General features: G+C 32.8%; 52 protein-coding genes, 1 pseudogene and 2 riboswitches (1 of these 55 cut by a window edge). Of the genes and pseudogenes, 17 read left to right on the top strand and 36 right to left on the bottom strand.

The features are described from left to right. Positions 1-1,476 carry the beginning of an EAL domain-containing protein gene (locus tag C1I91_RS04845; RefSeq protein WP_128211637.1) on the bottom strand. The gene continues 1,479 nt to the left of window position 1, outside the view, so 1,476 of the gene's 2,955 nt are visible here — the first part of the coding sequence; the start codon lies at positions 1,474-1,476; its stop codon lies off the left edge, out of view. Positions 1,477-1,896: 420 nt separating this feature from the next. Here C1I91_RS04845 and C1I91_RS04840 point away from each other — a divergent pair, with 420 nt between their 5' ends. Continuing rightward, positions 1,897-3,507, top strand: a complete 1,611-nt coding sequence (locus tag C1I91_RS04840) for an IS1182 family transposase (RefSeq protein ID WP_128210696.1) — start codon at positions 1,897-1,899, stop codon at positions 3,505-3,507. A gap of 155 nt (positions 3,508-3,662) precedes the next feature. On the opposite strand, the gene C1I91_RS04835 is transcribed toward C1I91_RS04840, so the two are convergent. Beyond that, the gene (locus tag C1I91_RS04835) at positions 3,663-4,016 is read right to left on the bottom strand and encodes a response regulator (protein WP_128211635.1); all 354 of its coding nucleotides are present in this window, start codon (positions 4,014-4,016) and stop codon (positions 3,663-3,665) included. A gap of 31 nt (positions 4,017-4,047) precedes the next feature. After that, complete coding sequence (locus C1I91_RS04830; RefSeq protein WP_128211633.1) at positions 4,048-4,629, bottom strand: TetR/AcrR family transcriptional regulator; 582 nt, start codon at positions 4,627-4,629, stop codon at positions 4,048-4,050. Between the two features lie 231 nt (positions 4,630-4,860). On the opposite strand from C1I91_RS04830, the gene C1I91_RS04825 reads away from it, so the two are divergent. Beyond that, a complete protein-coding gene (locus C1I91_RS04825) occupies positions 4,861-5,217 on the top strand; it encodes a PadR family transcriptional regulator (RefSeq protein ID WP_128211631.1) in 357 nt (118 codons plus the stop codon). Continuing rightward, positions 5,184-5,801 carry a permease prefix domain 1-containing protein gene (locus tag C1I91_RS04820; RefSeq protein ID WP_128211629.1) on the top strand — a complete coding sequence of 206 codons (618 nt, stop codon included), beginning with the start codon at positions 5,184-5,186 and terminating at the stop codon, positions 5,799-5,801. The genes C1I91_RS04825 and C1I91_RS04820 overlap by 34 nt, the downstream gene beginning before the upstream one ends. Before the next feature lie 299 nt (positions 5,802-6,100). Here C1I91_RS04820 and C1I91_RS04815 read toward each other — a convergent pair whose 3' ends face one another. Beyond that, a complete protein-coding gene (locus C1I91_RS04815) occupies positions 6,101-7,282 on the bottom strand; it encodes a trans-sulfuration enzyme family protein (RefSeq protein ID WP_128211627.1) in 1,182 nt (393 codons plus the stop codon). A gap of 91 nt (positions 7,283-7,373) precedes the next feature. After that, complete coding sequence (locus C1I91_RS04810) at positions 7,374-8,216, bottom strand: epoxyqueuosine reductase (RefSeq protein ID WP_128211625.1); 843 nt, start codon at positions 8,214-8,216, stop codon at positions 7,374-7,376. A 222-nt stretch (positions 8,217-8,438) separates the two neighbouring features. Continuing rightward, positions 8,439-8,538, bottom strand: a riboswitch (SAM riboswitch). 160 nt (positions 8,539-8,698) lie between these two features. On the opposite strand from C1I91_RS04810, the gene C1I91_RS04805 reads away from it, so the two are divergent. From C1I91_RS04805 to C1I91_RS04795, 3 genes are read left to right on the top strand one after another with little or no spacing between them, the layout of a single operon-like run. Then, positions 8,699-9,286 (top strand): TetR/AcrR family transcriptional regulator, encoded by a 588-nt coding sequence (locus C1I91_RS04805; RefSeq protein WP_128211623.1) that lies wholly within the window; start codon positions 8,699-8,701, stop codon positions 9,284-9,286. Positions 9,287-9,308: 22 nt separating this feature from the next. Further along, complete coding sequence (locus C1I91_RS04800; protein WP_128211621.1) at positions 9,309-9,548, top strand: zinc ribbon domain-containing protein; 240 nt, start codon at positions 9,309-9,311, stop codon at positions 9,546-9,548. Positions 9,549-9,598: 50 nt separating this feature from the next. Further along, positions 9,599-9,955 carry a VOC family protein gene (locus C1I91_RS04795; RefSeq protein ID WP_128211619.1) on the top strand — a complete coding sequence of 119 codons (357 nt, stop codon included), beginning with the start codon at positions 9,599-9,601 and terminating at the stop codon, positions 9,953-9,955. Between the two features lie 106 nt (positions 9,956-10,061). Here C1I91_RS04795 and gpmA read toward each other — a convergent pair whose 3' ends face one another. Continuing rightward, positions 10,062-10,826: a 2,3-diphosphoglycerate-dependent phosphoglycerate mutase gene (gene gpmA, locus C1I91_RS04790; protein ID WP_128211617.1), complete on the bottom strand. Its 765-nt coding sequence runs from the start codon at positions 10,824-10,826 to the stop codon at positions 10,062-10,064. 615 nt (positions 10,827-11,441) lie between these two features. Here gpmA and C1I91_RS04785 point away from each other — a divergent pair. The 6 genes from C1I91_RS04785 (at position 11,442) to C1I91_RS04765 (ending at position 18,026) form a co-directional block, all read left to right on the top strand. Beyond that, positions 11,442-13,130: a spore germination protein gene (locus tag C1I91_RS04785; RefSeq protein ID WP_128211616.1), complete on the top strand. Its 1,689-nt coding sequence runs from the start codon at positions 11,442-11,444 to the stop codon at positions 13,128-13,130. Next, positions 13,123-14,217 (top strand): GerAB/ArcD/ProY family transporter, encoded by a 1,095-nt coding sequence (locus C1I91_RS04780; RefSeq protein ID WP_128211614.1) that lies wholly within the window; start codon positions 13,123-13,125, stop codon positions 14,215-14,217. The genes C1I91_RS04785 and C1I91_RS04780 overlap by 8 nt, the downstream gene beginning before the upstream one ends. Beyond that, positions 14,210-15,484: a Ger(x)C family spore germination protein gene (locus C1I91_RS04775; RefSeq protein ID WP_128211613.1), complete on the top strand. Its 1,275-nt coding sequence runs from the start codon at positions 14,210-14,212 to the stop codon at positions 15,482-15,484. Before C1I91_RS04780 ends, C1I91_RS04775 begins: the two co-directional genes overlap by 8 nt. Before the next feature lie 13 nt (positions 15,485-15,497). After that, positions 15,498-15,656, top strand: coding sequence for a hypothetical protein (locus C1I91_RS28010; protein WP_164880440.1), 159 nt, complete (start codon positions 15,498-15,500; stop codon positions 15,654-15,656). Positions 15,657-16,057: 401 nt separating this feature from the next. Further along, positions 16,058-16,723, top strand: a complete 666-nt coding sequence (locus tag C1I91_RS04770; RefSeq protein WP_128211611.1) for a TetR/AcrR family transcriptional regulator — start codon at positions 16,058-16,060, stop codon at positions 16,721-16,723. Positions 16,724-16,736: 13 nt separating this feature from the next. After that, positions 16,737-18,026 (top strand): MMPL family transporter, encoded by a 1,290-nt coding sequence (locus tag C1I91_RS04765; RefSeq protein WP_128211609.1) that lies wholly within the window; start codon positions 16,737-16,739, stop codon positions 18,024-18,026. Between the two features lie 62 nt (positions 18,027-18,088). Here the strand turns inward: C1I91_RS04765 and C1I91_RS04760 are convergent, their stop codons facing one another. The 4 genes from C1I91_RS04760 to C1I91_RS28690 form a co-directional block, all read right to left on the bottom strand. After that, positions 18,089-18,367 carry a hypothetical protein gene (locus C1I91_RS04760; RefSeq protein WP_128211607.1) on the bottom strand — a complete coding sequence of 93 codons (279 nt, stop codon included), beginning with the start codon at positions 18,365-18,367 and terminating at the stop codon, positions 18,089-18,091. After that, positions 18,354-19,970, bottom strand: coding sequence for an IS66 family transposase (gene tnpC, locus C1I91_RS04755; RefSeq protein ID WP_128211605.1), 1,617 nt, complete (start codon positions 19,968-19,970; stop codon positions 18,354-18,356). Before tnpC ends, C1I91_RS04760 begins: the two co-directional genes overlap by 14 nt. A gap of 80 nt (positions 19,971-20,050) precedes the next feature. Beyond that, the gene (gene tnpB / locus C1I91_RS04750; RefSeq protein WP_128211603.1) at positions 20,051-20,422 is read right to left on the bottom strand and encodes an IS66 family insertion sequence element accessory protein TnpB; all 372 of its coding nucleotides are present in this window, start codon (positions 20,420-20,422) and stop codon (positions 20,051-20,053) included. Next, positions 20,419-20,685: a hypothetical protein gene (locus C1I91_RS28690; RefSeq protein ID WP_420808465.1), complete on the bottom strand. Its 267-nt coding sequence runs from the start codon at positions 20,683-20,685 to the stop codon at positions 20,419-20,421. Before C1I91_RS28690 ends, tnpB begins: the two co-directional genes overlap by 4 nt. A 130-nt stretch (positions 20,686-20,815) precedes the next feature. Between C1I91_RS28690 and C1I91_RS04740 the strand changes: the two genes are divergently transcribed. Continuing rightward, complete coding sequence (locus tag C1I91_RS04740; RefSeq protein WP_128211599.1) at positions 20,816-22,687, top strand: MMPL family transporter; 1,872 nt, start codon at positions 20,816-20,818, stop codon at positions 22,685-22,687. A gap of 106 nt (positions 22,688-22,793) precedes the next feature. Here the strand turns inward: C1I91_RS04740 and C1I91_RS04735 are convergent, their stop codons facing one another. The 7 genes from C1I91_RS04735 to tlp all read right to left on the bottom strand — a co-directional run bounded on the left by C1I91_RS04735 (position 22,794) and on the right by tlp (position 29,719). Continuing rightward, positions 22,794-23,438 carry an ABC transporter ATP-binding protein gene (locus C1I91_RS04735; protein ID WP_128215919.1) on the bottom strand — a complete coding sequence of 215 codons (645 nt, stop codon included), beginning with the start codon at positions 23,436-23,438 and terminating at the stop codon, positions 22,794-22,796. A 25-nt stretch (positions 23,439-23,463) separates the two neighbouring features. Further along, a complete protein-coding gene (locus C1I91_RS04730; RefSeq protein ID WP_128211597.1) occupies positions 23,464-24,249 on the bottom strand; it encodes a hypothetical protein in 786 nt (261 codons plus the stop codon). Then, the gene (locus tag C1I91_RS04725) at positions 24,242-24,670 is read right to left on the bottom strand and encodes a hypothetical protein (protein WP_128211595.1); all 429 of its coding nucleotides are present in this window, start codon (positions 24,668-24,670) and stop codon (positions 24,242-24,244) included. The genes C1I91_RS04730 and C1I91_RS04725 overlap by 8 nt, the downstream gene beginning before the upstream one ends. 427 nt (positions 24,671-25,097) lie before the next feature. Then, positions 25,098-25,919 carry a hypothetical protein gene (locus C1I91_RS04720; protein WP_128211593.1) on the bottom strand — a complete coding sequence of 274 codons (822 nt, stop codon included), beginning with the start codon at positions 25,917-25,919 and terminating at the stop codon, positions 25,098-25,100. A gap of 64 nt (positions 25,920-25,983) precedes the next feature. Then, entirely contained in the window at positions 25,984-26,379 is a 396-nt protein-coding gene (locus C1I91_RS04715; protein ID WP_128211590.1) for a hypothetical protein, read from the bottom strand. Between the two features lie 637 nt (positions 26,380-27,016). Continuing rightward, positions 27,017-28,909 (bottom strand): beta-glucoside-specific PTS transporter subunit IIABC, encoded by a 1,893-nt coding sequence (locus C1I91_RS04710; protein ID WP_128211588.1) that lies wholly within the window; start codon positions 28,907-28,909, stop codon positions 27,017-27,019. A gap of 582 nt (positions 28,910-29,491) precedes the next feature. Continuing rightward, on the bottom strand, positions 29,492-29,719 hold the full coding sequence (gene tlp / locus C1I91_RS04705; RefSeq protein WP_128211586.1) for a small acid-soluble spore protein Tlp: 228 nt from the start codon (positions 29,717-29,719) through the stop codon (positions 29,492-29,494). A gap of 363 nt (positions 29,720-30,082) precedes the next feature. Between tlp and C1I91_RS04700 the strand changes: the two genes are divergently transcribed. Then, entirely contained in the window at positions 30,083-30,373 is a 291-nt protein-coding gene (locus C1I91_RS04700; protein ID WP_128211584.1) for a hypothetical protein, read from the top strand. Between the two features lie 513 nt (positions 30,374-30,886). Here C1I91_RS04700 and C1I91_RS04695 read toward each other — a convergent pair. After that, the gene (locus tag C1I91_RS04695) at positions 30,887-31,573 is read right to left on the bottom strand and encodes a ferric reductase-like transmembrane domain-containing protein (RefSeq protein ID WP_128211582.1); all 687 of its coding nucleotides are present in this window, start codon (positions 31,571-31,573) and stop codon (positions 30,887-30,889) included. Positions 31,574-31,850: 277 nt separating this feature from the next. Between C1I91_RS04695 and C1I91_RS04690 the strand changes: the two are divergent. Beyond that, positions 31,851-33,479, top strand: a pseudogene (locus C1I91_RS04690) (IS1182 family transposase). Positions 33,480-33,696: 217 nt separating this feature from the next. Here C1I91_RS04690 and C1I91_RS04685 read toward each other — a convergent pair. The 16 genes from C1I91_RS04685 to C1I91_RS04610 form a co-directional block, all read right to left on the bottom strand. Beyond that, entirely contained in the window at positions 33,697-34,536 is an 840-nt protein-coding gene (locus C1I91_RS04685; protein ID WP_128211580.1) for an energy-coupling factor ABC transporter ATP-binding protein, read from the bottom strand. Between the two features lie 178 nt (positions 34,537-34,714). Continuing rightward, entirely contained in the window at positions 34,715-35,542 is an 828-nt protein-coding gene (gene cbiQ, locus C1I91_RS04680; RefSeq protein ID WP_338032598.1) for a cobalt ECF transporter T component CbiQ, read from the bottom strand. Then, on the bottom strand, positions 35,485-35,793 hold the full coding sequence (locus tag C1I91_RS04675) for an energy-coupling factor ABC transporter substrate-binding protein (protein WP_128211578.1): 309 nt from the start codon (positions 35,791-35,793) through the stop codon (positions 35,485-35,487). The genes cbiQ and C1I91_RS04675 overlap by 58 nt, the downstream gene beginning before the upstream one ends. Positions 35,794-35,796: 3 nt before the next feature. Beyond that, positions 35,797-36,426: an energy-coupling factor ABC transporter permease gene (locus C1I91_RS04670; protein ID WP_238476023.1), complete on the bottom strand. Its 630-nt coding sequence runs from the start codon at positions 36,424-36,426 to the stop codon at positions 35,797-35,799. A 568-nt stretch (positions 36,427-36,994) separates the two neighbouring features. Then, a complete protein-coding gene (locus tag C1I91_RS04665; protein WP_128211576.1) occupies positions 36,995-37,756 on the bottom strand; it encodes a cobalt-precorrin-6A reductase in 762 nt (253 codons plus the stop codon). After that, complete coding sequence (gene cobJ, locus C1I91_RS04660; RefSeq protein WP_128211574.1) at positions 37,753-38,469, bottom strand: precorrin-3B C(17)-methyltransferase; 717 nt, start codon at positions 38,467-38,469, stop codon at positions 37,753-37,755. Before cobJ ends, C1I91_RS04665 begins: the two co-directional genes overlap by 4 nt. Continuing rightward, a complete protein-coding gene (cbiG, locus tag C1I91_RS04655) occupies positions 38,469-39,575 on the bottom strand; it encodes a cobalt-precorrin 5A hydrolase (RefSeq protein WP_128211572.1) in 1,107 nt (368 codons plus the stop codon). Before cbiG ends, cobJ begins: the two co-directional genes overlap by 1 nt. Next, entirely contained in the window at positions 39,547-40,323 is a 777-nt protein-coding gene (gene cobM / locus C1I91_RS04650) for a precorrin-4 C(11)-methyltransferase (RefSeq protein WP_164880439.1), read from the bottom strand. The genes cbiG and cobM overlap by 29 nt, the downstream gene beginning before the upstream one ends. A 406-nt stretch (positions 40,324-40,729) precedes the next feature. Continuing rightward, on the bottom strand, positions 40,730-41,392 hold the full coding sequence (locus C1I91_RS04645; protein WP_128211568.1) for a cobalt-factor II C(20)-methyltransferase: 663 nt from the start codon (positions 41,390-41,392) through the stop codon (positions 40,730-40,732). A 717-nt stretch (positions 41,393-42,109) separates the two neighbouring features. Continuing rightward, a complete protein-coding gene (cbiT, locus tag C1I91_RS04640; RefSeq protein WP_128211566.1) occupies positions 42,110-42,673 on the bottom strand; it encodes a precorrin-6Y C5,15-methyltransferase (decarboxylating) subunit CbiT in 564 nt (187 codons plus the stop codon). Then, positions 42,660-43,307 carry a precorrin-6y C5,15-methyltransferase (decarboxylating) subunit CbiE gene (gene cbiE / locus C1I91_RS04635; protein WP_238475922.1) on the bottom strand — a complete coding sequence of 216 codons (648 nt, stop codon included), beginning with the start codon at positions 43,305-43,307 and terminating at the stop codon, positions 42,660-42,662. The genes cbiT and cbiE overlap by 14 nt, the downstream gene beginning before the upstream one ends. Further along, positions 43,279-44,358, bottom strand: coding sequence for a cobalt-precorrin-5B (C(1))-methyltransferase CbiD (gene cbiD / locus C1I91_RS04630; RefSeq protein WP_128211564.1), 1,080 nt, complete (start codon positions 44,356-44,358; stop codon positions 43,279-43,281). The genes cbiE and cbiD overlap by 29 nt, the downstream gene beginning before the upstream one ends. A 1-nt stretch (position 44,359) precedes the next feature. Then, entirely contained in the window at positions 44,360-44,986 is a 627-nt protein-coding gene (locus tag C1I91_RS04625) for a precorrin-8X methylmutase (protein WP_128211562.1), read from the bottom strand. Positions 44,987-45,152: 166 nt separating this feature from the next. Beyond that, positions 45,153-46,475 (bottom strand): cobyrinic acid a,c-diamide synthase CobB, encoded by a 1,323-nt coding sequence (locus tag C1I91_RS04620; protein WP_128211560.1) that lies wholly within the window; start codon positions 46,473-46,475, stop codon positions 45,153-45,155. A gap of 2 nt (positions 46,476-46,477) precedes the next feature. Beyond that, complete coding sequence (locus C1I91_RS04615) at positions 46,478-48,022, bottom strand: cobyric acid synthase (protein WP_128211558.1); 1,545 nt, start codon at positions 48,020-48,022, stop codon at positions 46,478-46,480. A 12-nt stretch (positions 48,023-48,034) separates the two neighbouring features. Then, positions 48,035-48,910 carry a sirohydrochlorin cobaltochelatase gene (locus C1I91_RS04610; protein ID WP_128211556.1) on the bottom strand — a complete coding sequence of 292 codons (876 nt, stop codon included), beginning with the start codon at positions 48,908-48,910 and terminating at the stop codon, positions 48,035-48,037. A gap of 757 nt (positions 48,911-49,667) precedes the next feature. Continuing rightward, positions 49,668-49,866, bottom strand: a riboswitch (cobalamin riboswitch). A gap of 204 nt (positions 49,867-50,070) precedes the next feature. On the opposite strand from C1I91_RS04610, the gene C1I91_RS04605 reads away from it, so the two are divergent. Beyond that, on the top strand, positions 50,071-52,332 hold the full coding sequence (locus C1I91_RS04605; RefSeq protein ID WP_128211554.1) for an ATP-binding cassette domain-containing protein: 2,262 nt from the start codon (positions 50,071-50,073) through the stop codon (positions 52,330-52,332). A 12-nt stretch (positions 52,333-52,344) separates the two neighbouring features. Next, positions 52,345-52,767: a MarR family winged helix-turn-helix transcriptional regulator gene (locus C1I91_RS04600; protein ID WP_128211552.1), complete on the top strand. Its 423-nt coding sequence runs from the start codon at positions 52,345-52,347 to the stop codon at positions 52,765-52,767. A 147-nt stretch (positions 52,768-52,914) separates the two neighbouring features. Here C1I91_RS04600 and C1I91_RS04595 read toward each other — a convergent pair whose 3' ends face one another. Further along, entirely contained in the window at positions 52,915-56,100 is a 3,186-nt protein-coding gene (locus tag C1I91_RS04595; protein ID WP_128211550.1) for a cellobiose phosphorylase, read from the bottom strand. A gap of 7 nt (positions 56,101-56,107) precedes the next feature. Then, the gene (locus C1I91_RS04590) at positions 56,108-57,457 is read right to left on the bottom strand and encodes a glycoside hydrolase family 30 protein (protein WP_128211548.1); all 1,350 of its coding nucleotides are present in this window, start codon (positions 57,455-57,457) and stop codon (positions 56,108-56,110) included. Between the last annotated feature and the right edge of the window lie 214 nt (positions 57,458-57,671).

The raw sequence follows: 57,671 nt of genomic DNA, 5'->3' as shown, positions 1-57,671 counted from the left end.
ATATATAACACCCCGAGCTACTAAAACATCTTCTGGATGAACTATACTAAACCAATCTTCCATGGTTTTGACTTCACTTCTAGTAAGTCCAAAAATCTCATGCCATCTATCTGAGAAATATCTTTCACCAGTTTCTAAGTCAATCTCCCAAAGACCATCGTTAGCGGTTTCAAAGATAATTCTATACATTTCTTCATTCTTCTGTATAAGATCTCGACTTTCCTCTAACTTAATATATTGATCTCTAAGCTCCTCATCTGAAGCTGACAACTCTTCGTATATCTCAGATAATTGATAATTACTTTCTATTAATTTATTTTCAGCTTTTTTCCTTCTTACTACGTTTCTCATTAAGATTACTATGAATATAATCAATAAACTAATGATTCCTGTTATTATCCATACTAGATGTTTATATGAAGCATAAAAAGAGAAATCCTTATTTATTACCTCACTTCCCCTAGGTATCTTATCCAAACCTATACCAAACTTTTTCATTACTTGATTATCATAAATACCTCTAACTGATCCCTTAGCTCCTAATATATTCTTACTGATTTTTTCTCCATTTATGATCTTAATTGCAATCTCAGCAGCGCTCCTCCCATGCCTCTCACCACTTAGTACACTACCGCCAAGGGCTCCATGATTAAGTCCTGTTTCATAAACAGTAAATATAGGAACTTCTATCCTTTTACTTAGGTAGTATGCTACCTCTTCATGCTGAACTGTTCTACCTGTGCTGTCTCTAGCATAAGTGGTCATTAAAATGATGCTGTTTTTATCAATATTCGGCAAGGCTGTATTAAAGTCATATAAATCAATATTGTTAATAGAATCTAAATTTATATTAATTCCTAACTTACTCACTGCACTTTTAACTTCTTTAAAGGATGCTGTCCCTGACTCTGTATTGTCATGAACCACGTATATCTTATTTGCAATTGGATATATATTTAATGCAGCTTTTATTGTGTCCTCTACATCTATTTTTTCTATTACTCCATATGTATTATTGGATTCCTTAATTATTTCCGGTATTGTTTCTTCATAAACTCCTGAAAATACTATTGGAATATCTCCAAAAATCTCACTTCTATTTTTTATAGAAAAGTTTAGTGCAGCATCATCAGTTGTCATAACCAAATCTATTTTCTTATTGGAATATTTATACTTAATGATGTCTTTAAACTTGTCTAAATTTTCACTATAGGGGTTGTTCTTCCAATCTATATATTCTACATATATCTTAGAATTTGGATAAGAAGTCTTAAAGGTTTCTAAAATACCATTTGTTTGTAGTAATGTCCAGGTATATGTACTATCATAGGAATTGATTAACAAAATATTTTTGGGCTGTTGCTCTGCTTTTATAAAGGTACTATTAGAAGATAGACTTATGTTGTATATGAATATTACAATTAAGAAAATAATAAAAACCATACGCTTTACTCTACTACTTTTCATTTTTTTCATATCAGAACACAAAGCCTCCTTCCTATAAGACAATTTTATTTATTTTTTGACATTAATTTCATAATATCAATAATAATTATAATGCATATGAAAAATTATGTCTATTAACATTAAACTTTTTTTAATGTATTTAATTTCCTTATTAAATTTCGTATTTTTTCTAAACGCATAGTACTATTATCGTACGAATCTAATTTTTCTTTTCTGTTAAAAAGTTCATGTAATTCCAACAAGGCATATTTGACCACCTTCATATTCTAGTGCCGTTAAAGTACATTACATAAACAAGCTTTAAATATAGCATAAATGAAAATGGGGCTGTTGCAAAACTAACATAGTTAGTTTGGTAGCAGCCAATTTTTTTGCCGAAATAAAAAAATGTGAATTCCGAAGAACTCACATTAATTGTATAATTAAATTATGCTACTAACTAAATCATACAATAAAAATTATACCGAGTTTAATGATGATTTTCAACTTGTATTACCATTAAACTTAGAAAACTTGATACCTGAAGATGATTCAGTCCGCTTGCTAAGCCATGTATTGGAGGGATTAAATTATAGAAAGTTGTATAAGGCGTACTCTTCCTTCGGAAGAAAACCGGCAGTGGAACCAAAAATCATGTTCAAAATAATATCTTATGCTTATTCTCAAAATATATATTCAAGCAGAAAAATAGAGAAATCATGTAAAAGAGATATAAATTTCAGGTGGCTATTAAAAGGATGCAAAGCACCTGATCATACTACAATTAGTAGATTTCGTAAAGAGTATCTATCAGACGAAGTGATTGAAGATTTATTTTATCAGCAAGTTAATTATTTAGCTAATCATAATGAAATATTATTTGAAAATGTATTTATTGATGGTACTAAGATCGAAGCGAATGCCAATAGATATACTTTTGTTTGGAAGAAAGCTATTTACAAGAATGAAGAGAAAATGTTTGATAAAATTCTTACTCTTGTTAAAAATATCAACCTTGAGGAACTGAAAGAATTTAGTATCGAAAAAGAAACATTGATAGTTGATATTGATAAAATACTTCAATGGCTTTTACATGAAAAAGAGAATAGAAACATAGAATTTGTTTACGGGATAGGTAAAAGAAAAACTAAAATTCAGAAATGGACAGAACAACTATCGGAATATAAAGAGAGACAAGAAAAATATAATTTCAGCAAAACTATATTTTCAAATAGAAATAGTTATTCTAAAACTGATCCAGACGCAACTTTCATGCAAATGAAAGACGATCATATGAGAAATGGACAATTAAAACCGGCATATAATGTACAAATCGGAGTCGAAAGTGAATACGTAACCGGCGTCGGAATATTTGATGATAGAAATGACATATCAACATTAATACCTATGCTTAATAATATGGAAGAGAAAACTGGTCATAAATATCATAATGTAATTGCAGATTCTGGTTATGAAAGCGAAGAGAATTATTTGTTTTTAGAATCCAATAATCAGATTCCATACATAAAGCCTCAAACTTATGAGAAATGGAAAAAAAGAAGTTTTAAAAATGATATAAGCAAGAGAGAAAATATGAAATATGATGCCGAATCAGATTTTTATGTCTGCAATAACAATAGAAAGTTACTCCCTACTTCGATTACTCATAGAAGATCCGCCAGTGGATACAAATCAGAAGTTACTATTTATGAGTGTGAAAGCTGTGAAAACTGCGTTCATAAATCGAAGTGCACGAAAGCAAAAGGAAATAGAAAGATGCAAGTGTCAAAAACTTTTGTTGAAAAGCGTGAAGTATCTTATAGAAATATTACAACTGAATTTGGAACTAAATTAAGAATGAATAGATCTATTCAGGTCGAAGGAGCATTTGGCGTTCTTAAAAGTGATTATGAATTCAATAGATTTTTAACACGTGGAAAAATTAGTGTTAAAACTGAATTTATTTTACTTTGTATTGGCTATAACATTAATAAATTACATTCAAAAATACAAAATGGAAGAACTCAAAAACATCTTCATGAACTAAAACCTACTGCCTAATTATGGAACCTGGTCGCTAGGTTTGTTTAAGTGCGTTTAAAATTCAAAAATATCCACAAAATTGATTTGATATTTCAATTTTGTGGATATTTCTTTCTTTAAGCCGAAAAGGAGCATCGCTCCTGATTAAAAATTAATCATTTCGCGACACTCCCTTATAGTTTATTTAAAGTTTCCACAACATACTCTTCCTTATATGGCTTTACCACAAAACCTTTTGCACCTAACATAACAGCTTTCTTAACCCAGGTTTCTTGTCCTAACGCTGATATCATTACAACCTTTGCAGCTGGGTCTTTCTTTTTAATCTCTGCTAAAGCTTCAACCCCGTCCATTTCTGGCATTGTTATATCCATAGTTACAATATCAGGCTTTAAAAGCATATATTTATTTACTGCATCAACACCATTTACCGCTTCTCCTACTACTTCAAAGCCATTTCTCTCAAGTATTGCCTTAAGAGTCATTCTCATAAAAGCAGCATCATCAACAATTAAAATTTTTTTCATAAGTACACCTTCCTATCTATAATTAGTATTATTAGCTATATTTCAAAATCATATCTATTGTATTCATAACTCTATCCTTTAAAGGGAAATTATAATCATTTAATCTCCATTTCAATATAGCTTCTCTACTAGAACCTAGGATCATATCGGTTAAAGCTTCACTATCTACTTCCACTCGAAACTCTCCATTCTTCTTACCTTTCTCTATGTAATGCATGATTAATTTATATCTATCCTCAAAAATATCTTTATTTCTTTTTTTAATTTCTTCACTTTCATGCTTGAAGGTCTCATGTAGCTCTGCCACTGCAGTGATAGCTGGATAATTTTCGTAATACTCTATACGCATCTTTACAAAAAACCTTATACTTTCCTTAGCTGAAAAATTACTTAATTCAATTGATTGTCTTATACTATCATCAAACTTTGAAAAATAATCTAATATACCTAATATAATTTCATCCTTATTTCTAAAATGCTTATATAAAGTTCCATCGGAAATCCCCTGTCTTTGCGATATTTCCTTAGTTGCTAGTCCTTGAAACCCTAATTCACTTATAATCTCAATTGCTGTTAAAATTATTCTTTCTTTTCTTTTTATGAAGAATTCCATAATTAACTTTCCTCCGTTCGAAGGCGAGTAAGTACTCGCTTGATATAATTATAAGTTCTCACCATCTTCATGTCAATAAAAGTCGAAGCTTGTCAGTAATTACATACTTTTGTTATATAGAACCTATAAATTACTTTTTTTATCATATGAGCAATATTTTTCGCAAATACCATTGTATTGCGATGTATTTAGTAATACAATGGTTATAAATAAATGGAAAGGAGTATATTTATGGATAAGGAGCTTATGAGAGGAAGTATAGAAATACTTCTATTATCTCTTATTGAAAAGGAAGATCTTTACGGCTACGAGATTGCCAAAAGGTTAAAAGAAAAAAGTGATGAAATCTATATTATTGGCGAGGGTACCTTATACCCTGCACTTCAGCGATTAGAAAAGAAGGACTTAATAAACTCTTATTGGGGTGATTCAGAAACTGGGGGTAGACGTAAATATTACAGTATCACCGCCAATGGCAGAAAGGTATTGTCTCAAAAACTTAATGAGTGGGATGTTCTAAATAAACTTATTAACAATTGCAGGGAGGGATTTTCATGGGACCATTTGACCAGTACATTAAATCCATAGTATCTGACCTAAAGGCTACTAAAAAACAAAAATCTGAACTAACAGATGAACTTATGGACCATCTGATGATGTTAAAAGTTCAATACATCTCTGAAGGTTTTTCTGAAACTGACGCAATAGAGAAAGCTATTGAAAGCTTTGGAGAAATAAATAATTTAAAAGCTTCAATGAAAAATTCCTTATTCAGCTATAGAAACAAATCATCTTTTGTTATAGGAATCATGTTATTGCTTATAATATTCTTTTTAGGAAATAGAACACCTATGCCTGGTATTGATCTTCAAAAAAGCAGTTCTCTAGCATTAATGGGGATAGCATCTATTACATTGTTTGTGCCTTTAGGTTATTGGATGTCCTTTCTATCTTCAAAAGTAACCTCAATACTAAGAGTTTTATTTTTAACATCATATATAGATTTAGCATTAGTTATTTTTTTTAGCTTATCTAAAATAATTTCAATACCTATTACATATAGTATAGTATCTATATGCTGCAGCTTTTTAGGAAGCTTACTTGGATATGGTATTTTATTATTAGTTAATGAATTAGCTTATTCTCTAGTAAAAAAGTTAAAGATGAACTAATGCACTTTTATTAAATCCTATACTTCACCACCGTATATTTTTTAATTTGGCATTTATATATTCTAAACGATATGTAAATATCATTTTAAAAATAGGCTATGTTTAATAATATTGTTTAAATTAAGTGGTCAAGAAGGAGATGCTATATGAGCGAGCTATTAGCTCAAGCTCATTTAAGCATCGGATGACTGACCACTTAATTTAAACACGGTACTTTAACAGAGCCTAAAAATAAAATTACACCACTTAGCTAAGGTTATTACCCTAAAACTAGGTGGTGTAATTCTACTTTTTAGCTTCTATAGCTTTGCTAAAGCTTTATCAAACTCAGCTATTATATCATCTATATCTTCAAGCCCTACAGAAACTCTTATAAGTCCTTTGGATATATTGGCCTTTTTAAGTTCTTCATCTGTAAGTGCTCTATGAGAAGTCTTAACTGGGTATGACACTGAGGTAGTAACCCCTGCAAGACTTGGAACAAACTTTATGTTTTCAAGATTTCTTATTAATTCATAAGCACCTCTTTCTCCATCTACTACATCTATACTAAGCATACCTCCAAAATCATCCCCATTGAACAGTTCTTTTGCTGTGTCAAAATAAGGTGAGTTTTTAAGTCCTGGGTAATAAACACTCTTAATCTTTTCATGCTTATCTAAGTATTCTGCCAGCTTTAATGCATTTTCGGAATGCTTCTTTACTCTAAGCTCCAAGGTTCTTAAGCTTCTTATTAAAAGCCATGCATCGAAAGGACTCATCATTGGTCCGTATAAAGCTCCAGTATTTCTTATCTTCTTTATATTTTCCTTATCAGCCACAACTATACCGCCAGTAACATCACTATGCCCACATAAGTATTTAGTAGCGCTATATACTACAACATCTGCTCCAAGCTTTAGAGGCTGGCATATTACAGCTGTTGCAAAGGTGTTATCTACAATAAGCTTAGCATTATTTTTGTGAGATAATTCTGCTATAGCCTTTATATCTATAACTTCCATTAAAGGATTAGATATAGTTTCTACATAAACCACTTTTGTGTTTGGTTTAAAATATTGTTCTATGCTCTCATTTACTACATCTACAAAAGTTACTTCAACATTGAACTTTGAAAGCTCCTCCTTAAGAAAGGTATAACTACCTCCATAGAGTACACTAGCAGCTATTATATGATCGCCAGCTTTTACATTTGCAACTATAGACATAGCAATTGCTCCCATTCCTGAAGAGAATACTTGAGCTTCTTCCCCTTCATCAATTCCAGCAATTATTTCCTCTAAAGCATCATGCCCTGGATTACCATTTCTTGAATATACATAGCCCTCTTCTTCACTTTCATAAACCTTATCAAGAGTCTCAACGTCATCAAACACAAAAACTGAGGTCATTGATATAGGAATAGTCTTTGCTCTTGAAACTGATTTTGGACTCTTCTCTCCTAGATGAGTAAGTTTTGTACTAAAATTTTTATCTTTCATAATAAATCCCCCAATTATAATTTTAAAGTTTATACAAAATTGAATTTTTATGCTGAAATTAAGCCTACTAAATAAATCCTCATAAATATATCTAATCTTTTATAATAACCTTTGAGCCATGGTTTCTTGTATGAATCCAGCCTGCATATTCCTCAATTCCTACACCAGTGGCCAAGGCTTCTCTTTCATTTAAATACTTCTTAGCATTGTTACCATATATCTTTCTATCTTGGCCTATTGGACATACCTTGATACACACTCCACAAGGGAAAGCATAAGCCTCTTTAAGATTGGCATGGTATTCTGCACATTTTACTTTATCCATGTCTGCTATCAAGGTCTCCTTGGTAGTATAGACTCCTGCAGGACAACATTTTTTACACATCTCACATTTAATGCAGAGCTCTCCCTCAATTAGTTCATCTGGCTCAATCTCAGCATCAGTAAGAATAGAAACCAATCTGACTCTTGGTCCAAACTCCTTAGTAATCAAAGTATGGTTATAACCAATTGTCCCAAGTCCTGCATACTTACCTGCTATAACATGTGAAAAAGCTGCTGCTGGTTTCTTTACAAGAATTGAAATATCTCCATACCCGTCCCTAGGAAAAAAGAAAGCTCTATGGCCTAAGGTATTTAGATAATTAGCAAGCTTGTACGCTGTTTCATCCAGAACTCTATTAGTTGTATTGTACAGCTCAGAATAAACAATGGAAGGTGTTGTTTCTAGCATTGGTAAAAATATTTGTATACCCAAAACAATTACAGTCCTGGTTTCAGGCCATATATTCTGTGGAAAGTACTCTTGTGAGGTATCCTTAAACTGTTCCCATCTCTCCACTGGTGTAAACCCTATTATATTTGCCCCCATCTCTTTAGCTTTGCTTATAAGCTCTTGCTTAAAACTATTACTTTTTTTATTAACATCAGACATAAAAAACTCCCCAATCCTTTCTTTCTGACTGTTTATAAATATCAAGTATTGAAAATTTAATTCGTTAAAATAACTTTATCGTTAAGAGTTAAAAAGTATTCTCTATATTTACAGCATACCTTAACAAACTGGTCTAAGACCTTTATATAACTAGCCTTAGATAACATCTTTCTATTATATAGCAAAAAAATCTCTTTACTGAAAGAGATTTAGATAGATGTTTTCTTATCTTTCAGCATTGCTGCAGGATTTAGCACCATGTATGCAACATACTGGTTGCCGGGCTTCACAGGGCCAGTCCCTCCACCACTCTTAATAAGACCTTATTAAATTATTATCTTATTTATATAATATTTTCTATATGGTGTCAATGAGAATAATAAATATATTTTATCAAAAAACTTATTGACAATATAATACAGCAACATTATAATTGAGTCATAACTCAATGAGTTTTAACTCATTTAAAGGAAGGTTTTTAAATGTCAGAAAATAAAAGACAAATTCAAAAAAGAGAGACTAGAAATAAGCTAATAGAAATAGCTGCAGAAAAATTCAGTAACAATGGCATATTATCAACTAAGACCATAGACATAGCCAATGCTGCTAAGGTATCTCATGGAACTGTGTTCTCTCACTTTCCTACTCAAGAGGCCTTAATAATAGAAGTAATAAATACTGTTGGTACTAAAATTGCAGCTAGACTACATGAGCTAGTTGATGAGAATAAAAACTTAGAACAGGTGCTCCAAGCTCATTTAGATGCTTTATCAGAATTTGAAGATTTCTACGAAAAACTAATACTTGAAAGAAGAAGGCTCCCAGTTGAGGCCAGAAATACTTATATAGCTATTAACTCAATGATTTCTCACCATATAAGCCTAGCTGCTGAAAAAGAGATTTCAGAAGGAACTCTTCGCCCTATTCCTATCCATCTTCTATATAATACCTGGATAGGATTAATTCACTACTATCTAACAAACAGCGATCTATTTTCATCAGACCAATCTGTGTTAAAAACCTATGGGACTCAATTATTAAATCATTATATAAAATTAATAACAATTTAAATCTTAGGAGGTATTTATTAAAATGAAAAAATGTATTGCTTGTGGTATGCCAATGGAGAAAACTTCCGACTTTCCAAATGGGGATGAGACTAAGAATTATTGCAAACACTGTGCTAAACCTGACGGCTCAATGCAGTCTTATGAAGAGAAATTAGAGTCACTAACAAATTTCGTAATCAGAACCCAGGGGCTATCTCAAGATGCTGCCAATAGTGCTGCCAAATCCATGATGGAGAAACTTCCTGCATGGCAAAGTTGCTAAAAATGTACCATTTAAATTAATAAAGCTATAAATTTATTAGGGGGCTCTTTATGAAAGATTATGACAACTTTTTCTTGCCAATAGATGATATAAATTATGCTAAAGATTATTATATGAATACCTTGGGATTATCCTTGAAGTTTGATTTTTCTAGTCAAGGAATGGTTGCTTTTAAGGTAGGTGACCAAGAACCTGCTATAATCCTAAAAGATAAAAATATCTTTAAGAACATAAAACCAACAACCTGGTTTGTAGTAGACAATGTGGATGAGACATATAACAAACTAATGCTTAAGGGCGTAAACTTTTTAACCAAGCCCTTCAAGATAAAAACTGGGATGGCAGTAGAATTCGAAGATCCTTTTGGTAATAGATTAGGAATTACTGACTATACAACTGTTATATAGGTTTATAAGGAATAAAAAAGTCGATGAAGCGACACAAAAATTTTATGCTTCACTTAACAGTAAAAAATCACTGAAGCTACTTCAGTGATTTTTTGCCCATCTTCCTTTACTTTTCCTTATCTATAGCCTTATTACTTTCATTAATATCCTTTGGGATAGCTACTTCTGGAAGTTTTCCATCTAAGTCTAGATAGTAATGTCTTATTGGCTTTAAGTCATCATCCAATTCATATACTAAAGGTGTGCCAGTTGGTATATTAAGACTTGCTATACCATCACTAGAGATATTATCCAAGTATCTTACCAAAGCTCTTAAAGTATTACCATGAGCAGCTATTATTACCTTCTTATCTTCCTTTAAAGCAGGTACTATTTCTTGGAACCAGTCCTGTAGTACTCTCTTTTCTGTATCTGATAAGTTCTCTGTAAGTGGCAATTCTTCCTCACTTAAACCCTTATATTTTATCTCGTGTCCTGGATATCTTGGATCGTCCTTACTTAATTCAGGTGGTCTTACGTCTACAAATCTTCTCCACTTATGAACTTGATCTTCTCCATACTTTTCAGCTGTTTCCTGCTTATTTAGCCCTTGCAAGGCTCCATAGTGTCTTTCGTTTAGCTTCCAAGAATTATGAATTGGTATCCACATAAGGTCCATCTCATGAAGGATTATCCACAAGGTTCTTATAGCTCTTTTTAGTACTGATGTATATGCAACATCAAAAGTAAATCCATTCTCCTTCAATATCTTACCTGCTTTTCTTGCCTCAATAAGTCCATTTTCTGACAAATCTACATCTGTCCACCCAGTAAATTTATTCTCTAAGTTCCAAAGGCTTTCGCCGTGTCTAATTAAAACTAATCTTTTCATTGTTCTGCTCCTTTCAATATGTTATATGTAATATTATTGTTATTTCCTATATATATAATTCTTTAAAATACTCAATTACTTATATTTTTAACAATTCACTATAAACTTAATTTAAGCAATTGATAATCATTATCACTTCTTAGTTATATTATACACCTTATTGAAATAAATTCCATAGTAAAAACAAATATTTTGTAAATTTTTGTACAATAAATAGTCTATAGCTATCCTTTATGAAAACTTAATTTATACATGTTCTATAATCCAGGCTTCTGGTGATTATCTGGCATATATAAATTAATAGTTGAAGTTAGATACCTGTAATACACCCATATAAAATTTTTTCTTAATTCTAATAAATTACAAATATTATACGGGGGTATACCTATAGGCCTCTAAAACTACCCTATAATCTTGGGCTATATATATTAGTATTGTTGAAATTAATCGGCCATGCAATAGGTGTTATATGAGTGAGCTATTAGAATTAAAGCATCGGATGATCAGTCTCTTAAATTCAACACATTACTTTAACTGAGTCTATTTTTTAAGATATGAATAATGCTCATCATATGTGTAATACTAAAATAAAATAATCAGCAAGGAAGATTGCCAATGATTAGAGATATTATCAAGAATATATTCGCTTATAAACCTAATGAAAATTACAATTTTGAACTTCTAGAAAACGAACAAAAAGATAGCAATAGCAATAATGCAGATGTTTCTAATACAAATAAAGATAATACTGTACCAAATTCAGAGCGAGCCTCTAATACACTAGTTTCACCAAAGCTAGCTGCAAATTTGGATAGAATTAAGACTGAGTTCGATTTTGCCAATAATAATGATATTAAAATCAGAAACTTTAAGATTGCTCAAAAGATAGATGCCTTTATCATCTATATTGACGGAATGGTGGATAAGATATTTATAAGTGACTTTATAATACGTCCACTTATGAAAACAACTAGCTTTAATGAATATTTTGCTAATGCAAATTCCTTAGAAATTTATGACTATATCTTAAGTAACATAATTACAGCAAATGAAGTATCTAAATTTACTGATTTTAGCGATATATTAATTCAAATATTGATTGGAAACTCAGCACTATTTATAGAAGGCTCTAACCAATGTATCATCATAGATTCAAAGGGCTTTGAGAAAAGAAGTGTTGAAAAACCTACTGCTGAAGGTGTAATCCTTGGGTCGCAAGAAGGCTTTACTGAAAATATGAGGACCAACACTTCATTAATAAGAAGAATTGTAAAAAACCAAAAATTAAAGGCTGAATTGCTTAAAATAAGTAGGACTAACCAAGCTTTCTGCACCTTGATGTATATTGATGGAATTGTAAATCCTGACTTAGTTAATGAAGCCAAAAGAAGATTAACCAGTATAGATACTGATTTTATTTCAGGCGGAGGTATGCTTAGTCAATACATAGAAGACCATAACTATTCAATATTCCCTCAGGTCTTGCACACAGAAAGACCTGACAGAACTGCTAGATATTTAAGCGAAGGAAGAATTGCTATCATAACTGAAGGCTCACCTTTCATATGCATTGCGCCTGTTACTTTATTTGATTTCATCCATGCAGAAGAAGATAAAACCCTGCGCTGGCAGTATGGCGCCTTTTTAAGGATTGTAAGAATTCTAGGCATGGCAGTTACAGTATTAGCTCCAGCTTTATACATAGCAATATCACTGTTCCATCATGAAGCCATACCAACAGAATTATTAATAGCAATGTCATCAGCAAAAGAAGAAGTCCCCTTTCCAACAGTTATGGAAATACTTATGCTTGAGTTCTCCTTTGAGCTTATACGTGAGGGAGGAATACGTGTTCCAGGAGTAATAGGTCAAACTCTTGGAATAGTAGGTGCACTTATCTTAGGGCAGGCTGCAGTAGCCGCAAAGCTTGTAAGCCCAATACTAATAATCGTAGTTGCAATAACAGGTCTCGGAAGCTTTGCTATCCCTAACTACTCTATTGCCTTAGGGCTTAGAATGTTAAGATTCCTTTTTATACTATTAGCTTCTTTGCTTGGTTTTTTAGGTATAACACAAGGTATAGTAGTTATTGGTGCTTTAGCTTGCAGCATGAAATCCTTTGGAGTTCCGTTCCTTTCTCCAATTGCTCCTACAACTAAAGACTTCTCCAGTCTCCTTGTAAGAAAACCAATGGAACTAGAAAGCATGCGGCCTGATTTTCTAAATGCTTTGAATAAACGAAGACAAAATCCAGCCTCTTTTTTGTGGAAGAAAAAAGGAAAGAAGGACAAAAAAAATGATTAAGGAAGGAAAGATGGGACTTAAGGAAGCAGTATGCCTTACTGTTATAATTATTGCTGTAAAGATATATTTTGTAAGCCCTAGTGGAGCAATTAGAGCAGTTGGTACTGCAGCCTGGTATATGACTCTAATATCGAATCTTACTGCTATGCTAGGCTTTTTATTCATTTATTTATTATTAAAGCGCTTTCCTGGAAAAGACTTAATCTTTGCATTTAAGGCTAGCTTTGGAAGACTACTAGGTATAATAGCTTCCCTAATACTAGCTATTATGCTATTACTATGTGCAGCTGCTCTAACCAGAGAATTCAGTGAAGTTTCTAAAATTTATATTATCCCTAATACACCACTTAAGTTTCATATTTGCTTGCAGCTTATAGTCATAAGCTTCTTAACTTATTTAGGAATTGAAACCATAGCACGATTTGCTAAGCTAATAGCATATTTTATTCTTCTTAGCCTTGTTGGTACCATAATTATGAACTATAACCACTTTGATTACTCACGATTATTTCCTATACTAGGTTACGGGCTTAAAACAACTGTAACCTTTGGATTGAAAGAAAGTTCTTATTATGGAGAGGTAGTTATCCTTGGAGTCATAGCCAGCTCACTTCAAGGTATACAAAATCTAAAAAAGTCAGGCTTCACCTCTTTACTGATCTCAAGCTTGTTGATATCCTCTGTATATCTAGCAATAACTTTAATCTTTAGATATGGTCAGTCTCAAGAACCAACTTCTGTTTTGTATACCTTGACACAAATAATTCAAATAGGCTTTTTCTTTAATAGGCTTGATCCTATATTTATATTTTCTTGGAGCTTGGGAACTTTAGTTTCTGTAAGTGCACTTTTTTACTGTTATTTATCTGCTTATTGTAAAACCTTTAATATAGATGATATGAGACCCTTGATATTACCTTCAGCATTGGTGTTTTTTGCAATAAGTATGATACCAAAGGACTTAGTAACACTTATGAGTTATATAGTAATGATAAGACAGTATGGCTGGACAGTGTTCTTTGTGATGCCATTACTTGCATTGATTGCTGCTATACTACGAAAAAAGAAGGTGATTGAAGGTGCGTAAGATAATTGCTATTGCTTTAATATGCATAATGTCAGCTTCCACTCTTTCTGGGTGTTTTGACTCCAGTGAAGTAACCGAATATGCTTTTGCATATAGTATTGGACTAGAAAAAGGAGTAAAGGATAAACTTAGATTGACAGTTCAGCTTAGCTCTTCAAATGCTCAGCTGAAAAGTAATAGTGAAGACACTGGAGTAAGCAGTAAGCAAAAAGGAAATATTGTACTAATATCAGTTGATTGCCCTGTTTTTTTTATAGGAGTGAATATGATAAATTCCTGCATATCCAGACAGCTAACCTTCAATCATACAATGTTTATGGTGTTTTCCGAAGACTTGGCCAAGGAAGGCATAGATTCCTATATAAATGGAATAATAAGAAAAAGAGATGTACGAAGAGACATGTATTGCTTAGTAACTAAAGGTTCAGCCTTGGATTTTCTTGAAAACAACTCCCCAGCACTAACCCCTTCTTTATCGAAGATGGAAGAAGGCTTATTATTTCAGTCAAAAAAAACAGGTTTTTATCCTATAACAACCTATAGGAATGCTATAGATGAAATGAAAAGCCCTGTGGAGCAGACCATTCTGCCCTTAGGCTCCCCAAACAGTGGAAAAAACTTTTCTAGTAATGGCAACATAAATGATATTCATTTTAGAAATGGTGGTGCTTATTATGCCGGCGAACTTCCCAGAAAAGGCGGGTTAGATATAGAATTATTCGGCACCGCAGTATTTGACGGTGGTAAAATGGTAGGTGAGTTAACTGGTGATGAAACCAGAGCTTTACTTATAATAAGAAACGAATTTGAAAAAGGCTTCTTCTTTTTTCAAGATCCTTTAGAAGAAGAAAAGTTTGTAATCCTTGAGGTAATGCCTCAAAAAGCTCCTAAGATAAAGGTAAATATAAAAGGTAGTAAACCTGTAGTAGATTTAGATATATTCTTAGAAGCAAATATAGCCTCTATCCAAAGTACCATAGATTATGATAGTAAAGATTTAAAACCTATGCTAGAAGCTACAGCAAAACGTTCCATAGAAAATCAATTAAAGAAAACTATAGAAAAATGCATAGTCTTCAAATCAGATGTATTAAGGTTTGGTACCTACGTAGCAAAGGACTTTTCTACTATACAGGAACTTGAAGCTTACAACTGGCTAAAGCATTTTAAAGATTGTGAAGTTCATACCAAGGTTGATTTTATTATTAGACGTAACGGCACAAAGATATATAATTCAGAAGTATTCTATTCTGGAGAAAATCATTAGGAGATTATTAGCCATGAAATTTTTAGCATTTCCAATAATATTAGCTTTCAATATTTATCTTATAAATTTCGCCAAATATCAGTGGAAAAATAACAAATTGGGCTCAATTGGCTCTGTACTTCTTGCAATAGTAGCCATAGTCCTACCTATTTTAGTTATACTTATAAGATAGCTTCTGTAAGTAGCATAGATTTGCAAATATAAAAGTTAGCTTAATATTTATAAAATTGCATACCAATAATTCTATAACTCTAAAAACCCTATAAGTAAAAAAGCTATGATTATTTGATATTAAAATGTAATTATAGCTTTTTTATAATAATTTTGCTACAATCTACATCACAATATTTTTCTCTGAACTATTAACTTATTTTTTAATCTTCAATAAAACATTTCATATCTGCAACATATTTTTCCTAATTCCCTCTTATATACTGAACTAATTTACTTATAATCGATACAAATATAACTTAATTTCCTGCAAATGTTTTCATACAATTGACATTATCTTTCAGTAGAATTATAATAAGCATAAAATGAAGCGTCATTCTATGCTTGAAGTGAGGTAATATAATGGTTTACAAAAGTTCAAAGGAAACACAAGAAAGAAAAGACTTAAAGAAAAAACATATCCTAGACATAGCAATAAGGGTTTTTGCAGAGAAAGGTTATCATGGGACTACTGTTAAAGATGTAGTTGAAGCTGCTGATATATCCGTAGGAACCTTCTATTTTTATTTCAAAAACAAGGAGGATTTATTCGATACTCTCTATGATGACGTGTCTGAGGAGTTCTATAATGCTTTGATAAGCTCCTTAGACAATATAAATAATGAAATTGATTTAGGATTTAGCAGGGCTATCACCTTCTTCCTAAAGGTTATCGATGTAAATAAACCCTTCGCAAGAATTCTGCTTATTGAAGCAGTTGGTCTAAACTCAAGATTTGAAAAAAAGAGATTTGATGTGACTCATAAGTACGTTACTTACACTGCAAGTCACTTTCAAGAAATGCAGCAACTTGAGATCGTAAATATTGTTGATGTAAAAATCTGTGCCTTGGCCTTCATTGGAACACTATATAACGTAATTATGGAATGGCTTCAAAGTGACACTTCAACCAGCCTTACAGAATATGCTTATGCACTTACAATCTACAATCTTCAGGCATTAGGTGTTGCTTACAATGATGAAAATGTAAAAAAAGGAATAGCCGATATTCTTAATAACAAAAAGTAAAGGGGAAAAATACATGAGAAAGATGCTTAAATTTCGATGGGTTTTGTTAGCTCTATGGGCAGTAGCAACAATATTATTTACCATAAATCAACCTAACCTAAAGCAGATATTAAACCAGAAAGGTCAAGCTTCAATAAGTGAAGATTCACCATCAAAGCTAGCATCAGAGATGATAAACAAGATGGGAACCTCAAAGGGTGATACCGCGATATTTGTTTTTAATGACCCAAATAAAATCTCCGATGATGGTATGAAAGACATTGAAAAAGGTCTTGATAAGCTTAGAGATAAAAAAACTGATTTAAAGATAAATAATATAATAGATCCATTTGGTACTCCTGAAGCTAAGGATCAGATGATATCAAAGGATGGTACTACCCTAATAACTCAGGTTACTTATGAAAGAGGAACTAGGGATAGTGAAACCATAGTAAACAGCTTTAAAGATGCTCTAAAAGATGTTAAAACCACTCATTATATTACTGGTGAGTTAGCTATAAATAACGACTATTTAGAAGCTACAAACAAAGGCGTAGATAAAAGTGCCTTTATAACCGTTGGCTTTATATTAGTGGTACTTATGCTAATGTTCCGCTCGGTGGTTACTCCTTTCGTGTCCTTACTTGCTGTAGGAGTTTCATATTTATGCAGTATGGGAATAATCGGTATACTTATAAATGCCTTTAACTTCCCAATAACAAGCTTAACTCAAATGTTTATAATTCTTGTTTTATTTGGTATAGGTACAGACTATAATATTTTACTATTCAATAGATTTAAAGAAGAATTAGGTCATGGCTTATCTATAGATGAGGCTGTAGTTGTAACCTATAAAACCGCTGGTAAAACTGTAATCTTCAGTGGACTTACTGTTTTCATGGCTTTTGCAAGTCTTACTTTTGTTAGCTTCCCTATCTATCGTTCAGCTAATGCTGTTGCTATAGGTATTGCAGTTCTTCTAATTGAACTTGTCACTTTAACTCCAGTAATAATGAAGCTATTAGCAAAGAAGCTTTTCTGGCCATCCCACAATGTTGCAGGCCATAAAGAGAACAAGCTTTGGGAAAAAGTTACCTCAGCATCTGTTAAACATCCATTGATATCTATATTAGTTGTAGCTGCTATAATAGCTCCTGTAATAGCCTTTAATAGCACTAAGCTATCCTTCGATAGTCTTAAGGATTTAAGTGCTGATACCCCTTCTGTTAAGGGCTTTAACCTAGTTGCAGACAAGTTAGGTAGAGGTAAGGCAATGCCTACTACTGTAGTAATTGAAAACAAAGATGCAATGGACAACAAGTAAGCGGTGGAACATATACCGTATTGAAAAATATAAGCTTCACAAAACCTTGTGAAGCTTATATTTTAATAAAATCCTTCTTTTGCAATTTGCTTTATATAGTTATATTGTTTTCGAATGAGTTTCTTAAATTCCGAATCTGATAGGTCATTGAAAAAGCATATGCCTTCTTCATAAAGGCATTCATAAATCAATTCTGCATAATCATCATCTTCCTTGTGCATTTTCTTGTATCTTTTTTCAAGTTCATATGGAAAGTCAAGCGTATAAGCTATTTCATCTATTTTTCCGCCTAAAAAGTTCTTGGTCATAGTCATCATAAAATCTATATTAGGCTGACTCACTATTTTTTTCCTCCTTTGGTGTAGCTTCTGTTGTAGTTGCTTTGCATTGAAGCTGTACTCTCTCCGACCATGGTAAATATTCCTCAAGTAAACATGGATTCGATGCAAAATTAATATTTGGTAACTGGCAAAAAATATAATGCAGATATTTATATGGATCTATGTTATTAGCTGCTGCTGTATTTATAATGCTAAATATAATTGCGGATGCTTCCGCCCCGGCTACCGAATCGGAAAACAATGAGTTTTTCCTTGTAATTGCTACAGGTTTTACAGCGATTTCTGATAAATTATTAGATAGGGGTATTCTTCCATCTAGCAAGAAGTTAGTAAAATATTTTTTGTGATTCAGTGTATAATTTAAAGCCTTTCTCAACATATCTTGTGTTGTAAATGTTTTTTCTGCCCATGCGAAAAAGGCATCCAGTATAGGGACACTATATATAAGCCTATTCTGCTTTCTTTCATCTGGAGATAGCTGTTTCCACTTTCTTTCTAGTTTAAAGAGTTTATCACAATAAGCCCTGCCGACCGCTCCGCCAGAGCCTAGAATCTCTTTTTTTCTAGAATCTAAGGGAATAGCTTCTAGATAGTATCTTCGTAGGTGACTAAAGCATAAGCATCTAGTAATTCCTTCAACCTTTTCATATCCAGCATATGCATCGGAGACATGATACCCTCTAAACTGCTCAAGAAATTTTTTTGCATGTTCACCTGAACGACTTCTGGTATATTGGTATAAAATTACCGGTAAGCTTTCGCAGTTGCCACTTCTATGTATCCATATATATGAATTGCTAGATGCCTTCTTACCTTTCTCTTTGTTTACCTGCCAAGTAGTTTCATCACTCATAATAATACTGCACTTTAATAATTGTTCATGCATCTTTTCATATAAAGGTTTTAGCCAATATTCAGTGCTTCGTATTATCCAGTTTGCCATCATGTCTCTTTTAAGCTCAGCGCCCATCCTTTTAAAGTCTTTTTCTTGGCGGTATAAAGGCACTGACATCATATACTTTTGATACATTATCCACGCTGTAATCGAAGGCGATGCTACGGAATGCGTAAGCACGGGAGCTGGCACAGGTGCACAATATATAGAATCATATGGATTAACGTGATTTTTTCCACATTCAGTACATTTATAAACGTATTGAACATAGTCTTTGATTATAAGCTTTGCTGGAATATATTCCATTTCGGATCTTACTTTTTTCTTACCAATAACTTTAAGATCACTTCCGCATGTTTTACACACTGCTTCTTCTTCATTAATAACGCATTCAACTATTTCATGTGGTAATGATTTAATCAATTTTTCTCTGTCGCCTTTTTTTCTTACAGGTCGCTTATGTTCTTTTATACTAATAACTTTGGTCTCATCTATAATAGGATCAATTATTTCATCCAGAAAAGAATATTGTCCTTCTATTTGAGGCGTCTTTTCACTTGATGCTCCAAAACGTTGTTTTGATGCATGTAAAACTGCTTGAGTAAGAAGTTCAACATCATGCTCTAGCATATTTACCTTTTCCTGCAGTTTTCTATTTTCATTTTCAAGTTCTTTAATTCGCAACTCTTTGCTATCTAAAAACTGCATGATTCAAGGCTCCTTTCTGGTTAATTAACTACTTATATTATACCAGAAAAATGGCTGTTTTACTAGCTTTTTAGCGATTTTTAGAAAATCATTCCTGCAGTATCAATACTTTCTCGATGTGCTTTTTTCTGATCAATTTGTAAACCATCTAGAAGCCATTCCATTTGTCGTTTTGTTATATCACGTACTTCTCCTTCTGTTTTAGGCCATTGAAATTTCATGTCATCACAAAGAAATTTTGTAACCAATATAAAGCCATTTTTATCCCATCGAAGTGCCCTAAGACAGGTATGTCTTTTATTGCAAAATAAGAAAACACTTGTCCCAGAGTAAGGATTAAGATTAAATTTTAATGAAACCAGTGCGGCAAGTCCGTTTTGTTGCTTGCGGAAGTCGGTGGCACCGAGTGCAAGATAGATGTGCTCCGCCCCATCGGCGATATGATTCATCATAAGTCTTGCAGAACCTTCATCAGTCCTGCTAAAGAATCTTGATTAAAGTTACTAGGAACAGTAACTTGTATATTTTTATAAAGTATCTGAAAATCATAAGATTTACTTAGGTTTGAATTTGTATTATCAGGTTTTGAAAGAATTGTTGTAACTTCAGTAAAGGTCGTCTCTTCAACAGTTTTTTCATTTCTCTTTATCAATAGGTGATTCCAGTAATTGTACTTATGTCTACTGATTCCATTCTTTTCGCACCACTCTTTGATTGTTAGACCGCTTTTATTTTTTTCATTTATTCTCTGCTCCCAGAGAGTATAATTTTCATTCTTAGATATAATATTAAAACCTCCAATCTGATTGCTTTACTAAAGCATATCAAATTAAAGGTCTATTTACATGACGGTATTTGTTCCATCGCTTACGGACAACAATGAAGCTTTATCAGTTATTGATGAATTAACTGTAAAGCTAAAAGGACTTAAAGGCATACAACAAGTATCCAGCGTTACTCAGCCTAAGGGAGATGCTATAGAAAACTTCTATACTAACTCTCAAACTAAGACTGTAGTTGATGGATTAGGTTCAGCCAATAACGGTGTAGGCCAAATAAATGATGGAATGAAAAAAATAGAAAGCAGTCTTACTACTCCTGATTTTTCAAGTGTTAAAGACCTTTCTACTGGTACTGGAGCAATACAAAATGGTATGGGTGCAATTACAGATGGACTTAAGAAGATTGGTGACGGTATAGACCAAGGTGCTAACGGTGCTGACAAGCTTACTGCTGGTATATCAGGTCTTAAGGATGGAGTTTCTCAAATAAACGGTGGACTTCAAACTATACACAGTAAACTTTCAGAAATTCAAAAGGGTTATGCTGGTATAGGACAATTTTATAATGCTCTACCAAATCAAATTTTGGGGCTTAAACAGTTTATTATATCAATGAATGCTACTACCGATTCACTTGCTACAAAGCTTCCAGCAAATGATCCAGATATTATTAAACTTAAAGGCACTCTAGCAACTCTTTCTGCTACTTTGGATGGACTTTCCGGTAAGGTTTCTGAATTTAATGGAACTTACAATCAACTTACAAATGGTTTATCCGCATTAAATGATGGTATAAATCAAATCATAGCTAATACAAGCTCAAACTCAAAGTTAGTTCAAGGAATTGCTCAGTTAGAACAAGGAGAAGCAGGCCTTGCAGCTGGTTTAAGACAAGGTAGTTCTGGCCAAAAGACCGTAATTGAAAACATGGCTAAACTACAAGACGGGGCTGGTAAGATAAAAGATGGCCAAGACAAGTTATATGCTGGATTAACTCAGTTAACTGGCGGCTTAGGTCAGCTTAAGGATGGTATAAGCAAGAGCAGTGACGGTTTAGGTACTATTCATGATGGTATCAACAAAACAAATGATTTCTTAACACAATTGACAACTGGTACAAAGAGTTTCTATATACCTAAGGAAGCCTTTGAAAAGTCAGACCTTACAAAAATGTTTGATACTTATATGTCTAGTGACAGAAAAATCACTAAAATCACTATAAATCTTGATTCTGATCCATATGCAAAGGAGTCAATCAAGACCATAGATGAAATCAATGAACTAGTAAAAAATCAATTAAAAGGAACTAAGCTTTCAGACGCTAAGTTTGGAGTGGCTGGTCCAACTGCAACTACTAACGATTTAAACAATATAGCAACTCATGACATAACCTTTACTCAAATAATAGTACTGGGAGCTATATTTGTATTACTAGTATTAGTAATAAGATCCTTCTGGATACCTGTATATATAGTTGGTTCTCTAGTAGCAGCATACTATACAGCAATTTCAGTAACAGCCTTCTTAACAGCTAAGTTGTTTAGCAACGTAGACGGAATGTCTTGGAACGTACCATTCTTCTCCTTTGTAGTAATAGCTGCACTAGGAGTGGACTATAGCATATTCCTTATGACTCGTTTCAAAGAATATCCAAACACAGATCCAAAGGAAGCAATAATTCTGGCAGCTAAGAATGTAGGCGGAGTTGTAATGTCTGCAGCGATAATCCTAGCTGGTACCTTTGCTACCTTGTATCCATCAAATATCCATGTTCTTATGGAACTTGCTATTTGTGTTGTTACAGGATTATTCCTACTAAGTGTTGTTTTACTTCCAATAGTTATACCTGCTTTAATCTCTATAGCAGAGAAAATATCTGCAAAGGCTGATCAAAGCTTTAACTCTGAACAAGTAGACAATGAATATATAGCTTAAAATAAAAAGCACTAAAGTAGCTTTACTTTAGTGTTTTTTATTTTATTAAGTATTGTGATTGGCTCTAGTGTATATATATTTATTTTTGCTTGCCTTAATATTTGCTCTATCTTATAATACTTAAGTTCCCATCATCCATCTCATAAACATGGTCACATAGTTCATCTATATCTTGTTGGATATGACTAGTAAGAAGTATAGTCTTATTACTTTTCTTTAATTCTAATAATATATTTCTTATATGCAATACACCATTTTTATCAAGTCCATTCATTGGTTCATCAAGCACTAATAAGCTTGGATCTTCCATTATAGCTTGTGCAATTCCCAGTCTTTGTTTCATACCTAAAGAAAAATTTTTCACTTTTTTTTTGTTAGCTGGGTCTAGTCCCACTAACTTCAATGTATCTATTATTTGATTATCCTGTATCTTATTATTAATACTTGCTAGGAATTTCAAGTTATCTAAAGCACTATATGATGGCAAAAAGCCAGGACTTTCTATTAATATTCCTGTATTCTCTGGGAAGTCAATTTCTGTTCCTATCTTCATTCCATTTACATATACATCTCCGGAAGATGCTCTTATAAAACCACACAAGGCTTTAAATAACAAACTTTTCCCAGATCCATTTCTACCTACAAATCCATAGCATTTTCCTTCTTCAATACTAAGAGTTATATTATTCAATACAGTTTCATTATGAAACTTTTTTGTGTAATTATCAAATTTTATAATATTGTTTGTTATACTCAATTCTAAAACTCCTTTTTATTTAAATATTATTAATATCAGTATTCCTTAAAATTATAGTTCCAATGACAACATTAATAACTATACAAATAATTAAATATATTAAAGAATAGTTAAGTGAAAAGTGTAAAACTTCCTCAACAAATGGAAAGTGTCTTATAACAATGCCCTGATTTATAATTAAAGTTCTACCAATAAGTGTACTGGAATTTAAAAACAAAACTGGAATTATACAAAAAAAGCACGCTATTACTTCAATCTTCTTTGATCCACCTACTAACATTGAAATATTATTTGAAAATATAATTATAGCTGAAATAGTTAAAGAGTTTAACGAAAAAATATAAATCAATATCCAGTATCTATTTATATCATAAACAATATTAGAATTATTAATAATTAGGATTGTTATTAATGAGGATACTACTAAAACTAAATAGTATTTTAAAACCATTATTAGTATTGAAATGCTTGTACAAATACTCCACTTATACTTATGTTTAATTCTAGGAAGTATCAACATAGCCCTACTTTTCATTTCCTCATTAGTAATACTTACGACAAATATAACTGTAATTATAGGAAATAACCATTCAATAAATTCTATTATGTTTTTAGTTATATCATAATTCTGGTCTATTCCACCAAAAGCCAAAAGCTCTATATTAATCATTGATGAATAATTATATATAGGCAAATTGGCAACTTTAGTCTTAATTAATGTGATTATAATCCCTGAAAGTATTATTGGTAAATAATACTTAATATTTATTTCCTTAAGATTCAATTGAATCACTTTTTTAGTCATTTGCAATCACCATTCTTCTAGAGAATATTAGTCTAAATACTATTATTGCAGAGATAAACATAAATCCAGATAACAATCCCATGTTTAATGGTATAGCACTTAATGCCACACTACTAAATTTGTGACACCATATCATCGATACATTATACAGAGAAATGTATGCGAAAATAGTTCCAACTAGGTTTTTTAAAGGAAAAGCAAATAAAACAAAATTTGCAACTATGTACGTTATAGTCATTATATTTGCCACAATTATATTTTGGACAAACTCCATAAATAAATCCCTTAGTAAGGTAATTATGCACATAGAAAGAAAAACTCCGAAAAAGGAAAAAATTAAAGCTTTATATGGTGTCATAACTAAAACAAAATTATTTGGATATAGTTTTGTACTTAACATAGAAATTGATTGTGAATCCATTATTGTATCGCTCCACTTTGGACTAATATCAAAATTTACCGCAGATAAGATAGTAACGAATAAAAAGTAACATAAACTAAAAGTAAAATTTATAATTAGTTGACATAATATTCTGCTTGCTATCCATGATTTTTTTGAACATCTAACAATTAAGTATTTACTAAAGTTATTTCTGGAAATAAGCACAGATGTCGCTAATAAAAATACTGGTAAATATATAAATAATATAAAAGATGGCTGTGTTATTATACTAAATATACCATCCCATATATTTATACTTATTTCTAATTTATATGTCTCTGTTATTAAGTTATTAATTAGAATATATGATATAAAAATAAAAAAAATCATAGTGTACATTAAATGGTTAACTAATCGTTCAGTTTTTAATTGTACTTTAATTAAACTATGAATTACCTTTAACTTTTTATTCATATATATACTCCTTTCTTGAAAAAACAAAAAAGATGACTGATGTTACTAATATAAAGACAAGAACTTGAAGAAATATCTCTCCAAGACCTACGGTTGGATTCAAGTAAAATTCTATACTTCTTGTGCATCGTAAAATTTTTAAATCTAATACCTGACCAATGATTGTGCTTACAATAAAAAATAGTAGTGGAAAAATCATAACAGCAAAATTTTTATCTAACTTTGTAGATACTGCCAAAGCAATACTTGAATATGCAAAACCAAAACAAAATAACAATAACGTGTGGATTATAATGTATAAGTAAAAATTCTTAATAACCAAATAAGAAAAAATACCACCATACGCCCCCTTAGCATAGAACTCATCTATGTTTCCTGAAAAAAGTATATTTACCATTATACTACCAATAATAATAGGCAATGCTGTCGAAAGTCCACCTGCAATACCATTAGATAAGAACTTAGCTACAATATACCTATTATGATTTATTCTTGAATCAATAGCTTGCATAATTTTAAATTTTCTATCTTCTAAGAAAGACGTTGAATATGGCAATGAAGCCAAAATAGGAACAGCTATTGTATAGTACTTAAGCATGCTAAACCAAACCGCATATTTATTAAAGCCTCTTCTCACCATATCCCTAGCAGAGTTTTGTAATTCTGCTGTAGCTAAGTCAGATGCGTTATAATTAAAAAAAATGTACTCTTTAAGTTCAAATATGCTTCCAATAATAATTATTAGCATTCCGAATATAATCAATAACATAAACTTCTTTCTTAGGATTGCTCTTTTTAACTCAGCAATAAACATGTTGCTACTCCTTTCAAAAAAGATATAGTCAAAAAATTTTGACTATATCAATCCATAATTTATATTAGTACCATCCAAAATTACCATAAGCCCAAACAGATGAAAATTTGAAATTATCATTGTAACCCTCTAGCCAATACTTTTTGCCTTGTACCATATTCAATTCATTAACAGTCTTCTGTCCATCCCCTTGTTTGCAAGTTACTTTATCAGAACGTACCTCATTATTAGAATTAAGAGCTCGTCCTATCATATAGTAAGAATCTTTATCATCTATATGAACTAACTCTACATAACCTGAACTTCCGCTCCAATCTTTAGTGTCCCAGTTTCTATCAGCCCAACTCCAGCCACTAGCTGAATCTAATGTAAGCCCCCAAGATTTAGCCTCAGCATTTCTACCTGCTGAAAAAACACATAGGGATGCTATAACAGCAGTGAATAAAATAACTTTTTTCATTTTACCATTCCTTTCAAATAATAAACTTTTATTTGTTAATTCTAGTAACATTTTTACAAGAAGCTTCTATGTATTGATATTATCACATTACATCTTTTGTTTCAATTTAAAAATTATTACAATTTTTTTCTCTTAATGTAATTAAATCGACAATATTTAGAATGAATAGTTTAGATAAGTCTTTTTTCTTAATTATTATTAAGGTTCTTGAAAAATAGTGTTAATAACTTAAATTTCATTTCCTCTTATCAAATCTGAAACATCAACATGTAGCAGTTATATGTTGATGTTTGTAGATTTTTTTGTAATTAATCCTCTTCTGCTATTATGTTTTGAAAGGTATCTGAACTTATGTTTTATGTAACATTATTTTAACCTATCTTCTTTGGCGTACATTATAATAAAATTTTCTTTAATTATTCATAGCATATTACTTTTCAGTACTTATATCACTGATTATGGTAATCCTTAATAGAAACTTAAGCAATATTCCTATATCGCATCAAATTTATAACAAATTTTTTAGGATTACTTTATTTATTCGTATACCAAAAAATGGCTGTACACTATTTACTTAGTGCCTCAGCCACCTTTTGTATGCCTATATTATATTAAATATAAATTTAATTAAAACCTATTATGCTAGTACTGTTAATAATTCCTCATTAAAGTTTATAGTTTTCTTATCTGTCTCAACAATATCTGCATAGTTATCTGAGTTAGTAACAATTACTGGTGTAGTTACTGCAAATCCTGCTGCTTTTATAGCTTGTATATCAAATTCTACTAAAACTTGTCCCTTTTTTACTGTATCCCCTTGCTTAGCTTTAACTACAAAGTGTTTACCGTTCAATTCAACAGTATCCATTCCTATATGAATTAATATCTCAGCACCACTTTCACTTGTAATTCCTAATGCATGCCCTGTTGGGAACATTGTTGTTAATACTCCATCTACTGGAGCTACTACCTTACCCTCTGAAGGTTCTATAGCAATTCCTTTTCCTAATGCACCTGATGCAAAAGCCTCATCCTTTACTATTGCTAGAGGTTTTACTTCACCTTTGATTGGGCTAACTAAAATTTCTGCCTTTACTTCTACTACTCTATTGTTTGAATTAGTTGTTTCTGTAGCTTCTTCGTCATATTCAAACTTAGTTACCATCATTAATATAAAACCTACTATGAAAGCTACTACCATTCCTATTATAGCTCCAAAGAAGCCTCTATCCATACCATTTGGTCCTATATAACTTGGTATTCCGAAAATTCCCATACCGCCCATTATATAAAGGTTACTTCCTGCTGCTCCAAGGATACCTCCACCAATTGCAGCTCCGATACAACTTAATACAAATGGTTTTTTCTTTGGCAATGTTATACCGTATATAGCTGGTTCTGTAACACCAAATATACCTGAAATAACTGCTGGTATTGCGATTGATCTTAACTTAGTATTCTTAGTTTTTAATAATATAGCTAATACTACACCTGTTTGAGCAAATGATGCTGCAAAAGTAGTTGCTAGTACTGGGTCATGTTTAAGTACAGCCATGTTGTTTATTGCTATAGGAACTAATCCCCAATGTAATCCGAAGATAACAAATACTTGCCAGAATGCTCCTATAAATAATCCTGCTATAATTGGACTTAAGTTATAAATTCCTAAGGTTGCTGCTCCAAGAAGCTTTCCAGCCCATGTTGCTATTGGTCCTATAACTATAAAGGTTAATGGAACTATTACTAATAATGTACAGAATGGAACTAAGAAAGTCTTTACTACATCTGGAATTACCTTTTTGAAACCCTTTTCTATTTTAGCGCCAACATAAGCTGCTATAATAATTGGAATAACTGTTGAAGAGTAATCCATAAGTATTACTGGAATACCTAAGAAAGTTAAGTTTACTCCTGACTCAATAATCGTACCTTTAAATATTGTGTATAAAGGCTTAGCTGCAGTTAACGCCGCTATCTTCGGATATACAAGGGATGCACCTATTGCCATACCTATGAAGTGATTACCTTTAAACTTTTGTGAAGCAGTATAACCTAAGAATATAGGGAAGAAGTAGAATAAACAATCTCCTATTCCATTTAAAATTGCATAGGTTCCTGAGGTATCACTTATCAAATGTAAAGCTACAAATAATGCATTAAAGCCTTTAATCATACCAGTAGCACATAAAACACCTAAGGTTGGAGTAAATACCCCTGATATAATATCTATGAATTTATTAAATGGGCTCATCTTTTCTTCTGGACCGTCCTCTGAAGATGTAGCAAATCCTCCTACAGCAACTACATCAGCATATACATCTGGCACATGGTTTCCGATAACCACCTGATACTGTCCACCACTCTTAATAACTGTAACTACTCCGTCCATTTTCTTTAAAACTTCTGTATTTGCTTTACTTTCATCCTTCAATTTAAAACGTAAACGCGTAACACAGTGAGTTAGGCTATTAACATTTTCTTTACCACCGACATTTTTTATAATGTCTTTTGCTAATTTTTCGTATTTCATATGGCATTCTCCTTTTCATTTTTTTTATTTTTTTATATTTTTTGGTATTAATTTTGTATAAAAATTTGCTAAAACGAATTTATTTAGTGAATTTTTTGTGCATCTGCCTTTTCTGAAACTATGTTAAGAAATTCTGGCAGGCCACATAATTTCTGTTTTTTTATTCTTTCTCCATATCTACATTTAGCAGAGCTATACGTACTTATCTACAACTTTATCTTTGATATGAATTTCTAAAGAATAAAAAAGACGAGACCAAATAAACAGTATCTATAGACTACTATCTAGTTTGGTCTCGCCCGCTTAACCGGTTACGATCCATTCAATATTAATTTTTCAAACTAAACCTTAATACATATCGTTTACCTTAGGCATATATTTAAAGCAGTTATTGCTGATTTAAATATAAAAGACCCTAACCAATTAAAAGAGACATTTCTGCACTCTTTCATCAGCTAGGGTCTTGCCTAATCGAATTAGTTACAATCCCATATACCAATATGTAAGCGTTTAATTTATGTTTTAATAATAACTTAAATTCAAATGCTTGTCAACACATTTTTAGAAAACATTTTCATAAAGTTATCTATATCCTTTTTCTTTATCTAAAGCTTCATCTCTAATCTCTTTTCTAAAGGAATCAAGAGCCTCTTCTCTTCTATCATTTTTTTCTTTAAGGTCTTGTTTAGTTTTTTCATCATCAGTTATCTCTATCATGTCATTTGCTAAATGTATATTTTCTAAAGTATCATTGATATGCTGCTGTATCTTATCCACATTATCACGTCTATCATCTGGATTAACTTTCATTATTACACATCTCCTTTATTTAGTAGATTGATGTTTTATTAATCATATAATCCAATATATAATTTTTAGCATTCATATATGGCTTATACTATGATTTATTATGTCTAGAAGAAGGTTTATTATGCGTGAGAATACTTTCAGTATATAACTATAATTTCAAGTTTTTTATTAAAGAAAAGTCTCTATTAAAGTACTGTGCTAAAATAAGTTGTCATTAATCCGATTCTTAAATGAGCTTGCGCTACTTGCTCGCTCATATAGCATCTCCTTCTTAAGCACTTAATTTCAACAATATTATTAAACATAGCTAAATAAAAAATATTTCTTAAGCTTTCTTAATATAATTTATGGGAGGTGCATTTTATGAATATTATTAATGACACTGTTAGATTTCCTGAAGCTGTTTCAGGTGGAAGAGTCATAACTAGAACCTTTAATACATATCCAGTAAGGGTATTTAAGGTTGCTGCAGCTCTTCAAGGTATAGATTACGGTTTCTCAGATGATGAAGGACCATTTTTTCGCTGTACCATAGATATAAAAACCGAAATAATTACTATTTATCAAATAAAAGTGTCTATAACCTATGGCTTAAGATCTAAAACCTTTAACAAAGCCACTGATGCCACCATAAATTACTCCTTAATCTTTTAGTTTTTTCGCATGTGCCTTTTCTGAATGTATGTGAAGAAATCCTAACAGGCCATATATTTTCTCTGTTTTATTCTTTCTCCTATATATATCTTTAAATATTCTACAAAAACTTAACCAGAAATTTATCTAAAATATAATTTCTTACGAAAAAGACAAACTTTATAATTTTGTGAGAACTTCAGCCTTCATAGTGGATTCCCAAAGAATAAGAAAATGTCTTTGATTACCATGTAAATACCAGTGGTTATCAAAGACACTTTAATTTTAGGCTATGCTAATGTACTTTGTTGAAATTAAGTGGTCAGCCATCCGATGCTTAAATGAGCTTGTGCAAAGAATTAATATGATTTTGTCATATTCCACCATTCTATCATTTCATAAGGATTTTATATTTTCAAATTCTCTGCTCAGAACCCAGCAGAGTTCTGAAAATAGTTTAATGATTGAAGTGATAATCCTTTGGCTAAAACTGTAAATTAAGCGCTATTGAGTTTTCGTAAAGGATATTTATACTTATCTCTTTTTACTTTTAAATACCTTTACTAGCTTTAGTATTAAATACAATCCGAATACAATTGTATAGCAGGCAACTTTAAACACATCTAGTTTTTTACCATTCATCAATCTTAATATAACATGTAGGTAAATCAATATATAAAATACATAAGCACATCTATGTAATCTCTTCCACAACAATGGTCTGATATTTTTTCTTATCTTTCTAAAGGATGTTACGAATAATGGAAGCATTATTGCAAAAGCAATAAAACCTATGGTTATATAAACTAAATATATAACTGGCAAGCCTTCTCCAGATATGAGCTTTGGTAACTTAAGTACAACGAATCTTGTCAAATATGTAATTACATGTGAAAGTATTAAAATTGACCCTATGATAGCAAGTGGTCCTCTAATGCTCATAAGCTTCTTGGTTACTGACCATTTTGTACTTAAAGCGCCAGCATACATCACTAGTACAAAGAATGCAAGTGCAATAAAACCTTGAGAAGCTGCCTTTTCTAATTGATTTATAAATCCAGATAGATTTATCTTTATTGATAGCTTGTACAGTTCAAAACCACCTGTAACTAAGCTTATTAGTGTAGCTATACAGTAAAACACTATAGGCTTCTTTCTGATAGGTTCTGCAAAAATTAATGTAAAAACTATTACTGCAATTAATGAATAAATGAATATCATATGATTTCTCCTTTGTTAAATAGTTATCGATAATGATTATCATTTACATGTTAATTTAATATTCCTTACTTGTCAATAAAATTCTTCATTTCCAAATAGAATTTAATTTTCCCTCCAAAACCTTGATTTATGTTTTTTTAACTTCTACTATTCTCTATAGAAATTCACAAAATATATAGGGGCTGTCGCACTAATTAATTAGTGCACAGCTCCGTTTTTTGCATAAAAAATAAATCCAGCATTCACAAGAGTGCTGGATTTATTGTAAAATTAATATATGACCAAACATATTAATTTACATAAAGATTATACTTTAAATAAAGGAAGTTATCAATTAAAACTTCCATTTAATATTGATTATATGGTCTCAGTTAATGATTCGGTGCGTTTGCTAAGTCAATTTGTAGAGGAGATGGATTTAACAGATTTATATTCGACTTATTCCCAGAATTAGGGAAAATCAAGCTACGCCACGACAGATGCTGAAGATTGTACTCTATTCTTACATGAACCATATCTATTCTTCACGGGATATGGAAAAATATTGCCGACGTGATATTAACTTCATGTATCTTCTTGAAAATTCACCAATACCTGATCATTCAACATTTGCTAGATTTAGAAGCTTACACTTTGCGCCATGTGCAGAAAGAATCTTAGCTGAAATGACAGAATGTCTTCGTGCTACAGGAGAAATATCTGGAGATGCTATATTCATTGATGGTACTAAAATTGAGGCTTGTGCTAATAAATATACTTTTGTTTGGAAAAAGGCAGTTACAAAGAATTTAGAAAAGCTTCTTGTTAAATTGGCTGATTTAGTAGCTAACTGTGAGGAACTATACGGAATTAAGATAATATACAATGACAAAGTGAAGATGAAACATATAAAAAAGTTGCGAAAAAAGCTTTACGCTCTGAAATATGAGAGAAATATTGAATTTGTGCATGGATCAGGGAAAAGAAAAATGCCATTACAGCGATCTATTGAAACTCTTGAAGAGTATCTTGACAAGTTAAAAGAATACACGCAAAAGTTGCACATTTGCGGTAACCGTAATAGTTATTCAAAAACAGATAATGATTCAACATTTATGAGAATGAAAGAAGACGCTATGGGAAATGGTCAGTTAAAAGCTGGATACAATGTCCAACACGGTGTTGATTCGGAATATATTGTATGGCTCACCGTATGCGATCAGCCAACGGATACCCCTACACTTATTCCATTTCTTAAGAGCATGGAAGAATCTCTAAGTTTTAAATATCTAAAAATAGTTGCTGACGCTGGCTATGAAAGCGAAGAGAACTATTTATTTATTGAAGAAAATGGACAACTCTCTTTCATTAAACCAGCAAACTATGAGATATCTAAAACAAGGAAATACCAAAGGGATATTAGTAGAATTGATAATATGGACTATGATGAAATTGGAGATTACTATATCTGCAAGAATAATAAAAAGTTAATATTTAGTAAGACTATAAAAAGAAAGAGTAAAACCGGATACATAAGCGAAAAAACAGTATATACTTGCGAAGATTGCAGTTCTTGTTCTTACAAAAGCAAATGTATAAAAGGAAATAACAGCAAGACACCTTTGGAAGAAAGAGCTAAAAATCTTGAAACCTCAAAGTTGTTTAATAAGCTTAGAAAAAAGATTTAGAAAGAGTTGTAAGTGAAGAAGTACGCCAACTTAGAATGAACCGAAGTATTCAAGCTGAAGGTTCTTTTGCAGAGATAAAACAAGATATGGGCTTCCGAAGATATCTCTCGAAGGGCAAACAGAATGTTTGGGCCGAAAGTATTCTTTTAGCAATGGCACATAATGTAAACAAACTACATAATAAAATCCAATCAGAGAGAACTGGAAAACACCTATTTTCATTAAAAAACAGTGCATAAATTTAAACTTTTAAAAACTAATTGTTTAAAAATAGCCTTAATAGAAAAGGCTTATTAAAGTGCGCAATTTTTTAGAATTTCAGAAAAAACATTCTAAAATATAGTTGTAATTCTTACAAATTTTTAGAAAATTAGGGCTGAGCATCAGCGGTTTTTAACCGCTAATGCGACAGCCCCCTTTGTAAATTTTATATCAAATTCTATACTTCTTTTTAATCTACTTATAGGTTCTTAAAAGATTTATTAGTTCCTCTAAGCCTCTAGGCACGCCCTTATCTTCTCTTATCTTTCCTAAAGCTATTAACTCTTCATATATAGTTAGTATAGTTGGCTTTTTAAGATAGCACTGCTGCAAAAACTCACTATCTTCAAGTACTTCTTCTGGAGCTCCTTCTTTAACTAAAGCACCATCTTTCATGATAAATATATAATCTGCCCACTGGTAAGCTAAATCCACGTCATGAGTAGATAGTATTACAGTCATACCTTTTGAATTAAGTTCATTAAGCATCTCCACTACCTGGCTAGAGTGCTTAGGATCGAGACTTGAGGTTGGCTCATCCAAAATTATAACCTTCGGATCCATAACCAATATATCAGATATAGATATTCGCTTTTTCTGTCCGTAGCTTAAAAAATGCACGGCTTTATCCTTAAAAGAATACATTCCCGTATCATTTAAGGCTTTATCAACTCTTTTCTTAACCTCTTCTTCTGGCAGCTTTAAATTCATAGCCCCAAAAGATACTTCCTGATAAACATTTGCTGAAAACAGTTGATTTTCAGGATCTTGAAATACAATTCCTATGTTTTTTCTTAGCTGTCTTAGGTGCTTTGTATTATATTTTATTTCTTCACCATTGTAATAAATAAAGCCTTCGCTTGGCTTCAATATACCATTAAAATTTAGAAATAATGTGGATTTACCTGAACCATTTACTCCAAGGAAAGCTATCTTCTTTCCTTCTTCAAGCTTAATGCTTACATCCTTTAACGCCAAGGTTCCATCAGGATATTTGAAACTTAAGTTTTTACATTCCAATATATAATTACTCAAGCTATTCCTCCCACTAATTAATATTTATAGGCTTTGATATAGTCATGCTTTATAACAATTTAATATATATACGTTAAATAATCCAAACTTCTGGTGATTATAATTACATAGATAAATTAATAGTTGAAGTTGTATATCTACATGAGTATTTTATAATGCCAACTACATAAAAGCTCATTTAATAATATATAACAATTCTTATAATTACTAATACAATCTCAAAGCTTAAGATCTTTAACATATTTCTATAGGAAGTATTTTGTTTATCATAGATAAGATTTATTTCCCCCATGTAACCTCTTGCTTCCATAGCCATATAAACATCCTGCGACTTTTTATAAGAGCTAATAAATAATGATGCTACCAATTTTCCTAAGGAGTTATAGCCTAATCTAATATTTGAATATCCTAACCTAGAATTCTGAGAAATAAAGATCATATTAGCTCTATCAAGAATAACAAAAATAAATCTATAGATAAGCCCCATAAGCTCTACAAATAGCTTAGGGCATTTAAGCTTTCTTAAAACTATAAGTATTTCAAATACTGGCGTTGTAAGTATTAAAAAATATAAACAAGCTACAGAAGCTAAGGCTTTTAAGCCTATCTCACCAGCCGTTTTAAGGCTATCCATGGTACATCCTATACTGACACTTTTTAAGTGAAATATAATAAATGAGGCTTTACTTCCATCAACTATATTTACTGCAATAGTAAGAACCCCTATTATCAAAAATGTGAAAGGCAGCAGCATTAGCTTTATATAAGTTTTTAATGGTAGCTGACCTTTATTCACTAAAATTGTAGACATGAAAATTAATACTAATAAAGATATTAAAGGCTTGTTTAACCCAAGGCAAAATATTAGTGTTATCATGGAAAATAAAAACTTTTCTATAGGACTTTTATTCCTTAAAGCCGATATATAAGCTAGCTTGTCTATAGATATCATAGCTTTTCTTTTTCCCTTCTGTTCTTCCCCTTTTGGTATCCAAAATAATAACATACAACTCCTGAACCAAGGGCTGCTTGTACTGCAAACAGCAAGCTTTCTATTTCCCCGCTAGGTGGTTGCCATACAGGCTTAAACCAAGGTTTATAATCTTTATTTATATCACTTATAGCCTTCTCAGCCTGATCATCTGAGCCTGAAAACTCTGCATTCTTCATAAAAATTAATGGTACTGCTGCTATGATTACGACTAATAAACCTAATATTATATTCTTTACCCAAAAGCTCTTTTTCTTTGCTCCCACTTATTACTCCTCCTCTTTTATAACCTTAAGTTCTACCAACTCCTGTTTATTATAATTCCTCAATAAATTAAAGATTATCACTGTGAGTAAACCTTCACTTATAGCAAGAGGAATCTGAGTAACTGCGAAAATCCCCATAAACTTTATTATTGAAGCAACAATTCCTCCATTTTGATCAGGAAAAGCTAGCGAAAGTTGAACTGAGGTAGTAACATAGGTCATCAAGTCCCCTAACATTGCAGCTATAAAAACTGATACGCCACTGGGTACTTTAAACTTGCTTAAAAGTTTGTACAAAATGTATGAAACCAATGGTCCTACAATAGCCATAGAAAAAGTATTAGCTCCAAGAGTTGTAATACCTCCATGGGCTAAAAGCAAAGCCTGAAATATTAATACTATAAGTCCTAATACACTCATAACCCCAGGTCCAAAAAGAATCGCTCCAAGCCCAACTCCAGTTGGGTGAGAGCTACTGCCTGTAACTGAAGGTATCTTCAAAGCTGAAAGCACAAAAGCAAAAGCTCCAACCATGGCTATAAGCATTTTTGTCTTAGGATTTTCTTCAATCATTTTCTTTATATTAAAGAAACCTACTATTACGAAAGGTATTGTCAAAACTCCCCAAGCTATTCACCAACCAAGCGGAAGATATCCCTCCATTATGTGCATGGCATAGGCATTTCTAGGCCAAAGAAAAAACACTAAAAATATTCCAAGTGCAATCTGATACTTTTTAGCCATTCTATCACCTCACTATATATTTACATAAATACGAATATACTATTTTTTTCAATTACACATTGTTAAAATATTGAGTTTAACTTAAGGCTCTGTTAAAGTACCGTGTTGAAATTAAACATAGCCTAAATTAAAACTTCTCATTCGCATTGAATATTATTCTATATTACTCTTTATTATTATTTATCATTTTAAATCATAAAGACTTTGTCTTAATTTATTACTATTATTTACATTTTTATAGTATAACTATATAATCTATATGATCCATCGATACTAGTGCGTAATTAAACATTTACTTTACTTCTAAAAACAATATTAGTCAAATTATATTTCATAACTTCAGCATTATCTCAAAACAGAAAATATCCTACATGATTAATATCAAAATTTCAAAATTCATCATAAATATACCTTATCTCAATTTCAACAGAATACCTTAATTGAGATAAGGTTATATCTAATTAAATCTTCTATTTATATGTTTTACCAATGCTTCTATATCATCAAAGGAGTTCTTGTACTTAGCTTCAGCTCTTTCTATTAAAAATATCTTTACGTCTCTATCAATTGCAGCTCTTAGTTTTTCTTCTGTTCCACCTTCTGCTCCACTGTCTTTTAACACCATGGCCTTAGCAACATATTCATCTATAAATGCTAGATTCAGTTCATAGCTTATAGGACCCTTAATAGCTATTATATCTTCAGTTTTCAAGCCAAGTTCAAAGCATTTTTCCATAACCTTAACTGACGGAAGCACTCTATGAATGACTCTGTTTTTAAGTTCCATAGCTATAAATTTGTTGATATTATTACTTCCAGTGGTATTTAATATAGGACCATCTATTTTTGAAAGTTCTTCATAAAGCTGATCATAATCTTTGACGCTGACTATATGTTCTTTGTACCTATCAGCTACTGATGGTCTTTCATACCTTAAATATTCTATGTTTAAAGCTTCACAGGCCTTTACTGCATTTTCCGTAACTACCTGTGCATAAGGATGAGATGCATCCACAAGAACTTTAATATTATTTTCTAGAAGGAAGCTTTTTAGTTCTTCGTAGTCCAAAGGCTTTGTATTTAATACCCTATATTTATAATCCTTTAGAAGTTCTCCTCCATAGCTAGTAGCAGTTGAAACAGCAATATCTTCAGTAAACTGATTTAATAGAGAAAGAATCTTCTTTCCCTCAGAAGTTCCTAAGATTAAAGCTATCATAGCTTATAACCTCTTGGAGTTACGAAATATCCATCTTTAATATAGCTTTGGCTATTACCTATAATAACTATTGAAAGCATATCAGCCTTAGTACAGTCAAAGGTATCTAGAGTCGCTATGGTCACTTCCTGTCCATCTCTTAAAGCATTCTTCACTAAAGCAACAGGAGTATCACCATTTCTATATTTTCTTATAACAGCTAAGTTTTCTCTTAGATAATCAGCTCTTCCCTTGCTTCTTGGATTGTATAAAGATATTACAAAGTCACCTTCTGCTGCTAACTGTACTCTCTTCTTTATAAGCTCATAAGGTGTCATAAGGTCACTTAGACTTATGTTACAAGAGTCATGCATAAGCGGTGCTCCTACTATAGAGCCTGCTGCTGAGGAAGCAGTTATTCCTGGAATCACCTCTACCTCTTCGTCATCTCTAAGCTCAAGTATTAAACCTGCCATTCCGTATATTCCTGAATCTCCAGTACTTATTACAGAAACAGTGCCCTCCTTACATAGCTTTAGCGCTTCCTTACATCTATCTTCTTCACCCATCATACCTGTTGAGAAAACTCTTTTTCCCTCTAATAGTGGTTTTACAAACTCTATATACCTTGTATATCCAACTACTATATCACTTTCTTCAATTGCTTCCTTAGCTCTTATTGACATATGTTCAAGTCCACCAGGACCAATTCCTATTACATATAGTTTTCCCATTATATATCCTCCACTCCAATGCACAAAGTCATTCCATCAATACTAAGTTTTTCTGTTAAAAGTCTTCCTCCAAAAAGCTCCACAGAGGGTTCACACACAGCTCTTACCCCTATGGTCTTTTCCACAAAATCACTGCCTTTGTATCTATATTGAATCTTTCTTATATCTTCTATGGCTGCTATCTTAAGCTCTGCCTCTAGATACTGTGAAAGGCTTTTTATAGCCTCTTCATCTTTTTTAATCTCCACAGTTGCAACAGTCTTTACAGCCTTTTTATCATAACCGAGCTCTTCAAGCTTACTGGTAACTATATCCTTCATCTTATCTGGTGAATAGCTTTTCCTGCAACCAATTCCTAAAATCAAATTTTTTCTTATTAGGCATAAAGTTTTATTGTCTTTTAAATAGTTACTTTTATTTGTCACTAGTACTGTGTTAGCTTTATTAGTATTACAATTTTCCAATAAGCCGTCACTAACACAATCAGATACCTTACTAACTGGTTTTTTATTAAGCCCACTACTATCTATATCATTTCGTAAGTCGTCACTTATGTCTTTGAAATATTCCTTAAAAGCTCTTCTTACATATCCTGTAGGTGTTTCAAGCTTATCTTCTTCATCAATAAAAAACACCTTTTCTCCAGCAACTAAGCTCGCTGCTATATCCTTCGCCTTCTTTAAATCCTTTATTATAAGGCCATTATCCTTAGCTAAGATATCTGGGGCACATAGCCCTAGGTTGTCAGTGGCAGTAGTTATTACAGGTGCTGCCTTTATTATGTCAGCAACTTTTAAAGTTAAAGAATTTGCTCCTCCTAAGTGTCCGCTTAAAAGACTGATTACATAGTTACCTAAGATATCTATAACAAGTACTGCTGGATCTTTATCCTTTGCTTTTAAATAAGGAGCTATAGCCCTAACCGCAATGCCTGTAGATGAGAAAAAAATGATAGCCTCATATCTTTCCATAAGTTTTTCTGTAACTTCTCTGAGTTTAAAGCCTTCACCTTCCTGCTTTTTGTATAGGTCAACCTTAAGCTCTTTATTTATCTTTTTATAAAGCTCTTCGCCTTGACTATTTATGCAAATCGCTGCTATCTTCATTTATTCCCTCTCTAAACATGTGAGTAAAGCTCTTATCATATAATTTACTCTTTTCATAATCGCAATCTATAAAGTCACCTACTAAAATCTGAGCACATTTAGTTATGTTTGCAGCTTTAACCTTTTCTGATATATCATCAAGAGTTCCATATATAACTCTTTCGTCCTCCCAGGTAGCTCTTTCAACCACTACTATAGGCACATTCCTTCCATAGCCTCTTCTAAGCTTTGCTACTACCTTATCTATCATACTTATAGATAAGAATATTGCCATAGAAGCTCCTATCTTTGCTAACGCCTCTAAGTCTTCACCTTCTGGCACTGGAGTTCTTCCTTCAACTCTTGTAAGAATTACAGTCTGAGTAACCTTTGGAAGGGTAAACTCGCTCTTTATAGCAGCAGCTGCTGCAGTAAAGGAACTAACTCCTGGAATAACCTCGTAATCTATTCCTAAAGTCTTAAGCTCATCCATCTGTTCTTTTATGGCACCATAAATAGAAGGATCTCCAGTATGAAGTCTTACCACCATCTTACCTTTATCCTCACTTTGCTTTATAACCTCAATAACTTCATCCAAATTCATCATAGCTGAGTTGAAGATACGTACTCCTTCTTTGCAAAATTCTAAATGTTCTTTGCTAACTAAAGAACCTGCATAGATAACCACATCAGCTTTTGATAATATGTCTCTCCCCTTTACAGTTATTAAATCTGCATCCCCTGGACCTGCCCCTATAAAATAAACCATCTCTCTTATCCTCCTATTTTTGTTCCTTAAAAAGCTCTAAACCCGCATGTTTCCTATAAATTCTTATATTCTTAGCTTGTTATATTTTTAAATGTTTAAATTCTTTTGTTGTTATATTGTTATACTCTTAAACTGTTAAGTTCTTAAGTTCTTAGTTCTTAGTTCTTAGTTCTTAGTTCTTAGTTCTTAGTTCTTAGTTCTTAGTTCTTAGTTCTTAAGTAATTTTATTCTTAATTATTCATATTTAAAATATGTTTAAAAATAATGATTAGGCTAAACAATTATGTGGGAGCTTCTATATACCTAAAATATCCGCATAAGTCCACTAAAGCATGGTATAACTAGCCCCTTAATTTCAGTAAGCTACTATAAAAGCACCTTGTTTTAGTAACATTTAAGCTTATACCTATCTATGCGCTATAATTAGTGCCATATACTCTCTATTCTTTATTATGTCCGCTTTATCTCTTAGGACTTCCTGTCCTTCTCTTCCAGCTCTTTTTATATATACATAATTAAAGCCTTTTTCCTCTAAAGCATTAATTATTTTCTCTTCTTGCTTGTATACTTTCATAAGCACTACATTCTTTTCATCTGTTATCTTGTCTATTTGGTTTCCTGGAAGTATTAGAAGAGGTTCATCGCCTATTACTAAGGGTTCTTTTGCAACACTTGCACAGGCACAAAAAGACGCTATTCCAGGAACTGTTTCAGTATCATAGCCGTGTTCTTCTATATGCCTTAATAAGTATATATAGGTACTATATATAAATGGATCACCTATGGTTAAGAAAGCAACGTTCTTTCCTTCCTTAAGCTTTTCCTCCACTGCTTGAAAAGCCTCATATATCTTTGACTCCTGCTCTTCTCCTCCCATTGGAAAATGCTTCACTAATACCTCTGTACCCTCTTTTATATAATCTTCAGCTATTTCTAAAGCTATGCTTTTTCCACCAGCCATTCCACTTGGAACTACTACAACCTCACAGCTTTCTATAACCTTTACTGCCTTTATAGTAATAAGTTCTTTATCTCCAGGACCTACTCCAACTCCATATAACTTTGCCATATTATCCTCCTATTATAGAGTTCCTAACTCAACTATTAATTTATAAGGGCCTGATGTTCCACAGAAGCAGACATCCTCTAATCACCAGAAGCCGAGATTCTCCAACAATTATAACTTGAGTTTCAATATAGGAACTATTTATGGATGTACTACTTCGTAATAAACTTATATTTTCAACTTCTCCCCTCAGAACACATAGAGGATTTCAAAATAAATTACAGATAGAAGTTGTACATCTTATATTTAATTCTTTTCGTATATCATCCAAGCATCGGATGACTAACCACTTAACGCAATATACATTAATTTCTAAGTCCATGATTAATAACGTTGTTTAAATTAAGTGGTTATGCAGGAGATGCTATATGAGCTAGCTACTAGAATTAAATGATTCTTTCAGATGGAATGGCTTTAAAAATCACTAATACGTTCTTCATTAGTGATTTTTTGCGCATCTGCCTTTTATGAACGAATGTGAATAAATTCTGGCAGGCGACATATTCTCTCTCTCTTTACTCTTTATTTGAATAGTATTCTTAATGTTCTTGAGATTAAGATACCAAAACTTATAAAAAGTGAATGGTTAAATAAAGAGTAAAACTGTATGTTCGAACGTAGTGAGTTTACAGTTTTAGCCATGGAATATGAAGAAATCATATTAATTCTTTGCGTAGGCTCATTGAAGCATCGGATGATTAACCACTTAATTTAAACTATCTACTTTAAAACTGCAGTTACAATAAATATAGGGTTATTAGCTGTAAGCATAAGCCCTTTTCCCTTTGCCTTACTTACTGCAAGCTGAGTACATTCTACTTCATAGTTTAGCTCTCTAAGACAATTAATTGCCTTGTAAAGATTATCTATGGTTATAAAGTTTAAAACCATGTTCTTATTAGGTTTTAGCTTACTTCCATAAACCCTTATTATTGCTTCAAGGTTACCACCGCTGCCACCTATAAAGATTCCATCATATTGTCCTTCTATAGAGCCAGCTGCCTCAAGAGCCTCTCCAGCTATTATCTGCATATTGTCTGCTGCGAACTTTTCCTTATTCTTATATAACAATTCTAGGGCTTCCTCATCTCTCTCAATGGAGATAACTTTCCCCTTTGATGCTAGCTTACTCATCTGTATAGAAACAGACCCTGTTCCAGCTCCAACATCTAAAATGCTATAGTCTTCTTCAATGCCTAACTTTGCTATGCTGACTATCCTGACTTCTTCCTTGGTCATAGGACAGTTTCCTCTTATGAACTCTTCATCTTTAATATATTTCATTCTCTATCACCACCACTGAAAGCTCACTATAAGCTTTATTCATTAATTGTTCAGGATCACCACTGGAGATAACTTCATCTTCATAAGATAAATTTTCTCCTACATAAACCTTAACTTTTATATCTTCTTCATAAAGCTTTCTACACAAAGCCTCAGGACAATTCTTTTTGTCTGTTAGCCAAACAGACAGTTTATTGCTTTTTACTTCCTCTAAAAAGCTCTCTTCTCTTCCGTGAAGGCTTCCTAAATAACTGTTCTGCCAAGATTTATTAAGCTTTGCCATAAAGTACTGAAAGGAGCTTATTCCAGGTATAACTTCAATAGGTCCTTCATATTTACTTCTTATATAATTAGATATTCCATAAAAACCAGGATCTCCAGAAGCTATAACCGACACATTTATATCCTTATTTTCATTAGCTATATTAATAATATCTTTTAATTCCTTAACAGCTATTATATCTGTCTTAACTTCACTTATGCTTTCTAAGGCTCTTGCAAACCCTAAGATCAAATCTGAAGCCTCAAGTGTTCCCATAGCCTTAGGAAGTATATACTCTCTACTACCAGGTCCTATTCCTACTATATACAACATAAAAATCACATCACTTTCTGCTATCGTAAAGCACTCCATTGTCCATAGAGTACATTATTGCATCAGCTTCAAGCTGGTTATAGGTAAATATGTTTATTCTGTTTAGTATCTTTTGTCCAATATTTTTATACAAAGCTTCATAGCCATCGCCGAGAAGTTTAACTGCGCCTTCCGTGGTCTTTTGCTCATACACCTTTTTCACAAGCTCATTGCTTTCTCCCATAAGAGCAAGCTCTAAAGCTAAAACTTCTAGCCTTACATCACATACTCTACTATGAGTATTAAAGCAGCCTGCAGCAATCTTGCAGATCTTCCCTATATGTCCTACTATAGTGATCTTCTTTATGGCTTTCTCAATGCAATAGTTTAGAGCATCTCCTACGTAGTTTGACATAACAACTACCTTATTAATATCTAAGCCCAGGGTTTCTGCCTTATCTTCCCCCATGTTTCCAAAGACCAAAATTAAGTCATCATATCCATTAGCAACCTTTTGATTTATCTCCAGCTTGATCGATTCTCTTAAGGCTTCCTCTGACATAGGCGTTACTATACCTGTAGTTCCTAAAATAGAGATCCCCCCTATTATGTTCAGTCTTGGATTAAAAGTCTTTTTAGCTACTTCTTCTCCCTTAGGAACAAATATGGTTATTTCCACTCCTCTATCTTCTGGTAGAACTTCTTTTACTTCTTTTTCTATCATAGCTCTCGGAACTGGATTTATGGCTGGCTCACCCTTTTTAACGTATAGCCCATCCCCCATAACTACACCTACGCCTTTTCCGCCTTTTAAACTATATCCTTCGTTCTTCCTAGTCGCTCTTGCCCATATCTCAAGACCGTGAGTTACATCAGGATCATCTCCACCATCTTTAAGAATGCAGCACTCAACATAGTCATCTCCTCTTACTGTCTTTTCTATTGGCAGTAAAAGTACTATACCTTTAGGAGTATCAATCTTTATCTCCCTAAGCTCTATATTTTCGTATAGCATCTGTGTTGCAGCCTTGGCCGCTCCAGCTGCACACGAGCCAGTTGTATATCCACATCTAAGCTTTTTTCCATCACAGTTAACATATAGCTCTAGCATCTTAGCTCCTATTTACTAAAAGGTACATAAGAGCATTTACAATAGCTGCTGCTACCGTGCTTCCACCCTTTCTGCCTCTTATAGTTATCATTGGTATTGGCAGCTTTTCAGCTTCTTCCTTTGACTCCGCTGCTCCCACAAAGCCTATTGGAGCTCCTATTATAAACTTGGCATTAGCTTTTCCTGCTTCAATAAGCTCTTTAAGTCTGTATAGTGCTGTTGGTGCATTTCCAAAAACAAAGAAGCTTACTCCTTCTTCAACAGCCTTTTCCACTGCTGCCATAGAACGAGTTATTCCTCTCTCCTTTGCAATGAAAGCCACATCTTCTCTATCAACAAAGCATTCAACTTTACAGTTTAATTCGCTTAAGGCTTTTTTGTTTATTCCTGACAAAGCCATTTTCGTATCGGTATATATTGTAATTCCTGACTTCAAAAGGCTTAGCGCTTCATCAATTGCATTCTCTCTTATATAGATTAAATCCTTATATTGAAAGTCTGCAGTAGTATGTATAACTCTTTTTACTATACTAAGTTCTCTAGCATCAAAACTATGCTCTCCTAGCTCCTCACCAATTATCTCAAAGCTTCTTTTCTCTATATCCATTGGAATCTTTATATAATCCATGCTCTTCTCTCCTAAGATCCTTATTTATAACTCTTAATTTGTGCCATATTCCACTTGGTAAAATCTTTGTATTTAAAAATTCTCCGCTCAAAACCTAGCTGACTTTTAAAAACAGCTTTCTAAGTCAAGTTCTATATGTTTAAACAATATATTTTAAATTATGTTATTATACTTTCTTAAAGTCACCTGTTACTAAGTCGTCAAACATATGAATATTTCCGAAGAAATGTATGTGTGCATAAGCTGCTAAAGTATTATTTTTATGATATCCACACTGCCAATTCTTAATGGTTCCATCAAATACGTTCTTTGTAACCTTATATAACTTTTTCTCTTCAGATTCTATTTTTGACTTATGAAACTCATGGCAATTAATCCTAGTCCCTGTTTTTATAATGCTGTTTTCTTCCACAACCTCTAGCTCAGCATATCCAAAGTTCTGAAGTCTAGTGGTAAGCATGGACTTTCCTTTGAAAAATCCAACGGAAGCTACACCTTCTATCTGCTCCATAAGGTACATAAGTCCGCCACATTCACCATAACACCTTAAGCCATCGCTTAACTGATTATTTATATCTGCCAGCATTGATTTATTTTCGTTTAGCTCTTTTATAAATACCTCTGGGTATCCGCCTCCAAGATATAAAAAATCTATGCCCTTTGGCAACACTTTATCCTTAAGTGGGCTGAAATATTCTACTTCTCCAAGATGTTCTAAAAGCTCTAGATTCTCTTTATAATAAAAACTAAAGGCCTTATCATAAGCTACCGCTGATCTAAGCTTTTTATTAGATAATTTAAAATTATCCTCATAGTTTGACGAACCTTCAAAGGACTTAATAAGTTTCTCTACATCCACATACTTTTGTATAAGCTCAGAACATAGGGTGACTTTATCATCTAGGTCCTCTACTTCACTGCTTTGAACTAGTCCAAGATGTCTACTCTTCAAGCTTAATCTTTCATCCTTTGGTACATAGCCAAAAACTTTTACTCCGCAGCTTTTTTCTATGGCAAGCTTTAAAAGCTTATAATAACTCTCGCTTATGTTGTTAAGCACGATTCCAGCTATATTTATCTTTTTAAAATTTTTTAATCCCAATATCTCTGCACACAAGGTAGCAACCTGAGCCTTGGGTGAAAGCACCAAAAGCACTGGTATATCAAGTACTTCTGCCAAGTGAGCTGTAGAATACTCATAGGTTATTCCTTTGCCATCATAAAGGCCCATAACCCCTTCAATTATTCCATACTCCCCACTTCCTCTAGAAAAACTAGCTTTAACTCCCTTTTCCCCCATTAAGAAAAGATCTAGATTACGTGAAGCTGTTTTAGTTATATGTGTGTGAAAAGCTGGATCTATATAGTCCGGTCCAGCCTTATAGCTCTGAACCTTAATCCCCTTACTCTTTAGTAGCTTTAAAAGTCCTAGGGTAAAGGTGGTTTTTCCTCCACCACTGGAATTTGAGGATATAATTATACTTTTCAACCTTAATCCTCCTTCTTTTCAACTCCCATTATTTCATATATCTTATCAATATCTAAAGAGCTTCTAACAAGCTCTGCTAACCTATCAAGTTCTTTCTCTCTTAGACTTTCATAATTCTTTGCTTCTTTTAGTTCAATAGCTTTTTTCTCTCTCAATCTGTTAACTACATACTCTCTAAAATAACTTCCATCAAAGATTCCATGGATGTAAGTTCCCATAATTCTACCATCTTTATTTATAGCTCCATCCTTGTATTCTAAGCTCTTAGCAGTTAATTCTTCTCCATTTTTATTAGCTATTGAAAATAAAGGCTCTGCATTCTGCCCATAGCTGCTTATACCCATGTGTATTTCGTAGCCGTATATATGCTCAAATCCTTTGTTAAGGATATATTTCTGTTCTGACTTTTTAAAAAACTCTGAAGCTATATCTGCCTTAACTCTAGTTGTTACCTTGTCTTTTTCAAATACAGTAGTTATGTCTAAAAGTCCCATTCCATCTATCTCTTTTAATTCTGTCTCTACGCCATAAGGATCTTCTATACTATTTCCAAGCATTTGATAGCCTCCGCAGATTCCAAGGATCATGCCAGTTTTCGAGTAGGCTTTTATCTTAGCTTCTAGTCCATTGTCTCTTAAAGCCATAAGATCTTCTATGGTATTCTTACTTCCTGGGATTATTAAAAAATCTGGCTCTCCAAACTCCTCTAAGGAGGTTATGAATCTTATGGATACATCTTCTTCATTGTCAAGGGCGTCAAGATCCGTAAAGTTTGAAATTCTAGGAAGCTTAATTACTGCTATATCTATAGGAGCAGTTACCTTTTTATTAAACTCAACGGCACCATCTTCATCCTCAAGCTTTAACTTAAAGTAAGGTACCACTCCAACAGTAGGTTTATCAATTATCTCTTCAAGCATATTAAGCCCAGGTTCAAGTATCTTTACATCCCCTCTGAACTTATTTATTATAGTCCCCTTTACTCTCTTCTTTTCTTCCTCTTTCAAAAGCAGCATAGTTCCAGCTAAGGCTGCAAAAACACCGCCTTTGTCTATATCCCCTACTATCAGCACCGGTGCATCTACCAGTTCCGCCATCCCCATGTTTACTATATCTTTATCTCTTAGGTTTATCTCAGCAGGGCTTCCAGCGCCCTCCATAACCACAATATCAAATTCCTCTTCCAACTTATCAAAATGCTTTTTTAGCATATCCTTGAAACCAGTTTTCATATTGTGATATTCCATGGCAGTATAGTTTCCAAAAACCTTTCCATTGACTATTACCTGTGACTTCTTATCTGAGGTAGGCTTTAACAGAATTGGATTCATATAAACTTCAGGCTCTAAACCGCTAGCATAGGCTTGCAGTACCTGAGCTCTTCCCATCTCTTTGCCATCTAAGGTTATGTAGGAGTTCAAGGACATATTTTGTGACTTAAAGGGCACTACCTTATAGCCATCTTGTTTAAAAATCCTACAAAGAGCTGCTACTAAGATACTCTTCCCCACAGAAGACGCAGTACCCTGTATCATAATTTTAGCCATTTTTATTCCCCCTTAAAAATTGCTAGCCATGCCTTTTTTATTTTTACCTATATTAGTATATCTATCGCTTATAGCATCCTCTAAATGTTCTAAATATAATTTTTGTATATTGATGTTTTCTCCAAGGCCATGCAGGTATATATCAACCTCAAAGCCCTCTTTCTGTAAGATATTCTTCCAGGAATCCTCTTCCTCTCCAGCCATATCATTTTGCGCATGGTCACCAGCTACTAAAAGAAGCGGCATTAAAGTCAACTTAGTAATATTATTTTTCTTAAGCTTCTTTATAACGTGGTCTAAAGTTGGATATCCATCTATAGTTCCTATAAAAACATTATCAAAGTCGTTGTCCCAAAAAACTGTTTGAAGACAGCTATAAGTTGAGTTAGCAGGATGGTGAGTTCCGTGTCCCATAAAAACAACTGCTTCATCTCTTGGAACTTGGTTTTCTAAAGCCTCTATCATCAAGGTATAATCATCTGGTATGTCCTCTTCTTCTCCCTTAAAGTATAGAAGCGGTCTGCCTAACTTAATGCTTTCAAAGCAATTTTCCTTAGAAAAGCTATCTATTACATTTCTTACATAGTCATACTCAAGTCCTGGTATAAGATGGAGAGGTTGAACTATGATTTCAGTAAAACCTTCTTCTTTTAGTTTATTTAGAGCTTCCTCTGGTGTATCCACATGCATTTGATACTTGCTAGCCAGCTTTTTTATAACTCCGTGAGCAGTAAAGGCTCTCCTTATCTCATAATCTTTATAGTTTTCCTCTATAAGCTTTTCTATCTTTTCTATGGTAAGCTTTCTTGTATTTTCATAGGTAGTACCAAAACTTATAACCAATATTGCTTTCTTTTTAAAACCACTAACCTCTAACTTAACACTCATGAAACTTCCTCCTAAAATTATTACTAACAACAACTTTATCTATTTGCCTCTGGGATTTTTAAAAAATAAAAAAGTCTCTGAAGCACCCTTCTTCAGTGAGCATTTTTGCACATCTGCCTTTTCTGAACCTATGTGAAGAAATTCTAATAGATGACATAACTTTATTTTTTACTGTATCCCTAAATAACTGGCCTAATCTATTGAAATTACTAGGTCTAGCTAAGAAAACCTCGCAATTTCCTAGACAGTAAAAAAGGCAGCGTCTCACTAAGAGAACACCACCTTTATAATTGACTAAATATATAGAAATTTTGCTCCTTATTTATATTAAATAAACCTCTAAAGTAGTTATACGCTCAGGTTATAGCTATGCATAAACTAAGTTAATCAGAAGCTTGTTTAATACTGCTGTACAAAAACATTAAGCTATCCATTTATATTGCAAAACAGATATTACTTAAACTATAGGTATCCACCTTCAACTATTAATTTATGCATGCCTAATACTTCCCAGAACCAGGTATTATCGAACATATATAAATTAAGTTTTCGTAAAGGATATCTATAATATACGGTAGTTATTAATATGAATTAATTTCAACTGTTGTTTTACATATAATTATTAAGCATAAAAGCTAAGTAATATATATAAGCTCAGTTTACTTTAACCTTCATATAATACTAAACAGACAGATATAAGGGCAAATTTATACTGTACAAATCATCCATAAAAATAGCACTTTCCCACCGAAAGCCATACTTTTCACTAACTTAGGCAGGTCTCCTGGCTTGTGTTTCATCCTAACCTTCTCCTTCCCCTTTAAATTAAAAATTAAAGAGTGGTATTTGAAGGTTCGTCTTCACTTACAGTAGCGGGGGCTGCTGCGGATTTTGACCGCATTCCCTTTTCACCTTTCGAAAAATTCTCGAAAGACACCTAAGTTTGTTATTAAGTTGTCAAAATTAGCTTACCTTTATATATTGGCTTTGTCAATAAATAAAAGTAGCTTTTTATCTTACTAGCCGTAACTTAACCTTACTAAATTTAGAAAGTACAAAAATTCATTTGTCCTTGTTGCATTTTAGAATTACTAGAGCTAAAATATAGTTGAGTCACTCATATATTAACCATATCATGTACATGACAGAAAGGTAAAGCTATGTTTAATGATTATATACGAGTATTTGGAGCAAGAGAGAGAAATCTAAAAAATATAAATATTGAGATACCAAAAAGAAAAATTACAGTTTTCACAGGAGTATCTGGTTCAGGCAAATCCTCATTAGTATTCGATACAATAGCAGCAGAGTCTCAAAGGCAATTAAATGAAACCTATACTAGTTTTATCCGTCACCGTATGCCTCATTACGGAAAACCTGATGTTGATAATATTGAAAACCTGTCAGTAGCTTTCATAATAAACCAGAAGCGCTTAGGTGGCAATTCTCGTTCAACCGTGGGTACAATAACAGATATTTATTCATTATTACGTCTATTATTTTCAAGAATAGGAGAACCTTTTGTAGGTTATTCTGATGTTTTCTCATTTAACAATCCCTCTGGAATGTGCAGCTACTGTCAGGGTTTGGGAAACATTGAGACTGTTGATATAGAGAAACTACTGGATAAAAATAAATCTTTAAGCGAAGGAGCAATCAATTTTCCAACCTTTGAGCTAGGTGGATGGAGGATCACTCGTTATATCCATTCAGGATTTTTTGATAATAATAAAAAAATTAAGGACTACTCCACAGAAGAACTTGATTTGTTGCTTTACTCTGATAGCATTAAGGTTAAAAACCCATCTCCTGAGTGGCACAAGACTGCATTATATGAAGGTCTACCTCCACGTATAGAGCGTAGTTTTCTAAAAAAAGAAGATGGAGAAAAAATAAAATATAGTAAGGAAATTGAGTATTATATAACTAAAGAAACATGCCCTCATTGCCATGGTGAACGCTTAAATGATAAGGTACTATCTTGCAAAGTGAATGGTAAAAATATAGCCGAATGCTCTGATATGCAGATAAACGAGCTTCTAAACTTTGTTAAGTCAATTAATACTCCTGTAGGATCTACAATAGCTTCTGAGCTTATAAACAGATTGGAGCATATGATATCTATTGGATTAGATTACTTGACTTTAAACAGAGAAACTTCTACGCTTTCTGGCGGAGAATCACAAAGAATAAAAATGGTTTGTCAATTGGGTAGCAGCTTGACTGACCTTACTTATATTTTTGATGAACCCAGTATAGGCCTTCATCCCCATGATATAAGCAAGATAAACGACCTTATGATACGTCTTCGTAATAAAGGAAATACTGTACTAATTGTGGAACATGACCCAGACATAATAAAGATTGCTGACAATATTGTAGATATGGGTCCAGGCGCTGGAACTAATGGTGGCAAAATTGTATATCAGGGAAGTCTTCAAGGCCTAAAAGCATCAGGTACATTGACTGGAAAATATTTATCCTATAAACCTGAACTAAAGTCTTACACACGAGCACCTAAATGCTGGCTCTCTATTAAGAATGTATCTCTACATAACCTAAAAAATCTTTCAGTTGAAGTCCCCCAAGGGGTAATGACCGTTGTAACTGGTGTCGCCGGTTCTGGAAAAAGTACACTTATTAATCAAGTGCTACCGAAGTTTTATCCTGAAGCTATCTTTATTGATCAGAAGGGTATCCAAACATCGAAGCGCTCCAATATAGCAACTTTCACAGGCATCTTTGACCTTATTAGAAAACTATTTGCTCATAGTAATGGTGTTAGTGCATCTTTATTTAGTTTTAACTCTAAAGGAGCTTGCCCTAATTGTAAAGGCTTAGGAATTACTTATACAGACCTTGCTTTTATGGATCCAATAGCTATGATATGTGATGAATGTAATGGAAATCGTTACACAGGTGATGTACTTGAATATAGATTAAGAGGCAAAAATATTGGCGAAGTCCTTAAAATGACAGTATCAGAAGCTTTAGAATTTTTTCAAGAAAAAGAGATATTAAAAGTACTCAAGAGACTTTCAGATGTAGGAATCACCTATATTTCCTTGGGGCAACCATTGAATGCTCTTTCTGGAGGAGAACTTCAAAGGCTAAAACTTGCTACAGAGCTTGACAACAATGGCAATATTTATATTTTAGATGAACCATCAACGGGACTTCATATGGCTGATATAAAAAATTTACTTGAAGTAATGAATCGTCTGGTGGAGCAGAATTCTACACTTATTGTAATTGAACATAATTTAGATATTATATGCCAAGCTGACTATGTTATTGATTTGGGTCCCTATGCTGGACAGAATGGTGGAAGAGTTATGTTTGCAGGCTTACCGAAGGATTTAGTAAAATGTAAAAAGTCTATAACTGGAGCTTACTTAAAAAAATACACTATGACCGATTAGGAGGTGCATTTAATGTCAATTCGAGAATTAGAAGAAAGCTATATCCCATTTCAGTGCATGATTGTTTCAGATACAAACAGATTTAATGTAGAAGGTGTTTCAACCGCACAGTACTACATATTAGATACACTTAATAAACTAGGCCCTAAAACTACAAAAGAACTTGCTGAAATGAAAGGAATTTCTCAGTCAGGTATATCAAAGCTGACAAAACGTCTACTTGAAAAGAATTATATTGTTCAACAAAGGCAGGTTAATGATCGTCGGGCATATGATATCGTGCTTACTGAAAAAGGTAAATCCTTTTTAAGCCGTGTCGAAGATTTAGGAACTGAAATTATGAATCTAATTGAAGAAGCTTTAACAGAGGAAGAAGTAAAATCTTTTTCAATGATGTGCAAAAAAATTACCAATCTATATTCTGAAAAACCTTGATGAATTTCACTGACTAATCTTATAAAACATGTATAATCCATATATGTAAAAGTAAAAGCCGTGCATAAAAATAGAAGGGCTCTATTTTATGCATGGCTTCTTTTTATCAAATTTGTAAGTATTAGTTTAGCAATGGTATCTTTAATTTTATATCATATAAACATCTATATTCTTAATACTACCTTCTCTAACAAGCTCGGCATATTGTCCTTCTACTATGCCGCCTTTTATCTTATATACTTGATTTTCAGAATCCTTCAAACAGATTCTTTCTACCACAGTGCAGTTATCTCCGAAGGTATTCTTCCTGTTTTTGTTATGATAAGTAACTAAAATGTTCCCTAAGAATTTAAAGCTAACTTCATTGCTACTATCAAACATCCAATGTGGAAGGATAGGTTTAAGCTCTAGTTTTAGTTTTCCTGCTTCATAGCTAAAGACTTTCTTACCCGCCATCATCATAAACCACATGCTTAGCATCTCTGAGGTGGAGCCTGTAAGTCTAGATACAAAACCCCTTCCATGGACAGCTTCATCAGGGTTTACGGAGCTAGCTATAAAAGAAGAATTCTCAAGGGTACTTCTACCATAAACCTTTGGATCCATAAAAGGCACTAAAGCGGTTTTTATATCTTCAAAGTATTGTTCATATAGGCCGGCTTTTAACAATCCTAATAGATACTTATACTCCATATGAAGGAAGATAGATTCTCTTTCAAGCCATCCTGCTGTAAAGGCTCTAGCTCTTCCTATCTCATAGGTAGTGTCATCTAAAGGTTCAGAAGTCTTGTACATCTTAAGCTTAGAGTCATAGATCTTGCTTTGCTTTATTTTTTCATAAAGCTCCCTTGCCTGATCCTTATCCTTTATACTCTTTAGCATTCTAGCTGGAGCTTCTAGAAATAAAGGTATTGGTACATACTTAAACTTCTTAACCAGAACATTCTCATATCCATTTACAGGATTTCTCTTTCCTTCTATAACTTCGTATTCCTCAGCTTCATAGGTCATGTAAGTAGGATATATTCCATTGCCTATTTCTAATGCTTTTTCTAGTCCTTTGGTAAGCTTAACCTTAAACTTCCTGAAGATTACACTTAACGCTCTTGTACCAAATCCTTTCTCTTTCCCCTGGATGCCAAACCTTATCTTATCTCTGTAGCTTTCTTTTAAATCGGAAACCTTATCCCAGTAGTTGAAGTCTGATAGCTTTTCACATAAATTATCATCTACAAGCGCTTCTACCTGGTTAATTAATTCTGCTACCTCAACATATATTTCTACTGTCTTATCAAAGCTTTCTGAAGCTTCTATGATGAAATTAATGACTCTTAATAGTTCTGCAGCTTCGTTTACACTAGAACCAAAAATTCCTGGCAATCCATTCATTGCGTCATTCCAACCGGGTTTGTTTGCTTCCATCTCAATACCTATTCCCATAGGATCAAGATTTACAAACTTGTTTACTGCAAGAGAAATAAGCTTGCCATAAAGATTAGTTTCATAAACCTCACCAAGTCCATTAGACTTTTTAAGCCAATTAGTATCATTGATACTTATGTTTAACTTGTGGCACTTTTCTTCATCTTCTACAATAGCATCATACTGACGAACTTTTCCTGAAGCTAGTACATACTTTTCACTTCTAGGAAGCACTCTTACAGCACTATCAAAAAATCTATAATCCTTTCTTTCAAATAGAAACTCTTGCAGTTTATCAGGATATATATTAAGATAGTTTTCTATGAGATCCATATTGTAAGTCCAGTGATCAGTCCAGTACCCTTCTCCAAACTCAGCTTCAAAGCCTTGAGTAGAGTGCTGTAACACTGTCTTCACAAACTCATCTTTAGTAATATTTAGCTTTATTTCATTATCTGAGATATAGTTAATCAGCTTTCCTGGCGTAAACTTTTCGCTAAAAATATCCACAAGCCCTTTATTATTATCCACAGCTAAAGCTAATATGTCTGTGAGTTTTTCTTTATCAAAAGTAAAATAAGAACCTTTTACGGACAAAGGATTATATCCATCAGCTTGAATTAAATCCATGAATTGCTTTACGTTAAACTCCTTAACTTTAGGATTGATTAAAACGTCATTTCTACGATTTTGATTAACATCTCTAAAGTTACCATTGCCTTGTGAATAATAGGCAGGTTCTAAAGAGAAAAAGTTATACTCTCTTTCAAGGTCACCATGTTTTCTTGAGAATACATGATACACATGATTTTTTTCTCCAGCTTCAAATACTAGCGGATATCCTCCTCTAAGAATGTTATCCATATAACATTGATTAATATATTCATCAAAAATATGACTTGAGGTTTTTGTATAAGTCTCCTCTACTAACTCTTCTGCCAGTAACCTAGCTTCCTTTTCCTTTGTCTCTACATAGCTTATATTAAACCTATCTTTTATAGAACTTATAAGTTCTAAGCTAGCTATATGGCCATAGACACTGCATAAAGTAACTTCATTCTTTAAAATAACCTCTTTGGCTAAAAAGCCTCCTGAAACCTTATTTTCAGGAATTTGCTTTTTAGAATATATAGAATCTAAGGTTTCTGCTTCAAAGTTAACTGCTCTTGTAAGTGAAGTATTAGCTCCAAAAATCAAATCCATATCTATTATTGGTTTTATTAAACCTTCTTCCTCACTAGAAAAAGCCAAGAAGAAATTGCCTTTATTAACCTCTCCAACTTCTGCGGAATCACTAGTAGTTGCTCTAACCTTATAGTAAGCTATGTTATTTTCTAAGTTAAATACATCAAACCATGACTTCATAAGATTGGCCATAGCTTGATAGTCTCCATTTGAGATACCATAAGGAAGCACCTGAGTTAGTCCATCTAAAATCTCTATAGTTTTTTCTTGTTTATCTAAATTCTCAAGCTTAACTTTTCTTATGAGTCCTGCATAGCTTTCCTTAGGTACTGTAAAGTAAGTCACAGTAACCTTAAGCTTCAGGCTATCATTAACTTCTTCTACCTTAAGAAGATTCTTCTCTATATACATTTTTCTTTTTACTACATCTGTTGAAGCGGAAGAAAAGATTTCATGAACTTGTCCATTATATTTTATAAAGGTTCTAAATCCTTGTAGTTCCACATTTTTATACATCAAATGTGCTGGGAAGAATTCCATTATTGTATTATTTTTATCCTTTACTCCAAAGCTTCCAAGCCCTTGTCCACGATTAACATAATATGCCCACATAGGAATCCCATCTATTCCTGCAACTCCAGGTAAAAAGCTAGCAAAGGTCTTAGCCCTATCATAATCTTCTATTATAAACTGTTTATCTTCATTAAAACTATATTTAACTGCCATATCTTCACTACCCCTCTATATCTGCTATTATAAAAGTAGCTATGGAATGTGGTTCTAACTCATACTTAGCATATTGGCCTTTATATTCTATATCAAATGCCTGATTTTTTTCACTTTCATTCATAGCCACTAAAGTTATAGACTTGTCTTCGTTTAGAAATGCCACTTGTTTTATGCTCGAACTTCCTTCCAAAGCACTCTCTATTCTAACTGCACCTGGCTTTATATATTTACTAAAATGACCGATATAGTAATAAGAGCTATTATAATGTAACTGCTGAGTTTTCGTATCTGCTATAATTGGTGCATCACAAAGATTACCTACATGGTTTGGGCCTCCAGTCTCATCTAAAATCAAATTCCAGTCAATCCATCCCTCCTGCCAGTTAGTAAAGTCACCTATCATATTTCTACCGTATCTTTCTCCAGTATCCCAAGAACCAAGGTGAACTCCGCCTTCTTGGCAGCCTTCTGTAAATAGTATGTGCTTGTCTGGGTACTTATCATGTAGCTTCGAAAGGCTTTCAAACTCTTCAGAAACGTACCAGTGGTCACCTACTCCATAAACATATTTTGCTGCTTCTACATCAGATAAAACAGTGTCAGCTCTTTCGAACAAAATATCTCTATTATGGTCCCATATATATATCTTTACATCAGATAGACCAGCATTTTCTAAGGTAGGTCCTAGATGATTTTTAAGAAAGTCTCGCTCTTCTTCAGCAGAATATATACAAGAATCCCATACCTGCACCGCAGCTGGTTCATTTTGCACTGTTATAGCCCATATGTTAAATCCTTCTTCTTTCATAGCTTGTATATATTTAACGTAATAGTTTGCCCAAACTTGATAATATTCTGGTAACAGCTTACCTCCATTATTCATATCTCCATTTGATTTCATCCAGCCTGGAGGACTCCAGGGTGATGCAAGCAGTAATAGGTCTTGTTTTCTTACCTTTCTAGCAAGATCTATAAATGGTAACAACCACTTTTTCTCATGACTTATATTAAAGGTTTTAAGTTCTGTATCATTTTCTTCAACATAAGTATAATTTCCTAAAGCAAAGTCACAGCTATGAATGTGAACTCTACCTAATGAATAGCCCAAGCCATTAATAGGATCAAAATAGCTCTTTATTATCTCTTCTTGTTTTTCTTTATCCATTCTATCAAAGGTATAAGCAGCTGCTTCAGTAAAAGCACCTCCAAAGCCAACTATCTTTTGATAGGTTCTATCTTTATTTACCTTTAAAATACTATCCGATGATTTACCTTTACTAAATACTATGGATTCTTTTTCTTTTAACCTATCAGTAGTATATCTTGATGTGTGAATTACTCTTATTTTATCCATACCTACACCTCAACAATTCTTTTATATAATTTACCTATATTAATGTATAGCTTTACATTAACATAGTATTACTTCTTTTATGTCTGGTAAAGGTAAGTTTTTTCAGTTTTAGAGTTGTTTTTTTAGATTTCTAGACAGTGAAAAAGTGGCTGAAGCGATCTTTCTTCAGCAACCTTTTGCGCATCTGCCTTTTCTGAACGTATGTGAAGAAATT

This window comes from Clostridium manihotivorum (assembly GCF_004015185.1).
GTDB lineage: Bacteria > Bacillota > Clostridia > Clostridiales > Clostridiaceae > Clostridium_AR > Clostridium_AR manihotivorum.
The sequence above is the reverse complement of the archived record's forward strand: the minus strand, read 5'-3'. Positions and strand labels throughout refer to the sequence as shown.

Excerpts from the sequence above, each read along its gene's own strand:
- C1I91_RS04700 (WP_128211584.1), top strand. The coding sequence starts at position 30,083 with ATGAATATTATTAATGACACTGTTAGATTTCCTGAAGCTGTTTCAGGT.
- C1I91_RS04645 (WP_128211568.1), bottom strand. The coding sequence starts at position 41,392 with ATGGCAAAGTTATATGGAGTTGGAGTAGGTCCTGGAGATAAAGAACTT.
- C1I91_RS04815 (WP_128211627.1), bottom strand. The coding sequence starts at position 7,282 with ATGAAAGATAAAAATTTTAGTACAAAACTTACTCATCTAGGAGAGAAG.
- C1I91_RS04765 (WP_128211609.1), top strand. The coding sequence starts at position 16,737 with ATGAGAAAGATGCTTAAATTTCGATGGGTTTTGTTAGCTCTATGGGCA.
- C1I91_RS04715 (WP_128211590.1), bottom strand. The coding sequence starts at position 26,379 with ATGAAAAAAGTTATTTTATTCACTGCTGTTATAGCATCCCTATGTGTT.
- C1I91_RS04785 (WP_128211616.1), top strand. The coding sequence starts at position 11,442 with ATGATTAGAGATATTATCAAGAATATATTCGCTTATAAACCTAATGAA.
- cbiQ (WP_338032598.1), bottom strand. The coding sequence starts at position 35,542 with ATGTTATTATTTTGGATACCAAAAGGGGAAGAACAGAAGGGAAAAAGA.
- tnpB (WP_128211603.1), bottom strand. The coding sequence starts at position 20,422 with ATGATGAATCATATCGCCGATGGGGCGGAGCACATCTATCTTGCACTC.
- cbiG (WP_128211572.1), bottom strand. The coding sequence starts at position 39,575 with ATGAAGATAGCAGCGATTTGCATAAATAGTCAAGGCGAAGAGCTTTAT.
- C1I91_RS04740 (WP_128211599.1), top strand. The coding sequence starts at position 20,816 with ATGACGGTATTTGTTCCATCGCTTACGGACAACAATGAAGCTTTATCA.
- cbiD (WP_128211564.1), bottom strand. The coding sequence starts at position 44,358 with ATGCTAGAGCTATATGTTAACTGTGATGGAAAAAAGCTTAGATGTGGA.
- C1I91_RS28010 (WP_164880440.1), top strand. The coding sequence starts at position 15,498 with ATGAAATTTTTAGCATTTCCAATAATATTAGCTTTCAATATTTATCTT.
- C1I91_RS04605 (WP_128211554.1), top strand. The coding sequence starts at position 50,071 with ATGTTTAATGATTATATACGAGTATTTGGAGCAAGAGAGAGAAATCTA.
- C1I91_RS04665 (WP_128211576.1), bottom strand. The coding sequence starts at position 37,756 with ATGATAGCTTTAATCTTAGGAACTTCTGAGGGAAAGAAGATTCTTTCT.
- cbiE (WP_238475922.1), bottom strand. The coding sequence starts at position 43,307 with ATGGAGTGCTTTACGATAGCAGAAAGTGATGTGATTTTTATGTTGTAT.
- cobM (WP_164880439.1), bottom strand. The coding sequence starts at position 40,323 with ATGGTTTATTTTATAGGGGCAGGTCCAGGGGATGCAGATTTAATAACT.
- C1I91_RS04695 (WP_128211582.1), bottom strand. The coding sequence starts at position 31,573 with ATGATATTCATTTATTCATTAATTGCAGTAATAGTTTTTACATTAATT.
- C1I91_RS04835 (WP_128211635.1), bottom strand. The coding sequence starts at position 4,016 with ATGAAAAAAATTTTAATTGTTGATGATGCTGCTTTTATGAGAATGACT.
- C1I91_RS04795 (WP_128211619.1), top strand. The coding sequence starts at position 9,599 with ATGAAAGATTATGACAACTTTTTCTTGCCAATAGATGATATAAATTAT.
- C1I91_RS04590 (WP_128211548.1), bottom strand. The coding sequence starts at position 57,457 with ATGGATAAAATAAGAGTAATTCACACATCAAGATATACTACTGATAGG.
- cobJ (WP_128211574.1), bottom strand. The coding sequence starts at position 38,469 with ATGGGAAAACTATATGTAATAGGAATTGGTCCTGGTGGACTTGAACAT.
- C1I91_RS04615 (WP_128211558.1), bottom strand. The coding sequence starts at position 48,022 with ATGGCTAAAATTATGATACAGGGTACTGCGTCTTCTGTGGGGAAGAGT.
- C1I91_RS04780 (WP_128211614.1), top strand. The coding sequence starts at position 13,123 with ATGATTAAGGAAGGAAAGATGGGACTTAAGGAAGCAGTATGCCTTACT.
- C1I91_RS04810 (WP_128211625.1), bottom strand. The coding sequence starts at position 8,216 with ATGTCTGATGTTAATAAAAAAAGTAATAGTTTTAAGCAAGAGCTTATA.
- C1I91_RS04600 (WP_128211552.1), top strand. The coding sequence starts at position 52,345 with ATGTCAATTCGAGAATTAGAAGAAAGCTATATCCCATTTCAGTGCATG.
- C1I91_RS04830 (WP_128211633.1), bottom strand. The coding sequence starts at position 4,629 with ATGGAATTCTTCATAAAAAGAAAAGAAAGAATAATTTTAACAGCAATT.
- tnpC (WP_128211605.1), bottom strand. The coding sequence starts at position 19,970 with ATGCAGTTTTTAGATAGCAAAGAGTTGCGAATTAAAGAACTTGAAAAT.
- C1I91_RS04825 (WP_128211631.1), top strand. The coding sequence starts at position 4,861 with ATGGATAAGGAGCTTATGAGAGGAAGTATAGAAATACTTCTATTATCT.
- C1I91_RS04595 (WP_128211550.1), bottom strand. The coding sequence starts at position 56,100 with ATGGCAGTTAAATATAGTTTTAATGAAGATAAACAGTTTATAATAGAA.
- C1I91_RS04800 (WP_128211621.1), top strand. The coding sequence starts at position 9,309 with ATGAAAAAATGTATTGCTTGTGGTATGCCAATGGAGAAAACTTCCGAC.
- C1I91_RS04820 (WP_128211629.1), top strand. The coding sequence starts at position 5,184 with ATGGGACCATTTGACCAGTACATTAAATCCATAGTATCTGACCTAAAG.
- C1I91_RS04725 (WP_128211595.1), bottom strand. The coding sequence starts at position 24,670 with ATGGATTCACAATCAATTTCTATGTTAAGTACAAAACTATATCCAAAT.
- gpmA (WP_128211617.1), bottom strand. The coding sequence starts at position 10,826 with ATGAAAAGATTAGTTTTAATTAGACACGGCGAAAGCCTTTGGAACTTA.
- tlp (WP_128211586.1), bottom strand. The coding sequence starts at position 29,719 with ATGAAAGTTAATCCAGATGATAGACGTGATAATGTGGATAAGATACAG.
- cbiT (WP_128211566.1), bottom strand. The coding sequence starts at position 42,673 with ATGAAATATATTAAAGATGAAGAGTTCATAAGAGGAAACTGTCCTATG.
- C1I91_RS04625 (WP_128211562.1), bottom strand. The coding sequence starts at position 44,986 with ATGGATTATATAAAGATTCCAATGGATATAGAGAAAAGAAGCTTTGAG.
- C1I91_RS04840 (WP_128210696.1), top strand. The coding sequence starts at position 1,897 with ATGCTACTAACTAAATCATACAATAAAAATTATACCGAGTTTAATGAT.
- C1I91_RS04610 (WP_128211556.1), bottom strand. The coding sequence starts at position 48,910 with ATGAGTGTTAAGTTAGAGGTTAGTGGTTTTAAAAAGAAAGCAATATTG.
- C1I91_RS04720 (WP_128211593.1), bottom strand. The coding sequence starts at position 25,919 with ATGTTTATTGCTGAGTTAAAAAGAGCAATCCTAAGAAAGAAGTTTATG.
- C1I91_RS04805 (WP_128211623.1), top strand. The coding sequence starts at position 8,699 with ATGTCAGAAAATAAAAGACAAATTCAAAAAAGAGAGACTAGAAATAAG.
- C1I91_RS04770 (WP_128211611.1), top strand. The coding sequence starts at position 16,058 with ATGGTTTACAAAAGTTCAAAGGAAACACAAGAAAGAAAAGACTTAAAG.
- C1I91_RS04710 (WP_128211588.1), bottom strand. The coding sequence starts at position 28,909 with ATGAAATACGAAAAATTAGCAAAAGACATTATAAAAAATGTCGGTGGT.
- C1I91_RS04730 (WP_128211597.1), bottom strand. The coding sequence starts at position 24,249 with ATGACTAAAAAAGTGATTCAATTGAATCTTAAGGAAATAAATATTAAG.